Origin of the sequence: Wandonia haliotis, from assembly GCF_039523435.1 — a bacterium.
Lineage (GTDB): Bacteria > Bacteroidota > Bacteroidia > Flavobacteriales_D > Crocinitomicaceae > Wandonia > Wandonia haliotis.
On record NZ_BAAAFH010000011.1, the window covers coordinates 783325 to 840995 of the forward strand.

Annotated in this window: 53 protein-coding genes (2 of these 53 only partly in view); 23 read left to right on the forward strand and 30 right to left on the reverse strand. The window is 39.3% G+C overall.

Features of this window, described 5'->3' with window-relative positions; translation table 11 throughout:
• The 4 genes in view from ABDZ97_RS11880 to ABDZ97_RS11895 are tightly spaced (at most 6 nt apart) and all read left to right on the forward strand, a layout consistent with a single transcriptional unit that may run on beyond the window.
• A protein-coding gene (locus ABDZ97_RS11880) for a cytochrome c biogenesis protein CcsA (RefSeq protein WP_343787888.1) crosses the window boundary here: on the forward strand, positions 1–2647 show its 3' portion. It extends 617 nt beyond the left edge of the window; 2647 of the gene's 3264 nt are visible here — the last part of the coding sequence; its start codon lies beyond the left edge, outside the window; the stop codon is at positions 2645–2647.
• Positions 2644–3117 carry a glutathione peroxidase gene (locus ABDZ97_RS11885; RefSeq protein WP_343787890.1) on the forward strand — a complete coding sequence of 158 codons (474 nt, stop codon included), beginning with the start codon at positions 2644–2646 and terminating at the stop codon, positions 3115–3117. The genes ABDZ97_RS11880 and ABDZ97_RS11885 overlap by 4 nt, the downstream gene beginning before the upstream one ends.
• Positions 3117–3836, forward strand: coding sequence for a bacillithiol biosynthesis deacetylase BshB1 (gene bshB1 / locus ABDZ97_RS11890; protein WP_343787892.1), 720 nt, complete (start codon positions 3117–3119; stop codon positions 3834–3836). Before ABDZ97_RS11885 ends, bshB1 begins: the two co-directional genes overlap by 1 nt.
• Before the next feature lie 6 nt (positions 3837–3842).
• On the forward strand, positions 3843–4547 hold the full coding sequence (locus ABDZ97_RS11895; RefSeq protein ID WP_343787894.1) for a pseudouridine synthase: 705 nt from the start codon (positions 3843–3845) through the stop codon (positions 4545–4547).
• Here ABDZ97_RS11895 and ABDZ97_RS11900 read toward each other — a convergent pair.
• The 8 genes from ABDZ97_RS11900 to trhO form a co-directional block, all read right to left on the reverse strand.
• On the reverse strand, positions 4539–5048 hold the full coding sequence (locus tag ABDZ97_RS11900) for an NADPH-dependent FMN reductase (protein ID WP_343787896.1): 510 nt from the start codon (positions 5046–5048) through the stop codon (positions 4539–4541). The genes ABDZ97_RS11895 and ABDZ97_RS11900 overlap by 9 nt on opposite strands.
• A 20-nt stretch (positions 5049–5068) precedes the next feature.
• Positions 5069–5713, reverse strand: a complete 645-nt coding sequence (locus ABDZ97_RS11905; protein WP_343787898.1) for a hypothetical protein — start codon at positions 5711–5713, stop codon at positions 5069–5071.
• A gap of 51 nt (positions 5714–5764) precedes the next feature.
• Positions 5765–6247, reverse strand: coding sequence for an FKBP-type peptidyl-prolyl cis-trans isomerase (locus tag ABDZ97_RS11910; protein WP_343787900.1), 483 nt, complete (start codon positions 6245–6247; stop codon positions 5765–5767).
• A gap of 88 nt (positions 6248–6335) precedes the next feature.
• Complete coding sequence (locus ABDZ97_RS11915) at positions 6336–7163, reverse strand: ZIP family metal transporter (protein ID WP_343787902.1); 828 nt, start codon at positions 7161–7163, stop codon at positions 6336–6338.
• 2 nt (positions 7164–7165) lie between these two features.
• A complete protein-coding gene (locus tag ABDZ97_RS11920) occupies positions 7166–7822 on the reverse strand; it encodes a metal-dependent transcriptional regulator (RefSeq protein ID WP_343787904.1) in 657 nt (218 codons plus the stop codon).
• An 11-nt stretch (positions 7823–7833) separates the two neighbouring features.
• Positions 7834–10080, reverse strand: coding sequence for a TonB-dependent receptor plug domain-containing protein (locus ABDZ97_RS11925; protein WP_343787906.1), 2247 nt, complete (start codon positions 10078–10080; stop codon positions 7834–7836).
• 119 nt (positions 10081–10199) lie between these two features.
• The gene (gene lgt / locus ABDZ97_RS11930; protein ID WP_343787908.1) at positions 10200–11012 is read right to left on the reverse strand and encodes a prolipoprotein diacylglyceryl transferase; all 813 of its coding nucleotides are present in this window, start codon (positions 11010–11012) and stop codon (positions 10200–10202) included.
• Positions 11002–12093, reverse strand: coding sequence for an oxygen-dependent tRNA uridine(34) hydroxylase TrhO (trhO, locus tag ABDZ97_RS11935; RefSeq protein ID WP_343787910.1), 1092 nt, complete (start codon positions 12091–12093; stop codon positions 11002–11004). Before trhO ends, lgt begins: the two co-directional genes overlap by 11 nt.
• 226 nt (positions 12094–12319) lie before the next feature.
• Between trhO and ABDZ97_RS11940 the strand changes: the two genes are divergently transcribed.
• From ABDZ97_RS11940 to ABDZ97_RS11980, 9 genes are all read left to right on the forward strand, one after another.
• Positions 12320–12754 (forward strand): RrF2 family transcriptional regulator, encoded by a 435-nt coding sequence (locus ABDZ97_RS11940; protein WP_343787912.1) that lies wholly within the window; start codon positions 12320–12322, stop codon positions 12752–12754.
• Between the two features lie 53 nt (positions 12755–12807).
• Positions 12808–13107, forward strand: coding sequence for a hypothetical protein (locus tag ABDZ97_RS11945; protein ID WP_343787914.1), 300 nt, complete (start codon positions 12808–12810; stop codon positions 13105–13107).
• A gap of 2 nt (positions 13108–13109) precedes the next feature.
• A complete protein-coding gene (locus ABDZ97_RS11950) occupies positions 13110–13490 on the forward strand; it encodes a group III truncated hemoglobin (protein ID WP_343787916.1) in 381 nt (126 codons plus the stop codon).
• A complete protein-coding gene (locus ABDZ97_RS11955) occupies positions 13487–13912 on the forward strand; it encodes a hypothetical protein (RefSeq protein ID WP_343787918.1) in 426 nt (141 codons plus the stop codon). The genes ABDZ97_RS11950 and ABDZ97_RS11955 overlap by 4 nt, the downstream gene beginning before the upstream one ends.
• Positions 13909–14829: a tryptophan 2,3-dioxygenase family protein gene (locus tag ABDZ97_RS11960; protein ID WP_343787920.1), complete on the forward strand. Its 921-nt coding sequence runs from the start codon at positions 13909–13911 to the stop codon at positions 14827–14829. The genes ABDZ97_RS11955 and ABDZ97_RS11960 overlap by 4 nt, the downstream gene beginning before the upstream one ends.
• A complete protein-coding gene (gene ric / locus ABDZ97_RS11965) occupies positions 14826–15563 on the forward strand; it encodes an iron-sulfur cluster repair di-iron protein (RefSeq protein WP_343787922.1) in 738 nt (245 codons plus the stop codon). Before ABDZ97_RS11960 ends, ric begins: the two co-directional genes overlap by 4 nt.
• Before the next feature lie 86 nt (positions 15564–15649).
• Entirely contained in the window at positions 15650–17770 is a 2121-nt protein-coding gene (locus tag ABDZ97_RS11970; RefSeq protein WP_343787924.1) for a prolyl oligopeptidase family serine peptidase, read from the forward strand.
• Between the two features lie 127 nt (positions 17771–17897).
• Complete coding sequence (mtaB, locus tag ABDZ97_RS11975; RefSeq protein ID WP_343787926.1) at positions 17898–19217, forward strand: tRNA (N(6)-L-threonylcarbamoyladenosine(37)-C(2))-methylthiotransferase MtaB; 1320 nt, start codon at positions 17898–17900, stop codon at positions 19215–19217.
• Between the two features lie 104 nt (positions 19218–19321).
• The gene (locus tag ABDZ97_RS11980) at positions 19322–20074 is read left to right on the forward strand and encodes a proline and serine-rich protein 1 family protein (protein ID WP_343787928.1); all 753 of its coding nucleotides are present in this window, start codon (positions 19322–19324) and stop codon (positions 20072–20074) included.
• 57 nt (positions 20075–20131) lie between these two features.
• Here ABDZ97_RS11980 and ABDZ97_RS11985 read toward each other — a convergent pair whose 3' ends face one another.
• On the reverse strand, positions 20132–21529 hold the full coding sequence (locus ABDZ97_RS11985) for a glycosyltransferase (RefSeq protein ID WP_343787930.1): 1398 nt from the start codon (positions 21527–21529) through the stop codon (positions 20132–20134).
• Between the two features lie 351 nt (positions 21530–21880).
• Here ABDZ97_RS11985 and ABDZ97_RS11990 point away from each other — a divergent pair, with 351 nt between their 5' ends.
• Positions 21881–23329 (forward strand): glycosyltransferase family 39 protein, encoded by a 1449-nt coding sequence (locus ABDZ97_RS11990; RefSeq protein WP_343787932.1) that lies wholly within the window; start codon positions 21881–21883, stop codon positions 23327–23329.
• A gap of 11 nt (positions 23330–23340) precedes the next feature.
• Here ABDZ97_RS11990 and ABDZ97_RS11995 read toward each other — a convergent pair whose 3' ends face one another.
• Positions 23341–23946: a hypothetical protein gene (locus tag ABDZ97_RS11995; protein WP_343787934.1), complete on the reverse strand. Its 606-nt coding sequence runs from the start codon at positions 23944–23946 to the stop codon at positions 23341–23343.
• 104 nt (positions 23947–24050) lie between these two features.
• Here ABDZ97_RS11995 and ABDZ97_RS12000 point away from each other — a divergent pair, with 104 nt between their 5' ends.
• From ABDZ97_RS12000 to ABDZ97_RS12010, 3 genes are read left to right on the forward strand one after another with little or no spacing between them, the layout of a single operon-like run.
• Positions 24051–25634, forward strand: a complete 1584-nt coding sequence (locus ABDZ97_RS12000; RefSeq protein WP_343787936.1) for a hypothetical protein — start codon at positions 24051–24053, stop codon at positions 25632–25634.
• A 7-nt stretch (positions 25635–25641) separates the two neighbouring features.
• Positions 25642–26883: a DUF5723 family protein gene (locus tag ABDZ97_RS12005; RefSeq protein ID WP_343787939.1), complete on the forward strand. Its 1242-nt coding sequence runs from the start codon at positions 25642–25644 to the stop codon at positions 26881–26883.
• A complete protein-coding gene (locus ABDZ97_RS12010; RefSeq protein ID WP_343787941.1) occupies positions 26868–28316 on the forward strand; it encodes a T9SS type A sorting domain-containing protein in 1449 nt (482 codons plus the stop codon). Before ABDZ97_RS12005 ends, ABDZ97_RS12010 begins: the two co-directional genes overlap by 16 nt.
• 106 nt (positions 28317–28422) lie before the next feature.
• Here ABDZ97_RS12010 and ABDZ97_RS12015 read toward each other — a convergent pair whose 3' ends face one another.
• From ABDZ97_RS12015 to ABDZ97_RS12040, 6 genes are all read right to left on the reverse strand, one after another.
• On the reverse strand, positions 28423–29004 hold the full coding sequence (locus tag ABDZ97_RS12015) for a CHAP domain-containing protein (RefSeq protein WP_343787943.1): 582 nt from the start codon (positions 29002–29004) through the stop codon (positions 28423–28425).
• Positions 29005–29145: 141 nt separating this feature from the next.
• Positions 29146–30399 carry a hypothetical protein gene (locus ABDZ97_RS12020; protein ID WP_343787945.1) on the reverse strand — a complete coding sequence of 418 codons (1254 nt, stop codon included), beginning with the start codon at positions 30397–30399 and terminating at the stop codon, positions 29146–29148.
• Positions 30400–30540: 141 nt separating this feature from the next.
• Positions 30541–31149: a type 1 periplasmic-binding domain-containing protein gene (locus tag ABDZ97_RS12025; RefSeq protein WP_343787947.1), complete on the reverse strand. Its 609-nt coding sequence runs from the start codon at positions 31147–31149 to the stop codon at positions 30541–30543.
• 2 nt (positions 31150–31151) lie between these two features.
• A complete protein-coding gene (locus ABDZ97_RS12030; protein ID WP_343787949.1) occupies positions 31152–32429 on the reverse strand; it encodes a hypothetical protein in 1278 nt (425 codons plus the stop codon).
• Complete coding sequence (locus tag ABDZ97_RS12035) at positions 32430–32951, reverse strand: KdsC family phosphatase (protein ID WP_343787951.1); 522 nt, start codon at positions 32949–32951, stop codon at positions 32430–32432.
• Complete coding sequence (locus ABDZ97_RS12040; protein ID WP_343787953.1) at positions 32935–33696, reverse strand: Rossmann-like and DUF2520 domain-containing protein; 762 nt, start codon at positions 33694–33696, stop codon at positions 32935–32937. The genes ABDZ97_RS12035 and ABDZ97_RS12040 overlap by 17 nt, the downstream gene beginning before the upstream one ends.
• A gap of 122 nt (positions 33697–33818) precedes the next feature.
• On the opposite strand from ABDZ97_RS12040, the gene ribD reads away from it, so the two are divergent.
• Positions 33819–34850, forward strand: coding sequence for a bifunctional diaminohydroxyphosphoribosylaminopyrimidine deaminase/5-amino-6-(5-phosphoribosylamino)uracil reductase RibD (gene ribD / locus ABDZ97_RS12045; RefSeq protein ID WP_343787955.1), 1032 nt, complete (start codon positions 33819–33821; stop codon positions 34848–34850).
• Positions 34851–34857: 7 nt separating this feature from the next.
• On the opposite strand, the gene ABDZ97_RS12050 is transcribed toward ribD, so the two are convergent.
• The 6 genes from ABDZ97_RS12050 to hutI form a co-directional block, all read right to left on the reverse strand.
• Positions 34858–35913, reverse strand: a complete 1056-nt coding sequence (locus ABDZ97_RS12050; protein WP_343787957.1) for a glycoside hydrolase family 113 — start codon at positions 35911–35913, stop codon at positions 34858–34860.
• A 2-nt stretch (positions 35914–35915) separates the two neighbouring features.
• Positions 35916–36344, reverse strand: a complete 429-nt coding sequence (locus tag ABDZ97_RS12055; RefSeq protein ID WP_343787959.1) for an NUDIX domain-containing protein — start codon at positions 36342–36344, stop codon at positions 35916–35918.
• Between the two features lie 8 nt (positions 36345–36352).
• Positions 36353–37303, reverse strand: coding sequence for a PorP/SprF family type IX secretion system membrane protein (locus ABDZ97_RS12060; protein ID WP_343787961.1), 951 nt, complete (start codon positions 37301–37303; stop codon positions 36353–36355).
• Entirely contained in the window at positions 37303–38352 is a 1050-nt protein-coding gene (locus tag ABDZ97_RS12065) for a T9SS type B sorting domain-containing protein (RefSeq protein WP_343787963.1), read from the reverse strand. The genes ABDZ97_RS12060 and ABDZ97_RS12065 overlap by 1 nt, the downstream gene beginning before the upstream one ends.
• 12 nt (positions 38353–38364) lie before the next feature.
• Complete coding sequence (locus ABDZ97_RS12070; protein ID WP_343787965.1) at positions 38365–38769, reverse strand: pyrophosphohydrolase domain-containing protein; 405 nt, start codon at positions 38767–38769, stop codon at positions 38365–38367.
• Positions 38770–38833: 64 nt separating this feature from the next.
• Positions 38834–40081 (reverse strand): imidazolonepropionase, encoded by a 1248-nt coding sequence (gene hutI / locus ABDZ97_RS12075; protein WP_343787967.1) that lies wholly within the window; start codon positions 40079–40081, stop codon positions 38834–38836.
• A 183-nt stretch (positions 40082–40264) separates the two neighbouring features.
• Between hutI and ABDZ97_RS12080 the strand changes: the two genes are divergently transcribed.
• Positions 40265–41707: an aldehyde dehydrogenase gene (locus ABDZ97_RS12080; RefSeq protein WP_343787969.1), complete on the forward strand. Its 1443-nt coding sequence runs from the start codon at positions 40265–40267 to the stop codon at positions 41705–41707.
• A gap of 44 nt (positions 41708–41751) precedes the next feature.
• Here ABDZ97_RS12080 and ABDZ97_RS12085 read toward each other — a convergent pair whose 3' ends face one another.
• Complete coding sequence (locus ABDZ97_RS12085; protein WP_343787971.1) at positions 41752–42009, reverse strand: hypothetical protein; 258 nt, start codon at positions 42007–42009, stop codon at positions 41752–41754.
• Positions 42010–42143: 134 nt separating this feature from the next.
• Here ABDZ97_RS12085 and katG point away from each other — a divergent pair, with 134 nt between their 5' ends.
• On the forward strand, positions 42144–44342 hold the full coding sequence (gene katG, locus ABDZ97_RS12090; protein WP_343787973.1) for a catalase/peroxidase HPI: 2199 nt from the start codon (positions 42144–42146) through the stop codon (positions 44340–44342).
• A 51-nt stretch (positions 44343–44393) separates the two neighbouring features.
• Here the strand turns inward: katG and ABDZ97_RS12095 are convergent, their stop codons facing one another.
• A complete protein-coding gene (locus tag ABDZ97_RS12095) occupies positions 44394–45212 on the reverse strand; it encodes a hypothetical protein (protein WP_343787975.1) in 819 nt (272 codons plus the stop codon).
• A gap of 154 nt (positions 45213–45366) precedes the next feature.
• Between ABDZ97_RS12095 and ABDZ97_RS12100 the strand changes: the two genes are divergently transcribed.
• On the forward strand, positions 45367–45615 hold the full coding sequence (locus ABDZ97_RS12100) for a GlsB/YeaQ/YmgE family stress response membrane protein (protein WP_343787977.1): 249 nt from the start codon (positions 45367–45369) through the stop codon (positions 45613–45615).
• 86 nt (positions 45616–45701) lie between these two features.
• Here the strand turns inward: ABDZ97_RS12100 and ABDZ97_RS12105 are convergent, their stop codons facing one another.
• The 3 genes from ABDZ97_RS12105 to ABDZ97_RS12115 all read right to left on the reverse strand — a co-directional run bounded on the left by ABDZ97_RS12105 (position 45702) and on the right by ABDZ97_RS12115 (position 51276).
• Complete coding sequence (locus ABDZ97_RS12105) at positions 45702–46778, reverse strand: outer membrane protein assembly factor BamB family protein (protein WP_343787979.1); 1077 nt, start codon at positions 46776–46778, stop codon at positions 45702–45704.
• Positions 46779–46867: 89 nt separating this feature from the next.
• On the reverse strand, positions 46868–49792 hold the full coding sequence (locus ABDZ97_RS12110; protein ID WP_343787981.1) for a LamG-like jellyroll fold domain-containing protein: 2925 nt from the start codon (positions 49790–49792) through the stop codon (positions 46868–46870).
• Positions 49793–49803: 11 nt separating this feature from the next.
• The gene (locus ABDZ97_RS12115; protein WP_343787983.1) at positions 49804–51276 is read right to left on the reverse strand and encodes a hypothetical protein; all 1473 of its coding nucleotides are present in this window, start codon (positions 51274–51276) and stop codon (positions 49804–49806) included.
• 139 nt (positions 51277–51415) lie between these two features.
• Here ABDZ97_RS12115 and ABDZ97_RS12120 point away from each other — a divergent pair, with 139 nt between their 5' ends.
• A complete protein-coding gene (locus tag ABDZ97_RS12120; protein WP_343787985.1) occupies positions 51416–54241 on the forward strand; it encodes a sensor histidine kinase in 2826 nt (941 codons plus the stop codon).
• A complete protein-coding gene (locus tag ABDZ97_RS12125) occupies positions 54238–54990 on the forward strand; it encodes a LytR/AlgR family response regulator transcription factor (protein ID WP_343787987.1) in 753 nt (250 codons plus the stop codon). Before ABDZ97_RS12120 ends, ABDZ97_RS12125 begins: the two co-directional genes overlap by 4 nt.
• A gap of 18 nt (positions 54991–55008) precedes the next feature.
• On the opposite strand, the gene ABDZ97_RS12130 is transcribed toward ABDZ97_RS12125, so the two are convergent.
• The 3 genes from ABDZ97_RS12130 to ABDZ97_RS12140 form a co-directional block, all read right to left on the reverse strand.
• Positions 55009–56685, reverse strand: coding sequence for a CocE/NonD family hydrolase (locus tag ABDZ97_RS12130; protein WP_343787989.1), 1677 nt, complete (start codon positions 56683–56685; stop codon positions 55009–55011).
• Positions 56686–56748: 63 nt separating this feature from the next.
• Positions 56749–57177 carry a GNAT family N-acetyltransferase gene (locus tag ABDZ97_RS12135; protein WP_343787991.1) on the reverse strand — a complete coding sequence of 143 codons (429 nt, stop codon included), beginning with the start codon at positions 57175–57177 and terminating at the stop codon, positions 56749–56751.
• A 99-nt stretch (positions 57178–57276) separates the two neighbouring features.
• Positions 57277–57671 carry the 3' portion of a hypothetical protein gene (locus ABDZ97_RS12140; RefSeq protein WP_343787993.1) on the reverse strand. The gene runs 58 nt beyond the window's last position, so only the last 395 of its 453 coding nucleotides appear in the window; its start codon lies beyond the right edge, outside the window — the gene reads right to left on this strand; it ends in the stop codon at positions 57277–57279.

Genomic DNA, 57671 nt, shown 5'->3' on the forward strand with positions numbered 1-57671 from the left:
AACCGTTTTTCAACAGGAAGGATTGGTATTAGCTTTCGAATACCCACAAGCACCGGCAACCGCTGTACACATTCAAAAAGCACCTACAGGGTTTACAATGACAGCTCCTGCTGACGTAAGCTATATGCTTATGAGTGATCAGTCTTCGGGAGTAATTCCTGCGGATTCTGTCACCGGATTTTATCAGGGGCGTTTGTATACCATGCAGGGAAATAACTTTGTATTCAGAGCTGTACATGAGAAGTCGGTTATGAAAAAAGTTAAATCTCCTGTCAAAGATATGGGTCAGGACGTACTGAAAATAAAACTAAAAGCCGGCAACGAAGAAAAAATCATCGAACTGGATGGAGGACAGGGACGTATCCCGGTACCTACTTTCTTCCAATTTGGCGGGTTGAATTTTAAATTGGCTTATGGAGCTTATCCTGTAAAGACACCTTTTTACCTTGCTTTGAGAGATTTCCAACTCGAGCGCTATCCGGGATCTGATTCGCCCTCGTCTTATGCCAGTGAAATTACAGTAATTGATGAAGAATTAAACAAAGAATTCGATCGCCGGATTTTTATGAATAGTGTAATGGACTACAGAGGATATCGTTTCTTTCAGTCCAGCTACGACCCGGATGAATTGGGTACTCGTTTAAGTGTCAACCAGGATTTCTGGGGAACCAATGTGACGTATTTTGGTTATTTATTAATGACGATCGGTATGATTATGACGCTGTTTGCTCCTGCATCCCGTTTCCGTGAACTCAATCGAAAAATAGCAGGAATTCATCGCAAAAAAGCAGGAATGACCGTATTAGCTTTGGTATTGAGTTTCGGTGCTTTCTCACAAACGCATGATACACTGCACGATGGACACAACCACGAACATCACGATCATGACCATGATCATAGCGGTCATGATCACCAGCATGCGCATGATTCATCAGATACCTTACCTTCCAGTGAAACAAGCATAGCTCCTCATGAAGAAATGAGTGAAGAAGATTTGTTAAAATGGAAAAAATTTGATGAAACTCCGATTTCTGCCGAACATGCAAAGAAACTGGAAAGCCTGATTATACAGGATTACGAAGGGCGCTTCAAACCTTTCCAGACGGTAGCTTTGGAAATACTGCGAAAAATCCACAGAAGTGACACTTACAACGGATTAACTGCTACTCAAGTTTTCATGGATATGCACCTGAATCCCGAATACTGGATGAAACAGCCTATTATTGCTGTAAGTAATGAGGCAATCCGTGAAAAACTAGCCCTTTCGGACAAATACGCAGCTTTCAAAGACTTTTTTGATCCGATAACAGGAGAATATCTTCTCGAGGAAGAAGTAGAAAAGTCTAACAGAAAACCGGCTACCAAGCAATCGGATTATGACAAGCAGATTATCAAGGTTAATGAACGGCTACAGATCCTGAATATCACGGTTATGTACAAATACCTGAGAATTCTCCCTGTCAAAAATGATCCAAATCATACCTGGTATCATCCGATGGATAAATCTGCTCCTTACAGTGATGAAGACTCACTAATGCCGCGTGCTGTAATGACCTATTTTTCGCAGTTAGCGATTGGAAAAACTGAGGGTGATTACTCCGGTGCGGACGAATGGTTGGGACACATTAAAACCTATCAGCAAAAAATTGGTGAGAACGTGATTCCAAGTGAGATGAAAATAAACATGGAGATCAGTTATAACAAATTGGATTTGTTTAAGAAATTGAGTTACGCCTATCTTATCTTAGGATTTTTGCTACTGGTATTATTCTTTGTCAGCATATTTACCAACTCCGACAAATGGATACGGATTCCCAATGTAACCTTAACCACGTTGGTTATAGTTGCTTTTGTTCTTCATGCTGTAGGACTGGGTATGCGTTGGTATATATCCGGACATGCCCCCTGGAGTGACGGATACGAAGCGTTAGTATTCATTGCCTGGGTAACAGTTCTTGCGGGACTTGTTTTTTCCAGAAAATCAAAAGTTACGTTGGGAGGAACCGCTCTTCTAACTTTCTTCATTCTGTTTGTTTCTCACATGAATCAATTGGATCCGGCAATAACCAACCTTGTTCCGGTACTTCAATCGTACTGGCTGATGATCCACGTTGCTATCATTACAGGAAGTTATGGTTTCCTTGGTCTGGGAGCTATTCTTGCGATCATTAATCTGACGTTGTATTTACTCAGAAGTAAAAACAATCGAAAAGAAATAAACTTGCACATCAACGAAATTTCCTATGTAGTTGAATTGACAATAACTGTAGGTTTATTTATGCTCACGATTGGTACTTTCCTCGGAGGTATCTGGGCAAACGAATCCTGGGGACGTTACTGGGGATGGGATCCGAAGGAAACCTGGGCACTTGTTTCAATACTTGTGTATGCAGTCCTTCTTCACCTGCGCTATATTCCGGCACTACAAAGTAAACTCGTGTTTAACTCCGTTGCTATGTGGTCATTCGGCGCGATTCTGTTCACTTTCTTCGGTGTAAACTTCTTCCTGGTAGGGTTACATTCCTATGCTGAAGGAGAAGCGGATACAATGTGGCCTGACTGGGTAATCGGAACCATCATAGGATTTGCTATTTTCAACTTACTTGCCATTGTACGGGCAATTTCTACACAAAAAAAGAAACGATGAAATTATACGATCATACCATAAATACACTTTCGGGAGAACCTCTTGATCTTACTTCTTTCAAAGGAAAGAAAGTATTACTGGTTAATGTCGCTTCCGAATGCGGACTGACACCACAATATGAACAACTCCAGCAAATCTATGAAGAATACGGAGGGGATCATTTTGTCATTATCGGTATACCCAGTAATGATTTTATGGGACAGGAGCCGGGTACTCCTGAACAAATCGCTACGTTTTGCTCCCGTAATTATGGAGTTAGCTTCCCACTAACCGAAAAGGTACATGTAAAAGGTGAAAACCAACATCCTTTGTTTACCTGGCTTTGCCATTCAGGAGAAAAAGGAGAAGAATTGGAAGTTAAATGGAATTTTCATAAATTTCTCATTGATGAAAACGGAGATTTTGTCTGTGATATAGATCCCCGCACTCTTCCGAATGACAAAAAAATTACTGATTGGATTAATTCGTAATGGAAAAAGTAGATATACTGGGAATTGGAGCTCATCCTGATGATGTGGAATTATCAGCAGGTGGTACTATTGCCAAACATGTAAAAGCAGGTAAAAAAGTAGCCATCGTTGACCTGACTCAGGGAGAGCTAGGATCGCGTGGAACCATAGAAACACGCTACAGTGAAGCCCATGATGCCTCCCGGATACTGGGAGTATCTTTTCGGGAAAACCTAAAAATGCAAGATGGCTTTTTCGGTCATTCGAAAGAAGAGTTGCTAAAACTTGTCGTTCAAATCAGAAGATTTCAACCGGAAATAGTCTTGGCAAATGCAATTTCGGACCGTCATCCCGATCATGGAAAAGGGTCTGCTTTTATTTCAGACGCCTGTTTTCTTGCCGGGTTGCGAAAAATAGAAACCGAACTCAACGGAAAATCGCAGCAGCCCTGGCGACCTAAAGCTGTCTATCATTATATTCAGGATCGCTATATTCAACCGGATTTCGCTATCGATGTTACGGAGTTTGTAGAAACAAAATTTGAAGCTATCCGGGCTTACAAGACTCAATTTTATGATCCCGAATCCAATGAGCCTCAAACTCCGATCTCAGGAAAAGAGTTTTTCGACTTTCTGGAAGGTAGAATGCGCCAGTTCGGTAGAGAAATTGGTGTTGAATTTGCCGAGGGGTATACGGTAGAACGAGTTCCGGGGGTTGAGTATTTGGATCATTTGATATAATCTCAATTGGAACTCCCTATTCTTTATCAGGATGACTATATTGTTGCCGTGAACAAACCACATGGTTTATTAGTTCACAGAAGCAGAATTGCCAATGATGTTGAGATTTCTGCTATTCAGATTTTAGAAAAACAGCTCGGAAGAAAAGTGCGTCCGGCACATCGGCTTGACAGAAAAACTTCCGGTATATTGTTGTTTTCTTTTGACGAAAAAACGGATCGTGAACTTCAAAAGCAATTTATGGAGCGTTCCGTAGATAAAACTTACCTGGCGTTGGTACGAGGTTTTGCACCCCAGAATCTGACAATTGATTATCCTTTAAAAAGAGAGGATGGTAAAATTCAGGAAGCTGTCACGCACCTCAAATCACTTGCTTTTATTGAAGTCCCCGTTCCTTTCGGAAAATTTCACACCTCCAGATACTCACTCGTTCAGTTACATCCCGAAACAGGTCGAATGCATCAATTGAGAAAACACATGGCGCATATTTTTCATCCGATTATAGGAGATCGCCCTCACGGCTGTAATAAACAGAATCGTTTTTTTAAGGAAAACTGGCAATTAATATCCATGTTGCTACACGCATCACAACTGACATTTCAACATCCTGTTAGTAACCAAAAACTAGTCCTCAGCGCTGCTATTTCAGATGAATTCAATCGTATTCTGAAGACTTTCGGAGCAGAAGAACCTGTTGTCGTTTCAGAATAATCTGAAAGCTTCCTCCAAAATAAGTCGGGTTGTTTCGTTCAACCGGATTTCACCATTCTCGTTTCTCATTTCATCTTTGTAGAGCGGTAGCTCTGCAACAATAGTTGCTTTCATTGTTATCAGGGAAGCTAACAACGACTTCATAGCCCATTCGCCGCGAGGTTCATTAGGAGTCAACGTTACAGGAAGTACTTTTTTTGCGGCAAGTTCACCTGAGGCCGTTATCCATTCCAGCGCATTCTTCAGAACCGCAGGAATATTATGGGTGTATTCAGGAGTACAGATCAGAATTGCATCAGAACGTATAAGCCTTTTTTTAAACTCCTGAATTAACTCAGGAAGTTCTTTTTCAAGTTCTTCCGGTCGGAACAAAGGAAAATCTCGTAACCGGTCAAAAACCTCAACTTCATACTGTCCTGAAAAATGATTTCTGACAGTATATAAAAAAGCAGCTGTTGAGCTATTATTGGCAGCTGATCCTGATATAGCAACTATTTTCATACAACTGAATTTTTTTGTTCTTATTTTCGGTGTAAAGCCGGAAAATCATCTAATGTTATATCTCGTATATCCTGATTACAGGTTTTGATCAATTTTGCCAAAGGGTTCTCATTGCCAATTCGGACAGAAATATAACAACCATCCGTTGCCTCATGTGTATATTCCGTTACAAAATAAGAAATACCGGTTTGTTCATCTTCATCCGATTCCTCTCCCAGAAAAAAGCCGGCTCCTAATGACAACTCCCCATTTTGAAAATGACTACTTTTTCCAAATTCAACCATCTCAAGAGAATACTCCAGTGTTGTGTAATTACGTCTATTTATTGTTAACGCTATTGCCAGGTCATCTTTTCTACCTGTAAACAGTATTCTTTCATTCAAAGGCGGTACAGAAGGGAATAATACCGTATCCGTTCCGGAAATAATCAACAAGCTATCCTTCAGCTCTAATGTACCTAATCCACTAAAGTTTTTTAGTTCCCGGATAAATTCATCCGAATAGTCCGTTGGATTCCTTACAACTATTGTTGACGTATCCTGAGCATATACACTAGTATAAAATACAAGAAAAAAAACGAACCCTGTTGACAACTTCATTATCTTCTCCCGCTTACACTGATTTACCATACGAACAAAGCTACTAAATCTCTCATCATAACGCATAAAAAAAGCCCGTTGCAAAGAACGAGCCTATTCAGAAAAATTAAGTCTATCTTAGTGATGGTGACCATCCGGTCCGTGTACATGTCCGTGATCCAATTCGCTTTGATCTGCTTCGCGAACATCCATAATTTCTACATCAAAGAACAATTTTTTTCCGGCAAGCGGGTGATTCAGATCCAATGTAACATCTTCTCCATCAATTTTCGCTACCGTAGCGATCATTGGTCCCTGTTCAGTATCCAGTTGAACCTGTATTCCAGCTACCAATTCCTCATCTCCCTGGAATCCTGATTTTGGTACAATATGGAATAATTCTTCGCGTACGTCTCCGTATGCATCTTTCGCTTCAACTTCAGCAGCAACCTTATCTCCTTTTTGTTTTCCTTCCAACTGAGTTTCAAGTCCGGGAATCAAATTACCGATTCCCTGAATGTAAGCAAGAGGTTCACGATTAGCAGATGTATCCAAAACGTTTCCTTCTTCGTCTTTCAATGTGTAGTGCATAGACACCACACGATTTGTTTCAATAATCATATAAATAATTTCTAATGAATTACAAAGGTAGAGATTATAAAAAAGCTTGTCAAACTTTACCGTGTATAAGTAATCAATCGTGTTACTTTTAACCAAAAGCTACGTCCAGGATCATCATCACTATAAACCCACCTATAAATCCAAGCACAGCAATATCAGTATACTTATCCCTTTGCGTTTCGGGAATAACCTCTTCCACTACTACAAATATCATTGCTCCGGCGGCAAAAGCCAATGCAAAAGGAAGGATACTCTGCATATAAATTACTGACAAGGCTCCGACAACCCCGGCGATCGGTTCTACAACTGCTGAAAGCTGTCCGTAATAAAAGCTTCTCCAACGACTCATTCCCGTTCGTCTCAAAGGCATCGCTACAGCAAACCCTTCCGGAAAATTCTGAATAGCAATCCCCATTGCCAAAGCTATTGCTGCAGAAACAGAAGCATCCTCCAGCCCAAGAGAGGCTGCACCAAATAGAACTCCCACAGCCAACCCTTCCGGGATATTATGAAGCGTTATCGCCAGCACCAGTAACCACGATTTGTGCAATTGCGTTTTTACCCCTTCACTCTCCCCTTCTCTGAAATTAATATGTAAATGTGGTAAACTCTTATCCAGAATAAACAAAAAAATCGCTCCCGACATAAATCCTACTGCTGCCGGCATCCAGGGGTAATCCGGATAATATTTCTCTGACATCTCAATCGAGGGCGCCAATAACGACCAGAAACTGGCTGCGACCATCACTCCTCCTGTAAAGCCAAGCATACCATCTAATAGTCCACGGTGCATCTTTTTAAAGAAGAATACCAAACCGGCACCCGCTGCCGTCGAGATCCATGTAAAAATAGTGGCCACTAAGGCTGCCCACACCGGACCATTATCAATTACCCATTTTTCTATCGTTTCTAACATGGTTACTGTTTAGGTTCTACACAAATATTCGTCACCACTGCGTGGGAAAAGTTAATGGTTCCGTTTTTCGTTTCAACAAGCATCGAATCATCAAACTCATATTTTTCAAGTAAAATAAGCGTGTCTCCCAATTGCACTCCCTGACGATCCAGAAACTGTAAAAAGGCAGGAGAAGAATCATTAACTCCGACAACCGTTGCAGGTATAGTCAATTCCATTTCATTCAGCAGGCAGGCTTTTTTTCTACGAACAATAGTACCGTTTTTATCCGGAATAGGATCTCCATGCGGATCAAACTTAGGGAATCCAAGAAACTCTTCCAGCCGATCTGTTAGTTGAACCGATTGAATATGCTCCAATTGTTCAGCGATTTCATGCACCTCGTCCCAACCGAAATTCAATTTTTCAACCAAAAAAACCTCCCACAATCTATGTTTTCGGACAATGCGTAAAGCAGCATCCTTTCCTGAAACAGTTAATGATACTCCTTTATATTTCTGATAATCCACCAATTCTTTTTCAGCCAGTTTCCGAATCATGTCTGTCACTGAAGAGGCTTTGGTTTCCATACGATCTGCGAGTGCATTTGTTGATACAGCTCCCTCGTTTTCAAGTGCTAAAATTGCTTTCAGATAATTTTCTTCCGTACTCGTTAACATTGCTTCGTTACTTATAAATTTCCGATCTGTATTCCTATAAAAAATGTTCTTGCTCTAACCGGGCCATACGTATAAGAGGCATCTCTGTGAACCCCTTTGTCCAAATCAGGCTGAAAGGTATCCAGTATATTTTTCACACCTCCGTTTAGGGTTAGTTTTACGTTATTTTTCAGGTAAAAGTTATAATTTATTTTAAATCCCCAATCTACCATCGTTTCAGAACGTTCTAACTTATCCTCTGCAATATATCCTGCATAATGAGGAAGGTACATCGGTCCTGTTAAAATTGCTGACGAATTTACATCTATCTTTTTATTAATTGCATAACTAACAACCAAAGAACCGTAATAATCAGGGGTTCTTAAAAATCCGGAAACATATTGTCCTTCTGCCCATTCTACCGGCTCAGAATACCGGGTACTTTGTGCAGAGAAAGTAAACATGGTAAACAGCTGATCTTTCCATGAATAATTGAATTCAAATGATCCTCCTGCTACCTCTGCTCTCTGACCATTTCTTTTTTCAAGAATATTCTGTCCCAATGCATCCTGTGTAAACTCAAGAACAAAGACATTTTGCAACTGGTTATAGAATCCATTGAGTACAATTTCTATATCTGATTTTCCTTTTTCAAAGTCAAAAGAAATATCCAGATTCAATCCATGAGATAGTTCATGTTTCAAATCATCTCCAAGGCGAATCAGCTGAATTTCTCCCGAAACCAATTCAACATGCACATCTTCTGAAAACACCTGGGGAATCCGGTAACCATTAGCATAATTCAAACGAATTTCTGCAAATTTAAATGGGCTGTACTTCATCCCCAACCTTGGAGTAACCAACGGTTTAAACAACACATTATCATAATTCAATCTGGCACCGGCATTTAACTTGAATTTTGGAGACAACAACCAATCTAACTGTGTATATACACCAAACTGGTTAATCGGCTGAAAAACATGAACACCATAACCGGGCTTATTATCACTCATAACATTACGAATCATTTCCGCTCCCGAAACAACAGCTACTCCTTTGCTATCACTTTCAATTCGTTTCGATTTCCATCGGTGGCGAAATCCTGACACATAGTTTTCATCTCTTGTTTTCCCATATCCGTCAGGGTCCATTTCAGCACCATAATAATTATTCATTATCGTATGTTGTGTAGCAAAAAAGGCTTCCATTTTATGTGCATCATTCTTTAAATAAGCTTCATACGACAACTCTCCTCCATATACTTTGGATTTTAACTGTTCTGCTATCTGGGTTTCTTCGGGTAATCTATCCAACTGATCTCCCCCTCTTCTGAACTCATCCATAATTCGAAACTTAACTCCCAGGCGACTCTTTTTCCCGGGACGATAAAATCCATTCACATCCAAAGCCAACCCTTTTAATATGGGGATATCCGAAAAACCATCTTTGTCCCTGTCATAATTCTCTCTGTACCGCTGACCTGCGGACACACTAACTCCTGCCTTATTATTTTTGGCTACCCAGGCACCTGTTCCTCCCGCATACTGATCCCAACTTCCATCCATATATCCTACCGAAACCTGACCAGAAGCACCGGAGTTAATTGGATCACGGGTAATGATATTAACAATTCCGGCAATTGCATTGGCGCCATACAATACAGAACCTCCTCCTCTGATTACTTCAACTCGCTCTACCCACGAAACAGGGATTTGTTCCAATCCGTAAATACTGTTCAAGGAGGAAAAAACAGGTCGTCCGTTCATCAGAAACTGGTTGTATCCACCTCCCAATCCATTCATACGAAGTTGAGAAAACCCACAGTTCTGGCAATTATTCTCCATTCGCAAGCCAGGCTGAAAGGAAATTCCTTCGGAAATACTTTGCGCTCCGACCGACTGTAACTGGGTTTGATTGATGGTAGAAATCCTGACAATACTCTCCTTCTTGGATTCTTCCTCTTTACTTCCTGTCACCACAACCTCAGAAAAGAAAACAGAAACCGGACTTATTTCAATTTCTACTACACCGGCTGAGTCAGGTAATACAATTTGTTTTTCTTCATAGCCTATGGCCCAGATCTTAGCGCTCTTCCCTGCAAATTTTGCTAAAGGCAATACAAACTTACCTTCCAAATCTGAAACCAATTTTTCCTCAGCTGTTTCCAAACGTGCGTTGGGTATTCCTCCTTCCTGAGAAATTACCTGAACCATAATTTCCTGTCCTGTACCAACGCCAAAATGAAATAGAAAAGCAAGTAGAAAAATAAATCTGAACATTATCTAATTTTATTTTTAGACAAATCTAAAAATATTTTCAAACACAATAAAATTTTATCCATAAAAAAATCCCTCTTCGTTTCCAAAGAGGGATTCCATCCTATTAATTTTGTAACTATCTACGCCGTAATTTTGATTCTCGCTGCTCGTATTATCAAGTAGACTCCAACCAGAAACAAAGGAATACTAAGCATTTGCCCTGTATTAATCGTGTTCTCAAAATCGCGGGCAGTCTGTCCTTCTTTTATAAATTCAATAAGGAATCGCATTCCCCAAATACCAATCATAAAGACGCCAAAAATGAGCCCTTGTCTTTCTTTTGCTTTTGTTTTCCAGTACATCCAGAAAAGAGTTGCAAAAATAATCAGGTAAGATATTGCTTCATACAGCTGTGCCGGATGTCGCGGGGTAGGATCAAACTCTTTGGTTACTTCATTAAAATAATTCGGAAAGCTAAATGCCCATGGTAAATCCGTAGGAATCCCTACAATTTCTGAATTCATAAGATTCCCTAAGCGAATAAAGCAACCTGCAATGGCAATAGGTGCCGCAACGCGATCCAGTATCCATAACATTGGTTTCTGAGATACTTTTTTCGAATAAATCCACAATGCCAATAAAATTGCGATTGCTGCTCCGTGGCTCGCCAACCCGCCTTTCCAAACCATTGGAATTTCGTTCAGGTTATTTTTGTAATACGCCCAATCATAAAAGAAAACATGTCCGAGACGCGCTCCTACCACTGTTGCTATAATCATATACAACAACAGCATATCCAACTTTTTCTCCGAAACACCTTCTTTCGTAAACATTCGTTTGATCACATAGTATCCTATGATCAAACCCGTTACAAATAACAATCCGTATTTATTAGGTGTTTTCCAACCTTCAATCAATTCGGGATTAACATCCCAGATTATTTCAAGAATCACTTTTTTCGTTTTTTAATGCCTGTGGGAAAGATAATGGTTTTTCCTGAGACACTTTGAATTTCAATTTCTCCGAACGACCTTTTTTGAAGATTTTATTGCTGTTCTGTAATCCTTTTCGCAATGCTTTTTGTTCTTCCACCGGTAATTTGGTAACGTCTTCGCATTCTTTCGAACAACATCCGCTATATTCACTCTTACACGTATCGCACTGAATAAAAAGTAAATGACAAGCATCATTTGCACAGTTTGTATGTGTATCACAAGGGGCTCCGCATTGATGACAAACGGCTATCACATCATCAGAAATACGCTCTCCTCTTCGCTCATCAAAAACAAAGTTCTTTCCTATGAATTTATTCTCAAGCCCATTTTCGTTACAGTCTCTAGCATATTTAATAATTCCGCCTTCTAACTGATGTACATTCTTGAATCCCCTGTGTTTATACCATGCACTGGCTTTCTCACACCGGATTCCTCCCGTACAATACATAACGATGTTTTTATCCTCGTTTCCTTTAAGGTACTTTTCCTCAATTACAGGCAGTGATTCTCTGAAGGTATCCACATCAGGCGTAATAGCACCTTTAAAATGCCCGACTTCACTTTCGTAATGGTTTCTGAAATCAATCAAAATGGTATCCGGATCATCTGTGAGCTTATTAAACTCTTCTGCTGTCAAATGCTTTCCTTTATTACGAACATCAAATGTTTCGTCATTCAGTCCGTCAGCCAGAATTTTATCACGAACTTTTATTTTCAATTTCAGAAAGGAAAACTCAGCCGATTCCTCAACGGCAATATTCAAACGAATTCCCTTTAGAAATTCAACTTTATCCAGTTCATTACGAAATTCTTCCAATGACTCAACCGGAACGGCAATTTGCGCATTAATCCCTTCTTTCGCCACGTAAGTACGACCAAGTACTCCCAGACGACTCCAGGTAAGAAATAAGTGATTTCTAAACAGTGTAGGATTTGGAATTGAAGCATACTGATAAAAAGAGATGGTCACTAACTTCACCTCATTTTTTCGTAACTGAATCAACAACTCCTCCTTACTATACGTATTCCACAGTTGCATGCTATGTATATTTTTTAGTTAAAGAGTGGCGCAAAGATAAAAAATTTGTATTGAACGACCTATTAACAGGATACAGAAACATCTACTCCCCTGTGTTAACCTGTCTCTCCAAAAACAAAACCGGTATTTTCAACCATCCGTTCGAAATGTCTTCATATTTAATAAAGGATATTTTTGTCCGTTATTGTTTTTTATTCTACATTTGTCACGAACCATTCGTGTAAAGATGTTTTCAAAAGCCTGTGAATATGGAATAAAAGCTACGTTACATGTAGCACAACAATCCAGCGAAGGATCTCGCGTTGGTCTGAAAGATATTGCGACAGCAATTGATTCTCCTGAAGCATTTACGGCTAAAATTATGCAACAACTCTCAAGAAACGGGATTGTTGATTCCATCAAAGGCCCTAACGGAGGTTTTGAAATTCCTAAAGAGAAGCTCAAAACGATTCAATTAATTCAAATTGTATCGGCTATTGACGGCGACCAGCTATTCTATGGATGTGGATTGGGACTGAAACAGTGCAATGAACAAAAACCCTGCCCTGTTCACCATAAATTTAAAGCAATTCGGGATAATTTAAAAACCATGTTAGAGACGACGTCTATAGAAGAATTAGCTCTTGGACTTTCCGATGGTCTTACTTTTTTGAAACGTTAAAAAAATTTGATCAAATAAAGGATAAAAAGATCTTTTAATCTAAATAATTAATTATGAATACATCACAAAAAACTACAAACTCCTGGTACCAAAAACAGGTGATTGATTTTGAAGCTAATCGTTACGGGGCGATGACCTTAATGATGACTTTGCAGAGTTGCTGGGGTTCCGTTGCAGCAATGTTTGGGCTATTACTCCTTGAGAGTTATGTTGTTCTTGGTATTGCTGCCGTTGTTACCTTATCATCGAATGCTGTATTTATTGCTCAATCTCCTGCAAAATGGTGTCTAAATACCTTTTTCGTGAGTATTGGTGTCAACGCCCTTCTCTTATTGCTAACTTTTATCATCTAGCTATGAAAGATATAACCACCATCACAGATGTACAACAACTTGTACACACATTTTATGAAGAAGTACGAAAAGATGAACTTCTGGGTCCTGTTTTCAATAGCCGCTTAGCTGATCAATGGGAAGAACATCTGGAAAAGATGGTTCGTTTCTGGCAAACCATCCTGTTAGGAGAACACACGTATAGCGGTTACCCTTTTCATCCACACGCCACGTTGGCAATTGACGCTTCACACTTTGAAAAATGGGTAACTATTTTTCAAACTACCGTTGATCGTCTTTTTACCGGGACTGTTGCAGATGAAGCAAAAAACCGCGGTGTGCTCATGGCAAAAATCTTTCAACACAAACTTGAAGTATTAGACCAACAAAAACAACACGCATGAAGTATTCTCTCGTTATCGCTTCTGTTTTTCTTTGGATCGGTTTTGTTTGTGCAATCAGTTTCCTGGAAGCCTGGTTAAAATTCAGAGCTCCCGGAATTACAGTACCTTTAGGATTAGGAATAGGACGGCTCGTCTTTTTTGCATTGAACAAAATAGAATGGGTATTTGCACTGGTGATTTTCGTCAATCTGCTCTACACCCAAAATTGGACGCTTCAGGGAAATCAACTTCTATTACTTCTACCGCTTGTTATTCTGATTATTCAGACAGTCTGGCTACTTCCCGCTTTGGACGCCCGGGCTGATTTACATATACAAGGAGCAGAAATTCCTCCCTCCTACCTCCATTTGTATTATGTTGTAGGTGAATTAATAAAAGTAACAGCACTCATTCTTTTTGGAACAAAACTTCTGAAATCATGAATACAGAACTAATCGAACAGATTTACAGTAAATATGAAGCTTTAGGTGAAAATCCTGAAAGTTACCTCAAAGGGTTACTCACAGCCCAACCTATTACGTATTGGGACTATGTAGAAACAGATACGCTTTTGTCACTCCAAAAACCCCGGACAGCCTACAAAGATGAAGCTATTTTCATTATGTACCATCAGGTGACGGAATTGACATTAAAGATGATGCTGCACGAAATCAAACAACTAACTACAGATCAGCTTTCGGACAAAGAGTGGATCAATAAAATGGAACGGTTGAACCGCTACACTTCATTACTCATCACCTCATTTGATATTATGAAGTCCGGTATGAATTACGACGATTACAATACGTTCCGGTATACACTTACTCCTGCTTCAGGATTCCAGAGTGTTCAATTCAGAATGATTGAATTGTATTGTACACCATTGGTTAATCTGGTTAATGAACAGGGAAAAATGCGTTTGAGTGCGAATCCCACAATAGAAGAATATATGGATAATCTCTATTGGAAAGATGCCGGGTGCAATCGCAACACAGGTAAGAAATCACTTACTCTGCAAGCTTTTGAAAACCGATATCAGGAACAACTCACTTCCCTTGCCTACAAAATGGAAGAACACACACTTTCCGATAAAATCAAAAAACGAGCATCTCTACCTGCGGAACTAAAAGAGAAACTCCGCGAGTTTGATTATCTCTACAATATTCAGTGGCCACTTGTTCATCTACAGACAGCACAACATTATCTTGACAGTAAACACGAAAATAAAGCAGCCACCGGTGGAAGTGAGTGGAAAAAGTACCTCCACCCCAAGTATCAACAACGAAAATTCTTCCCCGACCTCTGGACAAAAGACGAAAAAAACAGTTGGGGAATAGTTTCTAAAAATGAACAACCATGAAAAATATCACGAAAGAAAGTACAATTGGTCAGATCGTAGCAGACAATAATCAAACGGCATCAGTTTTCAAAAAGTATGCAATTGATTTTTGCTGTAACGGAAACAGAAGTATACAGGAAGCCTGTCTGAAAACAGATATTTCTGTAGAAAAGTTACTTGATGAGCTTAATGTAGTTACTCCAACTACCGGATTGACTTCGGAGTATGCCTCCTGGCCTGTAGATTTACTCGTTGACTATATTCTGAAAAAACACCATCGGTATGTCGAGGAAAAAATCACTGAGATTTTGCCCCATCTGGAAAAAATTGTCCGGGTACATGGCAAACAACACCCTGAATTATATAAGGTTCAGCAGCTTTTTTCTGATGCTGCGGGAGAACTGACTAAACATCTGAAAAAAGAAGAATTGATCCTTTTTCCTTTTATTCAAAAGATGGTATTTGCTCTTGAAAACAACCAGCCCATTCCTTCCCCTCATTTTCAAACAGTTGAAAACCCAATTCAAATGATGCATCATGAACATAATAACGAGGGAGAACGATTCCGCCAGATATCCAATTTGACCAATACATATACTCCTCCGGAAGATGCCTGTACCACTTTTCGTTTAACCTACTCACTTTTACAGGAATTTGAAAACGATCTCCATCAACACATTCATCTGGAGAATAATATACTTTTCCCAAAAGCACAGCAAATGGAAACAGCATTAAGACAAAAGGATCTGCTCTAGTTTTCCCTGCATAGCTGCCGGCAAACTCAATTGCTTTAATTTGTATCTTTCGGACAAATTCAGGAACACAATAAACCGTTTAGGATATGAAAAAAATAATTTATGTTTCAATGGCAGCTATAGCACTCGGCTCCTGTAATCAAAATAGCGAGGAGAAAAAAGGATATTCCTTTGTCTATCCGGACACAAAGAAAGTAGATACAATAGATACGTATTTCGGCACACAGATCACCGACCCTTATCGTTGGTTAGAAGATGACCGTTCGAAGGAAACTGAAGAATGGGTAAAAGCGCAAAACGAGGTTAGTTTTGGCTACCTGAAGTCCATTCCCTTCCGTCAACAGATTATTGACCGTATGTCTGAAATGTGGAATTACGAACGTATTTCCGCACCTTTCAAAGAAGGAAAGTACACCTATTATTATAAAAATAACGGGCTACAGAATCAATCAGTGATCTACCGTAAAGATCAGGATGGAAACGAAGAAGTTTTTCTGGACCCGAACACGTTCTCGAAGGACGGTACAACTTCATTGGGAGGATTAAACTTCTCCAAAGACGGGAGTCTTGCCGCTTACGCCATTTCCGAGGGAGGAAGTGACTGGCGCAAGGTAATTATTATCGATACAGAAACAAAGCAACAAACGGAAGACACCTTACGTGACATCAAGTTTTCGGGAATTTCCTGGTTAGGAAATGAAGGGTTTTTCTATTCCAGTTATGACAAACCGGAAGGCAGTGAACTTTCTGCCAAAACAGACCAACATAAATTGTATTACCATCAACTCGGAACAGCGCAGCAATCAGATCAGCTTATTTTCGGAGGAAAAGAGAAACGTCGTTACGTTGGTGGTTATGTTTCAGAAGATTTGAATTTCCTGTTTATTTCAGCAGCTAACTCTACTTCCGGTAACGAACTATATATCAAAGATCTGACAAAGGAAAACAGTCCTATCGTTCCGATTGTTTCCAATTTTGAAAATGATCATTATGTTTTGGAAAATGAAGGAAACAAACTTTATATTGTCACCAACCTGAATGCCCCTAACAAACGCATTGTAACGGTTGATGCAACAAATCCAACTCTTGAAAACTGGATTGATTTTATCCCGGAAACCGAACATGTACTTTCCCCCTCTACAGGAAGTGGCTATTTCTTTGCAAAATACATGAAAGATGCCATTTCACTGGTAAAACAGTATGATTATTCCGGAAAACTGGTGCGGGAAGTAGCGCTCCCCGGAATAGGAACAGCAGGTGGTTTCGGAGGAAAGAAAGAAGAACAGACATTGTACTTCTCATTTACTAATTATATTACTCCCGGGACTATTTACAGTTACAATCCGAAAACAGGGAAATCTGAAATCTACCAACAACCTAAAGTGGCATTTGACGGTAGCCAATATGAGTCAAAACAAGTTTTTTATACCTCAAAAGACGGAACCAAAGTTCCAATGATTATTACGCACAAAAAAGGATTAAAATTGGATGGCACTAATCCTACCATGTTGTACGGATACGGAGGATTTAATATCAGTCTGACTCCTTCCTTCAGTATTTCAAATGCACTGTGGATGGAGTTAGGTGGTGTATATGCCGTTCCAAGCCTTCGTGGAGGAGGAGAATACGGAAAAGATTGGCACAATGCCGGAACGCAGATGCAAAAACAAAATGTTTTTGATGACTTTATTGCTGCTGCCGAATACCTGATTACAGAGAAATATACATCTTCAGATTATCTTGCTATTTCCGGTCGCTCAAACGGTGGGTTACTGGTTGGAGCAACTATGACACAACGTCCTGATTTATTTAAAGTAGCTCTTCCGGGAGTTGGAGTACTTGATATGCTTCGCTACCACACGTTCACTGCTGGAGCCGGATGGGCTTATGATTACGGAACGTCAGAAGACTCTAAAGAGATGTTTGAGTATCTGAAAGGATACTCTCCGGTTCACAATGTAAAAGAGGGAGTTACTTATCCGGCAACAATGGTTACAACAGGTGATCATGATGACCGTGTGGTTCCTGCTCATTCCTTCAAGTTTGCAGCTGAACTTCAGGCGAAACACAAAGGAGAGAATCCGGTGATTATTCGCATTGATGTAAACGCAGGACATGGAGCCGGAAAACCTGTTTCCATGACAATTGAAGAATATTCGGATATGCTTGCTTTCGCCCTGTACAATATGGGAATAGAAAAGTTATAAAACATTCCTGTATATTACTTATTATCAACACCGGGGAAGCATTTTCTCCGGTGTTTTTGTGTCCGTACCAATTGATTCTTCTTCGTTTTTGTCCGCTTCATAAAATTGACGTAAATTTGCAGCGATTATGAACCAGTACAAGAAAGTTGCATTTTATACGCTAGGTTGTAAACTGAATTTTTCAGAAACATCCACCATCTCGCGCCTTTTTGAAGACGTAGGCTTCGCTAAAGTTGATATGAGCGAAGGTCCTGATATTTTTGTTCTGAACACCTGTTCGGTAACTGAAAATGCAGATAAAAAATGTAAACAACTGGTCAAAAAGGTGATGAAAACAAATCCCGATACCTTTGTTATTGTTGTCGGGTGTTACGCACAGTTAAAACCGGAAGAAATCGCTAACATCCCCGGGGTGGATATTGTTCTCGGAGCGAATGAGAAGTTCAATGTCCTTGAACATTTGGAAAACCTTGAAAAACAGGAGCAGGCTAAGGTTGCCTACGAAAACATTAAGAACACAAAAGAATTTGTTCCCTCGTTCTCGTATGGTGACCGCACCCGTAGCTTTTTAAAGATTCAGGATGGGTGTGATTATTTCTGTACATTCTGTACAATTCCGCTCGCACGGGGTAAAAGTCGTAATGCATCTATTCAGGAGACTATAGATGAAGCAAAAAAAATTGCAGAAACAGAAATAAAGGAAGTTGTATTAACTGGTGTAAACATTGGTGATTTTGGTCAGGGCGGAGAGGAAAATTTCTTCGGATTGGTTCAGGAGTTGGACAAAGTAGAAGGTATTGATCGTTTCCGTATTTCATCCATAGAACCCAACTTACTAAGTAATGAAATCATTGAGTTTTGTTTGAATCGCTCGCAACGTTTTGTACCACATTTTCACATTCCGTTACAATCCGGTTCGAATAAACTCCTGAAAGCGATGCGTCGCAAATACGAGCGTGAACTATATGCTGAACGTGTAGCTAAAATAAAGGAGTTGAATCCTCAAACCTGCATTGGTGTAGATGTAATTGTTGGTTTCCCCGGTGAAACAGATGACGAGTTCATGGAAACCTATAATTTCCTTACTGAATTAGACATTTCATATTTGCATGTATTCACCTATTCTGAACGCGCCAAAACGACGGCTATTAAAATGGACGATGTTGTTCCTATGGATAAAAGAAAGGAACGTAGCCGTATGTTACATATCCTTTCCGAAAAGAAAAAACGAGCATTTTATGAATCGGTGGTAGGCAATACCGGACGTGTTTTAGTTGAAGCTGAAGAAGAAAACGGATATATGAATGGCTTTACAGAGAATTATGTAAAAGTCAAACTCCCCTATAATCCGGATCTTGCCAATACATTCGTTGATGTAACTCTTTCGGAAATTGACCGCGATGGAATCATGAAGGTTATTATGAAAGAAAGTGTTCTTAGTCAGTAAGTCGGTTACCTCTTTCCTAAAGAACACAAAATATTAATAAACAAATACTTGTGTTTTTGGCATGAGTTTTGTTTTAATCTTTTCAAATACAAAAACGTTAGGTCATGAAAAGATTATTACTCACAGGAATTATCATCGCGATAGGGATGAATTTCGCAGCAGCTTTCCCAAATTATCCGGGTAACCAAACAGCTAATCTGACCTTAACAACTTCAGAAGCAGGTCGTTTTATGTTTGAATTGAACGGATTCAGTCAACAATCAAATGGCAACACATTGTATTTGAATAATATCCAGCAGGGAAATCATTCACTTCGAATTTTCAGATGGAGACGTAGTTTTGGTCCGCATCAGGGATACTGGGATGTAGTATACCAGGGACAACTCCAGATCCCCGCTAATAGTCATGTTATTGCCAGCTGGAATCAATGGAACGGACTTCATGCAAGCATTACGCCACTGCACCAACAACCGGTTCCTCCCGTACAGATTTGCCCTCCGCATCCAAATACACCGCCTATGAACGGACATCATCCCGGAAACGGACATGGAAACGGATGGAACAATCACTATGGAATGGGTATGCAACCTCAGGTTTTTCAGGGGTTTTTACACCAACTCAGAAAAGCATCTTTTGACAGTAACAGAGTAAATCTTGCGAAAAACGCTATTCGTTCCAGTGGAATTAGTGTACAACAACTCCAACAAGTGTTAAGAACATTTGACTTTGACAGTAATCGTCTTGAAGTAGCTCAATATGCATACGCATATACAGCCGACCAACAAAATTACTTTTTACTTCATAACTCGTTTGATTTTGAAAGTAATGCCAATCACCTGATGAATAGTCTGAATTAGACGAAAACAAAAATGCCCGGTCCAACCAACCGGGCATTTATTTTTATAGTGTTTCTTTTAAATTTCTTCTGCCAGTTCCAGTTTTCCGGAACGTTTATTCAGCCAGGTCATTTGCCCAATTGAATACAGGAAAACCAAACCAAATCCAATAAACAACATCGCATGGAAAGGAATCAAACCATAATCACCCATGACGATTCCAAATACCACAGCTCCCAAAAACACAAGTGATAAAAGGCCTTCTAATACAGTTACGAGGTTGATCTTTTTCTCAACATATTTATTGGCTTTCCAATCTTGTTTTCCACTTGAAATATTAAACTTCGGTGTTCGTACGAATGATGATTTAATGCCAAAATATCCTTCCATAACAGCAATCGTATTATGCAACGATAAGCCCATCGAAACGGTAAGAAACTGAATAAATCTGCCTATAAACCGAATAAAAGACAAAACAGAATTATTCGTTTTATCTCTGTAAGATAACCAGTAATACACCATTAGAAATACAGTCGACAGAATAAAGAAAGACCCTACCATCATCACTGTATCGTATTTATCCGTAGAAGCTTTAATCAACAACACCGGAATACTTAAAATAGCTGTGAAAAAGATAAAGACAAAAACAGAACTGTTGAACAAATGTGCCAGTCCGTGAATACGATCAGAGAATTTAAGTCCTCTTGTTGTAAGCAATGTTTTTGACATCTTACGGAAGCACTCTGCTCCACCTTTCGTCCAACGAAACTGTTGGTTTTTCAGGGCAGACATTGCAACCGGTAACTCAGCAGGAGCAGTAACATTCTCAAGGTATCTGAACTTCCAGCCTTTCATCTGAGCACGATAAGAAAGATCCAGATCTTCCGTAAGTGTATCGTGTTCCCAACCTCCGGCATCGGAAATTGTTTTCTTACGCCACACACCACCTGTACCGTTAAAGTTGATATAGTGTCCGGCAGCATTTCTTCCCGATTGTTCAATACTAAAGTGAGCATTCAGACCAAAAGCCTGTAACTCTGTCAAAAGAGAATAGTTTTTATTGATATGGGACCAACGCGTTTGCACTACCCCTACTTTAGGATCATCAAAATACGGGATTGTCTCCATCAGGAAATTCGGATTAGGAAGAAAATCTGCATCAAAAATGGCGATAAATTCTCCCTTGACCTTATCCATCGCTTCTGCCAAAGCTCCTGCTTTATATCCAGTACGGTTTGTACGATGAATATGATGAATATCGATTCCTGTTGCTCTTATCTCAGCTACCTTCTTCGCAATAACGTCTACTGTCTCATCCGTAGAGTCATCCAATACCTGAATTTCAAAACGATCTCTAGGATAATCAAAACGTGCCACTGTTTCAATCAGTCGTTCAACAACATATAACTCATTGAAAACCGGTAACTGAACAGTGACAAAAGGAGCCTTCTCCAGATCAAAATCCGGACGTTTCATTTTATCACGTTTTCGTTTACTTCTCCAATAGGAAATAGCTAGTGAAAGCTGTAAAACACTATAACAGAAAATTAATAGCAACGCTAATCCGTACAATGACAGCACCACATAATTCACCAAGTCAACCATCCGTTTTTAACCATGTATTATTCAACATCTTGAAGTAGTCAGCAGGAACCCAACACCACGCCCCAACCGCCAATTCCGGTGACAAAGGTAAATTAATCTATGGTTTTTAAGAAATTTTAAGAAATTAATTGCTCCCTGATTTCTTATGCGTGCTGTGATTTGCCGCTTCACCTGCTTTATTCCTGCAACATTTTGTATCTTGCACCGTCATTTGGAAGTACTATGAGCGGAATTTTTCAGAAATCCTATTTTCAGATTGGTATTCTTCTGATACTAAAGCTTATCCTTTCTCTTTTTTTTATTCGTTCATTTTCAATTGATCTGGACGAGCCTTTTTCAATTTTTTATAGCCAACAATCTATCCCGGAACTTTTCACGCTTTTTGAAAATGAGAATAATCCCCCTCTCCATTTTGTTTTACTACATTTCTGGATAGAGTGGTTTGGAATAAGCCCAGCAGCCGTTCGCTCTTTGTCTCTTATCTTCGGTTTATTTACGATTCCGCTTATCTATAGAGCAGGACAAAAAACAGGAGGCAATACCGTTGGGTTGATTGCCGGATTTTTTTTCGTGTTCTCTAATTTTCACTTTTATCACGACCTTGAAGCGCGACCTTACCCCTTACTTGTATTTGGTTATGCGCTTCTAATTCTGCTTTTACTGAAAGCGAATAAAGAAATTTCTGTAAAAAATCATCTGGTAACCGGTTTAACACTCAGTGCGCTATTCTATACACATTATATTTCTCCCGTTATTATAGCAGCAACCGGTTGTATGTTTCTGTATTTTGCTTTCACAGAACGGGAAAAGAAAAAGCGTGTTCAGCGTATTACCCAACTAGTGTTGGTACTAATTCCTACCGTATTGATTACTTCTGCTCCTATTCTTCGCTTATTAGCTCTTCGGGTATCTCACGTCAATGAGACGGGAACATGGGTTCCTGCGGCACAATGGACTGAATTGTACGGTCAAATCAACAAGTTTTTTAACGGAAAGTATGTCATGATCTTTCTTTTACTTTGGGGAGTTTTTTTCCTCTATGAAAAAAGAAAATTCCTCACCTCTCTCTTTACCCGGTTAAACTTCAGGCATCCCGCGACCATCCTGAGTCTTTTCTTTCTTGTAACCTATCTTCCACTTTTCGGACTTTCCTTTTTCTGGCATGTCCATCTATTTCTTGACCGTTATTTATTTTTTCTTTCTCTTCCACTTTATCTGATTGTCGCTTACTTTTTCACAAGTTCTTCCAGAACATTAAGATGGACCGCTCTCCTTCCTGTTTTTACTTTTTGTCTCTTTTTTAATCCGGGGAAAGGAAACAACCGGGAAACCGATAAAATTGCAGAATACCTGAAAACATCAAAAGGCTCCATACTTATCAGCCCTCCGACATTTGACCTTACACTTATCTATCACTATAACCCCGAATGGTTTCAAGAAATGACACATGGAAAAGACTTGTTTCCGCATAACCTTTTCCCTGTTTATTCCATGCAGGAAATCCCGGATACAAACGCACTCATCTTCCCGATTCAATATCTGGATGCGGACAGTAAATTCGGTTTGGGAAATGAACAATTACGAAAACAACTGGACGAAATGTATTTACCTGTGGACAGTAATCGCTTTAAGGGGAATTATTCCGTTATTCGCTACGAGAAAAAGAAATAGTATTTGGCAGTTTAGTTTCCTTCCGGTAATGCAGCAGCTGCTTCTCCTGATTCAGAATCAACTGAAATTTCAGCATCCTCCTCTTCTCTGCTTCGTCTTCTTTTGTCTATCCAGTAGTAAACTAAAAGAGAAACCAACATTATCAGGTAAAGCACATAATCAAACAACGATACATCTTCCAAAATATAGGTGATGTTTAAAAAGAAAACAATCAATAAAGGATATGCGATTAACACCGGGAACATAAAATACCTGTATATTTTATTCTTTCGCCACAGTAGGATTAAACCAGCCAGATAGATAATCCAAACAATGATCATTATAAAAGCCAGCGTTTCGTACGCCTCTCTGAAATTATCCACTCCTAATTCTACTCCCCTTCTTGTAATCATCTTTTTGAGACGCAAAGCCCCCCGGATATTTTCTAAAAAGTGAATCGATAGATAAGCAGAAATATACCAAAAGAAAAATAAGCTGGCAGCCACCAGGTGAGTAAAGAAATAAGAACGCGTCAACAAATCAGGTCGATCTTTTCCGAAAACAAAACGGAACAAACGCTGCATCAAAGACAATGCATCCGGATTATTAATATCAATATTTAACTTTTCCTTAATCACAGTGCGAATATATAAGAATTCGCATTGTTCCGCCATGAAAACGATCTCAAATTGAGATAATTTATACCAACCTCATTCATTTATACTACGTCCTTTCACAAAATATGTTTTTCTTTGTATTGATGAGAAATATTGCTACGCTTATACTAATTGTCGCACTTTTTGCTTCCTGCCGAAAGGAAAAAGCTTCCTGGGACAGCGACTGGCGGGTCCCCCTTATACATGACTCACTAACCCTGAGTAAACTTGTAACAGATTCTATACTGGACATTAATGCGGATGGAAGTTACCAGCTGGTTATCAATCGTGATTTACTAAATCTCAATATTGATTCATTGCTTCAGCTTCCGGACACGGTTATTCGGCAAAATGTGGCCATAGCAGTATCAGAAGTAAATGTTCCTCCCGGGTTCAGCTTTCTGAATGAAACAGAAGATCATACTTTCGAAGTGGCGGATCTCATACTCAAAAAGGTAGTACTTGCAAGTGGAATGGCAGACATTGAAATCTCCTCTCCGATTAACGCTCCGACTATACTTACACTGACTCTGCCTTCTGTTAAAAAAGATGGTATTGTCTACTCCAAAACGATTAATGCTCCTCCGGGGAGCCTTTCTTCTCCAAGTACAACACGCGAAGTTCTTGACCTAAGTGGATATGAGATTGATCTCACCGGACAAGACGGAAGTTCTTTCAATATTATCCAGTCTCAGGTATCGGTTAGTTCTGATCCAAACGGAGATCCGGTGACCGTAACCAGCCAGGATACTGTTCGGTTTAATGTCGAATTCAAGAAGCTAACACCATCGTATGCACGCGGTTATTTTGGTAATCAGTCCTTCAGTGATACAACAACCTTTGATTTTGACCTCATGAACTCGATTGTTGCCGGAGCTATTGATCTGGATAACATTTCGCTGAATATCCGTGTTGAAAATGGTCTAAAAACGAGTGCCCGTGCTAAATTCACACAAGTTCAAAACGACGGAGTATCCGGTTCAAGTGTAGGACTTTCTCACCCCGAACTAGGTCCATGGATTTGGTTAAATCAGGCGACAGGTGACTGGAATTCACTTGTTCCATCCGTTCACAACATTCAGTTTGATCAAAGTAATTCTACCATTGAAGCTTTTCTTGAGAACATTCCTAAATTCATGCGGGTAGGTTATGCTTTTGAACTGAATCCCTGGGGAAATACCAGTGGTGGTTATGATGAATTTTTCAGCCACAGTACTGTACGTGCTTTTCTAACAGCCAATATGCCCCTTGCAATCGGAATGAATAATCTGACGTATGCCGATACTTTCGCTTTGAATTACGACAATTCACAGGGAACAATCAGTGTGAAAAGCGGTACTATTGAAATTGAAGCCAGCAATTCATACTCGTTTGATGCGGATCTTCATCTTGAATTTCTGGATGCTACTAACACCGTACTTTTCCAGAAATCAGGCGATCAGAAAATCAAAGGATCAACGTCCCTTGCCAACAGTGCTCCGGATGTTGAAAAATCGAAAATTCAAATTACATTATCAGAGGAAGAAACCAGTAAACTGAAAGATCTCGAAAACCTCGTCGTAAAAGCTGTATTTGACACTCCTCAATCCGGAAGTATCAGCACATTCTATAACGGACAATTTATTGCTTTCAAGTTATTTACCAACCTTAAACTGACGGTAAAATTCTAAGGAACACATGAACAACAGATTTATTTCAGGATGCATTACTTTTCTTCTGGGAATTAACTTCACAACCGCTCAGGAGATTCTCCCTCTTCAACACGACACTTCGTACTTTAAAGGTGAGTTTATTCTTCACGGAGATGCTTTCTATCACAGTAATACAATTCGCACTGAATTTGCCAATACATTACTCTGGGGTGGCTACATCACGGACGAGATGAAAGATGCATCTCTGAAAAATGCTGCAGGACGTCCCCGTAACCGATTCGGCGGAACATTTTCATCCGGACTGGAATACCGAAATTACACTGTGAACTTATTCGGTAAAGAAGATTGGGGCTTTTTAGTAAAAGCCGGATATGAAATTTATGCCGGAGCTCAATTTACCCGCGATGCTTTTTCTCTTCTATTCAAAGGCAACGCTCACGTAACGGATAATATGGCTGACCTGACGGATTTGCGTTTCGATCAGATAACTTATCAAAAAATCGGATTCGGAGTCGTTGATAAACGATCAAAAAGTGCTATTTCCCTCAACCTGGTCAATGCACAGAGTTTTACAAAGATGCATTTTGTGAACGGGGAATACAGACAATCTCCTCAAACAGATTCCGTCAGTCTTCTTTTGAAAGGAGATTATTCTTCCGCATCCGGAGGAATGTCAAATGGACTGGGGTTTGCTCTGGATGCTGATTTCCGAATCGAAATCCCCTGGGGAAAAGCAAAAACGGCTTATATCCGTTTAAAAGCAGAGAATATTGGTGTAGCTTTCTTTAACAATCAAACAAAAAACTATTCGCTGGATACCATGTATCGCTATTCCGGTTTTGAGATCAGTGAATTAACGAGTTCTTTCGGGAACGGAAACGAAGAGTTCAGTCTAGCTGATTCTTTAAATATCCGACCTTCAGAAGGTGGAAAAGCTGTTTGGTTACCCGGTTATATTCAGTTAGCAAAAATTGTTGACCGAACCAACCCGGCCAAACTTCAACCTTTCTTCGGGATCAATGTATATACAAATGCTATTTATCTTCCACAGGTATTTGCCGGAATTCACTACCAACCCCATCCGGTCATTGCAATCGGGGCGCAGGCTTCCTACGGAGGTTTCGGTGAATTGCGGGGTGGTTTTTATTTAGACCTGAAACTGGGACAATTTTATCTTGGTCTAGGAACACAAGACGTTTACGGAGCTGTCTCTAAAAACGGATTAGGACAATCATTAACAGGACGCATCACATGGAAAATAGATTAATACTTATTATCACATTATTCTTTTCCGGATTTAGCTTCGGACAGATTTCCTTTTTTAAAACGTATGGAGAGAATGGTTTTGATTACGGTCAGGGACTTGTGCAGTTGGATGATTCCAGCTATGTGATAACCGGGGCTTCCAGTAGTTTTCAGGACGCACCTTCCAGAGCTTTTCTTCTCAAAGTTGACAGTATGGGAACCTATCTCTGGTCCCGTTCTTACGGAGGAGACAAATCGGACTGGGGACGCCGGGTATTTCATAAAGAGAATATAGGCTTCTGGATCGCCGGATATTCCAATAGTTTTAGCAATTATTCTGATTTCGATTTTTACCTGATAAAAACTGATGAATCCGGAGAACCTGAATGGGAACGCACCTATGGATCAGATGATTGGGAACGACTATGGGATGCCGTTCTTCTACAGGATGAAGGTCTATTTATGGTCGGGGAAACCGACGGACTTATGAGTCAGGAAGAGGATTTGTATATGGTTCGTACGCAAGCTAACGGAGACACGCTTTGGACCAAGTATATTCGCACAGCGGGAAGAGACATTGGTTACTCTGCAATCAATTTTTCAGACACAACCGTTCTTATTGGTGGAATTTCTTCCTCTATCGCAGATACAAAAACCGGGTATCTGGCACTTATACATATCAATTCGGGAGAAATTCTCTGGGAAAAATTTCATGGAACCGATGGAACAGCAGCTTTCAGAAGTCTGTACGAATTCAATTCGGACGTATACGGTGTAGGTGAAATGACATTAGATACAGAAAACCAAAGGGATCACTGGATGACTAAACTGGACAGTAACGGCGATATCTTGTACGAAAATATTGACAGCCGTCCGGAAGATGACTTCCTGAGCAATGTTGCTGTGCGTGATATGAACAGTATGTTTATTACTGCCTGGATTGAAGAGGATATTTATCCGAACGGACCGGATCTTTTATTTGCAAAGTACCATACTGATATGTATTGGAACGGTACTTCTGCATTTTTTTCAGGAGAAAACCCGGATGAATGCCATCAAATGATTATTTCAAAAGACGGTGGAGCAGTTTTAGTCGGATTCGGAATGGATCCATCCTGGACCAATGGTGGTTCAGCAGTTACACTAATCAAAGTAGGTCCCAATGAAGAAATTCCCTCCGGGATTACAAGTGATCAAACACTCGTTTATCTATCCGAAAACGAAAATTCGGCAACTATAACGGTTTTCCCTAATCCGGTACGTTCTGTCCTTCAGATTCAGGTACCTGAAAATTGGGAATCGGCAAACTATCAATTGATTGATCCCTCCGGAAGATCTGTCAAATCAGGTACTATCTCTTCCTCATTAGATGTCTCTGATCTGGAAAGTGGAATGTACTTTCTACGGATTATTCAAGAAGACAAATTTGTTGGTGTGCGGATTGTGAAAGAATAAGTATTCTGTCAAACATTTCCGCCTTGAACTTATTCAGATAAAGCTGGAGTATATATTGGTTGGGGGATTCCTTCTTCGGAATTGTTTCCTCTAATACTTTCTATGGCTAACGTTCTTCTTTTCTAAGCCATCCCAACACACGCCTTTCAAGGATTTCCCATTTCTCCTCTTTATCCAAGATCAATTCAAAGTTCTCACGGGATGAGGAAAAGGGTCCCGCATTCTGTTGAATTATTTCTATGCTATTTTCTTGCACCTCACTGATTATAGCCACATGTCCGTAAGGATTGAACCAACTGGCTCCAAACACAAGTAGGTCTCCCTTTTCCGGTCGTTTAGCAGATGGATTAACATACTGAAACAAATCTCTCTGCGCATTATACTTCCCGTCTGCAATCGCTGGATCAAAAAAGGATTTGGCATGCCCGTAAGCATCCGGCATTTTATGGCCATAGTGTTGATAATAGTATCGTTTTACAAACTCAACACACTGGTACTTTAATCCTAAATTATACGTACCTGCCACATTCCGTTCTTCCACATTATTAACTCCCCCATTAAAATAGACAGTAACCCCATCCAGACTGTCTATTTCTTCCCCAACCGTATGAAAGGGATTCAGGTTTACTGTCTGTACTAATTTCCAAACTCCAAGTGAAAAAAGGATTCCCACTGCCAATATTCCCATCAACCTTTTCCGGCTACTCTTCCCCTTCATTCAACTAAAGATAATAAGATTCAACCATCCTGCTTTCAATCAATAAAAAAGAGTGGTTCAAACCAACGTTAAACCACTCTTACCCGGAAAAGAATATACTTTCTCTCCTAGTTATTTATTAACATTATCACAATTCATTTCGGACTGAATTCCCCAATAATTGAAGTATTCACCTCCATAACTTCCTCCTCCTTCATAGTTTCTTCTTATTTGTCCATACGACAAGTAACATTTCCCCTCTTTTTTAACTGCGATATCTACATCCAGATATTTGTATTGGGGATAGCCGAAATCATTCTTTTTTACCTGCCAGACAGCTGAAGTAATAACCGTTCTTACAGGAGTTCCACTTTCCACTCCTTTTGAAGCCATTGCTTCATATTTTGTATTACTCATTGCTTTTCCACCCAATCGTACAGCATCAACCAGCTCTTTTTCGTATTTCGCACGATATGCATCACACTTTCCACTATCTATATACTCCCCTAACGTACTTTTTTCCTTATTCAACTTAGCTTCGATTTCATTTATTTTAGATTTATCTTTTAGCAGATATTCTTTTTTGAATTGAATCGTTTTAGATAACTCTTCCATTTTTTTGAAATGCGACTTTGCATTTAACAAGTAGTCTTCCTCTCCACGAGAGTTAGGTTTGTGAGCATTTTTAATTACTCTATCTACATCTTTCTCCAAATCATCAAGCTGTTGATATACTTCAACTTCAAAGAAATTATCTACCGCAGTGATTCTCTTCTGCACATAATCCCCTTTATACTTTTCCGGTTGTTTTGTTTGAAAATCTTCTTTGAAAGAATAGTATCCTGAATAAGATGGTTCTAATGTCTTATCATTCATTTCATGCCCCATGACAACCCAGCGATAGTAACTTTCCAATTTTTTATCATAACCGGCAACAACTTCGTATTCTTTCATTTCAGCGGTACGCTTCTGCTCCAGATTCGTATAATTCTCTTCAAACTCTTTGTAATAACTCTTTTTATCCTCTCCTAATGATTTTAACTCACTCAGCCCCTCTTCTACCTTCTTTAAATCCTTGATAACCTGCTCGTTTTCCGTTTCTCTATTTAAATCCCATGTCGAACCATCGAGAATCCCCTGAGCAGATTTTAAATTATCACGTGTTCTTGAATACGCTCTATATACGGGATCGTCAGGATTGTATTCCGGCTTTCCATCTAATTTATCTTTTAGATTACCCGAATTTTCACTTTTCCCCTCATTTGAATCCTTTTTAGAGATATTAACTTTCGGTTTTTTAATAGAGATTTGTGCATTTACTGGCTGCGTGTATAGCCCGCCAATAGCAAACACAAATAATGACACGTATAAGTTTACTGTTTTCATAACGACAAGTTTATAGCTCAAATCTATAAATTTATTCCGCTAAATACGAATAAGTTAAGCTTTTTAATGAATAGTTAACCTGTGTTTCAGTCTGTTCTTTTCAGAATACAGCCGGTCAAAATTACTATACACATCCCTTCCTCACCTCGATCTGATCTTTGAAGAAACAAAAGCCTCTCTCATTTGGTTCCCAAAGAGAGTATCCTGATAAAAAATGCCCGTTGTAAGTACACTCTTATCTACTTCTGCTCGTAAAATTTCTGCATACTGGATGAAACCATACCAACTCGCTTTTACCCTGTAACTAAAAAAATCATAACCATTTACATTGATGGTAGCAGAAATTGAATCAAAAACGACATCCGGAAAAATAAAGTTGACCATTGTATAGTTTTCTTCATTAATGAGCCTGTTAGCCTCCTTAAACGTTTTTTCCAGCTTTGAAAATTGTTTTCGACTCTGAGTAGTGATAAAAAAATAATCAAGCTCGGAATGTTGAATAACCAATTGCGTGGTGGCTCTGTAAAACGAACTCAAATCCACATTCCTACCGGTATTTTGAGCCTCTAAATTGATTAAAAGTTCATTCCACTGATGAGCGTCCATCTCCCTAAAAGATTCGGGATATTGAAGGATCAACTCCAGATTCTCAGTATATATACGTCTCTGTTTGTAATTATCAGAACAACTAACTAAAGTCAGTATTGTTACTACAAATAAAACCTTCAGGAAGTTACAGTTCAATCTCATATCTATCCCACCCAATTGCCTTTCAGAAAACTATTGAATAAATACATTTGTAGTAGCACATTCATTAGTAAGACTGTAATCTGTAACCAGATACTAAACTTAAAACGAAAAAAAACAAGGGACTGGACAACTAAAAACAAGGCAATGAACGAATAATAGAAAACCGGTGCGTGATCCCATTCGACAACATTCGAAAAAGGGAATCCAACAACCAGTAATGTTACAACTATGAGTAAAAGGAATAGGGAAATATTTTTGAAAGAAGGTACACTTTTCCTTATTCGCTTCACTAGAAGATAATGAAGAAAAGGACTACAAAATACGTAGCGGTTCATACTGAGTAACGAGGTTCTCCCTTCCTCTTCCGGGTGAAAAAACAGAACATACACCAGTATCATAGAAATATATCCAAGGCTGATCAATTCAATAGCATCTAACTCCGTCTTTTTCTTTTTAACAACAACAGATAGGATCTCTTTCAAAAGAAGGACACCAGAAAGCAAAGTAAAGAATAAAGCAAAAGTATCTAACCAAAGGATTCTGGCACCCCGCCAGGTTGTAAAAGGCAACGAGGGAATTCCGAATCCATGATTCCAATGTTCTACCTGTGACTTACTATAGGCAAAAAAATCTCCCGTCTGCATACCAATCACCCCAAATCCGATACCGGCCCCAACAATAACACATGCCAATAAACTAATGTAGTGCCATCTGGTTTTCTCTTTCCATCCTTCTTTTAGCAAAAAAGCCAGCACGATTGCCGGAATCAGAAAGAAGAACATGGGGCGTACAAATGAGGCTCCTATTCCAAACACCAGAAGCCATACCATTTTTTTAGTATTCCAGGCATAGATAATTCCTACTCCAAAAATGTAGAACAATGCTTCTGAATAAGGTGCGAAGAAGAAAAATACAGAAGGTAATGTTACCAGATATAAAAGTTCAAAAGCAGATGCCCGTACCTGTTTGATCAGAATAAATACTCCAGAGAAGAATAGAAGAGCATTGATCACAGAAATCCCCGAAGCTCCCAAACCGGACATTCTCCAGAGTGTTGGAAATCCGGGAAAAAAACCTGCATTACTCTGTTCTGTTTCCCGATATGCATACCCTCCATCCACAATTGACTGATACCAGGAGGCATCCCATTGAATCAGGTTGAGACTCCCGGGAGCTTCTGTAAGTATTCCGGTTGTATACAAGGCAAAATACAAAGTAATCCAAGCTGCTACGAATAGCAACATCTGAATTACACTATTTGATGCCCCCACTTTTTTCATTTACCAGTGATGCGCTTCTTCATTGAACCATTTACCCTGTACCCGCAAAGTTTGCTCGATTACATCTCTGACGCAATACCTACCTCCATTATAAGGAGATTGATAATCCGATATTGCTTTAATTTCTACGGCTGCATCCTGCGGACAGGCTGCAACTCCAGCTCTTTCCATTACCCGGTAATCCGGAATATCATCTCCCATGTACAATACCTCATCGTCCTGAAAACCATACTTTTCCTGTAAGTCATGATACACTTTCAGTTTATCCGAGGAACTTAAACGTACTTCCGTTGCTCCCAAATTCATCAGGCGTTTTTCAACCTGTACAGAGCTTCCTCCGGTGACAATTAAAATCCGATACCCCATTTTGGCAGCATACTGTACCGCATACCCATCGCGGGAGTTTAAAACACGAACAATATCATGCTCCATTAGGATTACGTCTCCATTAGTAAACACCCCGTCTACATCAAACATAAACGTGGTAATCTTATGCAATAACTGTTTATAACTTTTTTTCATACGTCTTTTTTATCGAAGTACTGAATAATTCGTACAACTCCTTTTGTATTCCCTCCAAGCGGGATATATGTTTTGAAAGTACAATATCATCTCCCCTCCTTGCAGGACCGGTTTGTGCATCATACGGAGATGTATGGTTCAATTTGGCTGCTGTTTCTTTTATGAGAGGTAGTAACAATTGAAAATCTATTCCCTCTTTGCGTGTGTATTCTTCCGCCAGATAGTACAGATGATTCGTGAAATTATTCACAAAAACAGCGGCAATGTGCAATTCCCCCCTGGTATCCGAGTCAGCTGTTTCAACTCGATCAAACAATTTTTCTCCAAACGCTCTCAAACATGAAAGCACCTCATCCGAATTACTTTCCAGCAAAATCGGGACTGTGCGCATATCCTGAACCGGATTGCCTGAGAAAGTCTGTAGTGGATAAAAAACGCCTATATTTTCTTTTCGCTGAAGATCCTTCAACCCTATACTGCCCGAAGTGTATGCGACAGTGATTTCAGAAGGTAATTGCTCTATCACCTCATTGATTTGTCGATCTCCCACACAAACTATGATGAGATCAACATCCGAGTTATCTTTAACTTCAGAAAGATAACGAAAAGAAAAATCAAACCCTTTTGGCACTTCTGCTCCATCCCGTAAAAAAATATGCTGTACCGCGATTCCGGAGTTGTGAAAGTAAGCCGCTAAAGCCCTCCCTACATTCCCAAAACCAACAATACTCACTTTCTTTTGCATAGTTATTTTATCCGTTTGATTTACCTCGTAAAGATATATAAACCTACCCGTTCCTCACAGCTATGAATGATAAACAAGCCCTTTCCTTTATTTTTTACTGCAACTTTGTACATTTGTACGGTATGTCAACAGATCAAAAATACATGCAACGTGCCTTGGGATTGGCTAAACTCGGAGGTGCTTACACCTACCCTAATCCACTTGTCGGTGCTGTAATCGTTCATAATGATACTATTATAGGTGAGGGATATCATCAAGTGTGTGGAGAAGCCCACGCTGAAGTAAATGCCGTAAACTCAGTACAGGACAAATCGTTACTTGCCGAAAGTACCATTTATGTAACACTGGAACCCTGTTCCCACTATGGAAAAACACCTCCCTGTGCGGACTTATTGGTTCATCATAACTTCAAACGAGTTGTTATTGCTACTGTTGATCCTTTTGCGCAAGTGAACGGAGCAGGTATTTCAAGATTGAAAAATGCAGGCATTGAAGTAGAAACAGGAATACTGGAAGAAGAAGCCCGGTTACAAAATCGGCGCTTTTTTACTTTTCATCAGAAAAAACGCCCGTATATCGTTCTGAAATGGGCTGAGTCACAAGATGGTTTTATGGACAATGCTGATCCTTCAAGAACCGTCAGTTGGATAACCGGACCTGAATCGAAAGTTCTTGTTCACCAACAACGATCAGAAGAAGCTTCTATACTGGTAGGCTGGAAAACGATTCAGAACGACAACCCTTCGCTTACTGTGCGTGAAATTTCTGGTAAAGATCCGTTACGGATCATTATTGATCCACATTTGAAAGCAGCTCCGGATTCTCTAATCTATACCGATGGAAAGCCCGGAGTTATTCTAAATGAAGTCAAAGAAGAAAAAGCAGGAGCGATCCACTACTATAAAGTAGATTCTTTATCGCCTACATCCGTTTGTGAAGCGTTATATCAACTCGGTCAGCTATCTGTTTATATTGAAGGGGGAGCCTATACTTTGCAATCTTTTATCGATTCCGGACTGTGGGATGAAGCCTATCAGTTTATCGGTCCCGTCAGATTTGGAAAAGGAACGATAGCTCCTATCATAAAAAAGGCTCCTGACACTTCACAAATGATCAATCAGGATCAGTTATTTTTCTATAAGCATCAGAAGTAATCGTAATTTATTTTCCGGACTGTTTGTTCGAACCCGTAGAAGTCTGATTATAAATTTTTCCGTACCATTTTGCGATCGTCTTTTCAGCAGGTTTATCCTGTGGGGTATAGTCTGAATTCGCTTTTAACCCGGTGTAATGTACTTTCTCCGGATACCATTTCCATAAAAAACCACCGGCAAACCATAATTCATCCCAAACTGCCTGAAACAAACCTTCATATCCATTTACCTGAGCCTGTAAATTAACATTTAAGGAATCCGACACCCACTCAATCTCCCATTGTTTCCAAACCGGTTTATCAATACTCCGGTATCCGTATTCAGTGAAAATAATTTGCTTTCGCTTCCGGTAGCTAAAGTCCCTGAGTTGATTTGCAAAATCGATCCAGATTGTTTTTACTTCGTCAACAGATGGTGTGACTGTCTCTGTCACAGGAAAATAAGCATCGACCCCAATGTAATCCAACTGATCCCAAAATGGAATACGCATGTAATCATCCCAATTAGCTGCATACAGCAACTTTCCTGAATACACCGAACGAATTTTTCGAATGATGCGGGTAAAAAACTCCGGACGATTCTTAACTGCTGATTTCAGTTCGGTAGCAAAGCAAAACATCTCAATTTTATGATCTTCTGCAAACTGTGCTTGTTCCATGATAAACTGTTCGTAGTTCTTCTCCCATGTTCTCCAGCCTTCTTCTTCAAAAGTAAGTGTCCCTGCCCAACCAGAGCCTTCAACCCAAAAGTGTGGTTTCAGCATCAGTTTAAAACCATATTTTCTTGCATCCTGAACAACGGATACCATATTTTCAGGAATATCTGCCCACCAATTACGCTCGGTACGATAATGAATAACCGGATCGGTCTTACTATCCATATAAGCAAAAGGAGTCAAAGCGATCCAATTTGCTTGAATTCGTTTCAAAGCAGGAATACCGCTTTCCGGTTGTGGTCCGAACTCAGCCGAGGCCAAATTAACGCCTCCTATTTTCTTGTACTGTGCAGATAACGGGAATGAAGTAGTAATCAGTAAAAACAGTACGATAATCCAATTTTTCATTATCAGTAGTAGTGTTTATCAATCAATCTGCGGATCACAAGCCTATCAATCGGGAAGGTAAATTCCATACCTCCCAAACGATCTCCGGAAACCCATTCAAAATCAATTATCTCTCCCTCATTCGCGACATGAGGTTCCGATCTTTCCGCTACTTTCTTTACGTAGTAATAAACAGACAGTACCTGATCGTCCGAATTAAGAGAAGAAACCTGAAAATAATCGGTCAGGTAAAACAGTTCGTTTACTTCAACAACCCAGTTCAGTTCTTCAACAAACTCCCTTTCGAGTCCTTCTTTCAGACCTTCACCCCATTCCAGTCCTCCGCCGGGTAATTTTGTCATATTCATGTCCCCCCGGGTTTCATGAGCAACAAGCAATTCTTTTTTGTCGTTAAACACAATTCCGTAAACCCGAACGTTGAACTTCTTCATTCCTGCTATTATTTATAGCGTCGTTTTTGTTTTCGGTAGGACTTAAGTTCCCCTTTTCCGTTGGTATACCGACGCTTGGAAAATTCAGGTCTAAATAAGTCTTTGGAGTACCCGATTGTAATTTCATGCGTTCCCCCACCAAATTTGTTATAGGCACCGAAAGAAAATCCATAGTTGTATAAAAAGCGTAGCCCATTGTCAAACAGATAACCAATTCCTGCCATTACTCCGATATTAGAATTAACACCGGTTGTCAACCACAGCCCGTTATTAACCATGAAATTCAAATCCATAGAGGCATACAACGGTGTATTTGGTGTGAGACTGAAAGCCATCGTCGGATAGAACATAAACTTTTTGGTTTGCGCTACTTTAACTCCACCAATCAGGTGATAAGTTCCTCTGTCAAGGTCAGTAACAATTCCTTTCTCTGCCAATCCGTTATTAAAAAGATTGGGAGCAGAAACTCCGACAAAAAAACGGTCTCCGGCAGCGTATATCCCCGCTCCGATTGAGAAGTGATGTACCGATCTGCGTGAGTATAAAACCGGATCATAGGTATCGTTCAGATATCCTTTGACATTCATTGTCTGATTTCCGTAACCTACTCTGGCTCCGAACGCTAATTGTGCTCTCTTTCCTAAATTCAGTCTATATCCGTAGGATCCACTGATCTGGAAAGTATTGTTATTGGCAATATTGTCATTAACAGCCACCAATCCTACCGTGTGGTGATCTCCGATATTGTATTGTCCCATAGCTGCATGGGTATTCGGAACACCTTTGTAATTCATCCACTGAACACGGGAAGTTACCTGTGCTGAAATCGGAGAACGGTGATTAAAGTAAGCCGGGTTAATGGTTTGTGAATTAAAAATATACTGGGAAAAATGCATACCGGTCTGTGCTACCGCACTCCCTCCCAAACATATCATCAGGTATAGTAGACCTCTCTTCATCACTTTCTCTTTATTAGTACACTCCCTCGAATAACTTCGGGATGGTCTTTAATTTGTAAATGGTAAAAATAACTTCCGTCCGGAAGCTCAGAACTCCCGATTTGCATATCTGCATTAGCAGTTCCGTCCCAATCATTGGCATAATTCTCCGCCTGGTAAACAATATCCCCTCTTCGGTTAAAAATAAGCAGACTGTTTTCCGGATGGTCTTCAATTCCTGCAATTACAAACGTATCATTCAATCCATCTCCATTCGGAGAGATAGCTACCGGTACATTAATAATAAACGGAGCCACTAACTGAAAAGAGGCGGTATCCACGCAACCGTTAAAATCAGTTACCATTACCCAATACTCACCAACTCCTAATCCTGAAACAGAAGATGTTGTTTCTCCGGTAGACCAAAGCCATACATAAGGAGGTGTTCCTCCTGTTGCTGTCACTGATGCTTCTCCATCTTCGGCATCCTTTGAAGACACATTATGTCCTCCGGATAAAACAAGAACATTAAGATCCAAAACAACTCTCGGGGGCTCAGTTACGGTTGTCTCTCTTGAAACCGGACAGTCATTTGCATCTGTTACAATAACACCGTATGAGCCAGCCGTAAGACCGGATATAGAAGCTCCTGTCTCACCTGTCGTCCAAAGGTATGTGTAAGGAGCTTGTCCACCGGTAACATTAGCTGTTACGCTTCCTCCCGCATCTCCGTAACAAAAAGGCTCGGTACTGGAAAGTGTTACCTCGGGAAGCGGAGGCAGAATAATGTCAAAGTAACAGGATTCTACATTTCCTCCTTCATCAGTAACAATAATCTGGATTGTTGTCGTTTGATTAATAACCGTTCCGGGAACCTGTACCTGATTAATAAATGTCATTCCATCACTTTCCAGGATCACAACTTCTCCTGTGTAATCGCCGATAGCAAAACCACAACCGGGTTCAAAATTTTCATTTTTATCTGTCGGACATGTAACGACCAATGCAGATAATGCCTGATGTGCAAACAATAAGGTCATCAGGGTTAGTATCGTAATTCGCAAATGCATAAACGTCTGGTATTAGGGGTTTAAAATACGCTGGATATCCGGTCGGAAATAGTTTTCTCCTTTCAGCACCTTTCCGTCTTCTCTGTATATCGGTTTTCCGTCAGCTCCCAGCTTACTCATATTCGAACGCTGAATTTCTTCAAACACTTCAACGATTTTATGTTGTAATCCATGCTTAAGTATCGTTCCACACAAAATATATAACTGATCTCCAAGCGCGTCCGCTATCTCAACAAGATCTCCTGCTTTTGCTGCTTCCAGATACTCTTCATTTTCTTCCCGCATCAGGTTATAACGCAGTTCTACCTCTTCCGGATTCAGACCTGTCGTTGGTTCGTAATTATTTGCAATGCCAAATGCGTCGTGGAATGTTTCAACCGCCTGTAGTGCCTTTGCTAATGTATATGTATCACTCATATCCGAAAATTTTGTTCAAAATTAGTCAATTTATCAGGGTTACTGTAAAATAACGTGAAGAGGATTACATTATTTTACCATTTATCAGTACGGTATCAATTGTATTCTCTCCAAAAGAATATGGAATATATGCCAGCGAAGGAATCTCTTTTGTCATGATCAGATTCGCAACTTTACCTTCTGAAATTGTTCCGTGTGTTTCTGATAATCCCATGGCGTATGCCGTATTAATTGTCATTGCGTTCAACGCTTCTTCCGGAGTAAGACGCAACTTTATACAAGCCAACGACCATAAAAACAACATATTTCCGCTCGGTGTAGTTCCCGGATTAAAGTCTGTAGCCAACGCCAATGGCAAACCGTTATCCAACATCATTCTCGCCTTTCCAAAAGGAATGTTCAAGAAGAAAGAACAACTGGGCAATACGGTCGGCATACAAGTACTTCCTTTCAGTACTGCAATATCTTCTTCACTGATTTCTTCCAGGTGATCCACAGATAAAGCACCGTGCTCTACAGCCGCCTTTACTCCTCCTAAAATAGAAAATTGATTGACGTGAATTTTAGGAATTAATCCGTATGCTTTCCCTGCATTCATCACTTCTACCAACTCTTCTACCGAAAAATAGCCTCTTTCGCAAAAAGCGTCGATATAATCTGCCAATCCTTCTTCGTGGATCACGGGTAACATTTCCTCTTTGATTTGTCGCAGATACTCCGGATGATTTTCTTTTAATTCTTTCGGATAAGCATGTGCTCCCAAAAATGTTGATTTAATCGTCAACGGGTGATTTTCACGTAACCGTTTAATAACACGCAACATTTTCAATTCAGCTTCAGGAGTTAATCCATATCCTGATTTAATTTCGATTGCTCCCGTTCCTGAGTACATTACCTGATCCAACCGATTCCATGCTGATCTGTACAGTTCTTCTTCATCTGTTTCTCCCAATACACGTGCAGAATTGAGTATTCCTCCTCCTTTGGCAGCAATTTCTTCGTAACTCAACCCATTGATTTTATCCACAAACTCTTCTTCTCTGCTTTTTGCAAACACAACATGTGTATGACTATCACAAAACGCAGGTAGAATATATTTACCGCTGGCATCAATTATCTCCAGGTTACGCCAGTCATCAATCCCAAGCATATCCTCCATAGGTCCGTACGAAAGTATTTTCCCGTTTTCTACTGCCAAAAAGGCATTTTCGATTACGGGTAGTTTTTTCATCTCCTCTCCTTTCACTGTCCGGGGTAAATTTTCCCCCGCCTGTACCAAACCTTTTATATTCTTGATCAATAACCTGGACATTCTTTCGCTTTTTACTGCAAAAATAGGAAATAAAAGAGGTTCTAAGAAAGGGTTCTGCGCTTAAATCCTTTGATATTATTCGAGTCTATACTTCCCCCTTGTTTTTGAAAAGTATAAACCATACCTACAACCCTTCCTTTGATTTATAGATTAATGACTATTTTTGAACAAATAATCCGATGTATGAAAATTATTAAGAACTATATAAACGGAACTTTTATTGATGCTGAGAATGGTGGTTTTATTGACAATGTAGAACCGGCAACCGGTCAGGTTTACGCCAAAATTCCTCAATCCGGTTCAGCTGACGTTGAAAAGGCAGTAATTGCGGCAAAAGAAGCGTACACAATTTGGTCCAATATGCCGAAAGAAGATCGTTCATCCATCATGATGAAGGTTGCCCGGGGCATAGAAAACCGAATGGAGGAATTTGTTCATGCAGAATCCAGAGACAATGGAAAACCGCTAAAACTTGCTGCTCATGTAGATATTCCCAGAGCTGTTTCCAATTTTGAGTTTTTTGCAACAGGAATTCTTCACTTTTCATCGGAGTCTCACTATATGGAAGGTGTCGGGGTTAATTATACACTCCGCAAGCCTATCGGAATTGTGGGATGTATTTCTCCGTGGAATCTTCCCCTCTATTTGTTTACCTGGAAAATTGCGCCGGCATTGGCAGCCGGAAACTGTGTCATTGCCAAACCATCAGAAATAACCCCAATGACAGCGTATCTCTTATCAGAGGTTTGTAAGGAAGCCGGAATGCCGGATGGTGTATTGAATATTGTACACGGATACGGACATGAAGTCGGAGATGCCATGGTTCGACACAAAGACATTAAAGCCATTTCTTTTACAGGCGGAACACAAACTGGAAAAACGATTGCTAGTATCGCAGCTCCCATGTTTAAGAAACTTTCTCTTGAATTAGGTGGGAAAAATCCGAATATCATTTTTGCAGATTGTGATTTTGATGATATGCTTTCAACAACGATGCGTTCTTCATTTGCGAATCAGGGACAGATTTGTCTGTGTGGTTCCCGAATTTTCATTGAACGTCCGATTTATGAAAAGTTCAGAAACGCATTTGTTGAGAAAGTGAAAAATGCAAAAGTTTCTTACCCGGAAGACCCGCAAGCTCATTTGGGAGCGGTTGTGTCCGAAGCACATATGAACAAAGTATTGTCCTATGTTGAATTAGCAAAAGAAGAAGGTGGTACTGTACTTACGGGAGGTGAGCGGGTTATTCTTCCTGCCCCCTACCAGAATGGGTTCTATCTTGCTCCAACGGTTATTGAAGGCCTTTCTTTCGACTGTCGTGTAAATCAGGAAGAAATTTTTGGTCCGGTAGTTACGATCATGCCTTTCGACACAGAAGAAGAAGTTATTGCCATGGCCAACTCTACCGAATATGGACTAAGTGCAACTGTATGGACTTCCAATCTCAAAAGAGCACACCGGATGGCCGATCAGTTACAAAGTGGTATCGTTTGGCTTAATTCATGGCTAGTTCGTGATCTCCGGACACCTTTTGGAGGAATGAAAGCTTCCGGAGTTGGTCGCGAAGGAGGATGGGAAGCTCTTCGCTTTTTCACAGAAGCAAAAAATGTCTTTATCAAACAATAAAAATAGGCATAAGCGCCGGGATATTTCTCCCGGCTTTTTTTATTCTATTTGTCTGCACCCTGATTCTTTTTTACTTTTAGTAACCGAAACCACCTGTACAGAAGAAATACCGAAAAGAAGAACAATCCGACACGTAAAAGAGGGTGCTGACAGACAGTTGTCTGGATAAGTGCTTCAAAAGCATCTCCAAAAGAGCCGGTGGCGCTGCTTACCGATGTGCACTTAGCAAACAAACTGAAGCAACCTATAAAAACTGCCAGCAAGAGTAAGTTAATCTCGTATCTATAAAACTTTCTAAACATGATCAATCGTCTGTATAATCAGTAAAAATACTATCCTGTGACCTTTTACCCCTGATTTATCAAAGAAAATGTAACAAAAGATTCACTTGCTTTTTGTATATTTAGAAACAGCACAAAACCAAAATTTCTTAACTATGGATGCAAATAGTAAATGTCCTTTTTCCGGAGCCGCTCATCAACATAACACAGGAAGTCATGGCACACAGAATACTGATTGGTGGCCCCGCCGTTTAAAATTGAATATTCTGCGACAGAATTCTTCCCTGTCTGATCCTATGGATTCAGAATTTGATTATCGAGAAGCATTTAACAGTCTTGATCTGAACGCCGTAAAAAAAGATCTTGAAACCCTGATGACGGATTCTCAGGACTGGTGGCCGGCTGATTTTGGTCATTATGGTCCTTTGTTTATCCGGATGGCCTGGCATAGCGCAGGAACGTATCGAATCCATGACGGACGTGGAGGTGCGGGGTCCGGACAACAGCGCTTTGCGCCTTTGAACAGTTGGCCGGACAATGCGAATCTGGATAAGGCAAGAAGGTTACTTTGGCCTATTAAGCAAAAATATGGAAACAAAATATCCTGGGCAGATTTGCTCATCCTTACTGGAAATGTAGCTCTGGAGTCTATGGGCTTCAAAACATTTGGTTTTGCCGGTGGACGTGAAGATGTGTGGGAACCGGAAGAAGATGTATATTGGGGTTCAGAACAAACCTGGCTCGGAGACGAAAATCGCTATTCGGGAGAACGTGATCTTGAAAATCCGTTAGCCGCTGTGCAAATGGGACTTATTTATGTCAATCCCGAGGGACCGGGAGGAAATCCTGATCCGATTGCGGCCGCAAAAGATATCCGGGAAACATTTGCCCGAATGGCTATGAATGATGAAGAAACGGTTGCTCTTATTGCCGGAGGACATACTTTTGGTAAAACTCACGGAGCAGGAGATCCGGAGTTGGTGGGACCGGAACCGGAGGCAGCCGGTCTCGAAGAACAGGGACTGGGCTGGATCAGTTCTTACGGTTCCGGAAAAGGAGGCCATACGATTACAGGTGGTCCCGAAGTTACCTGGACGCAGCAACCAACACAATGGAGTAATTTGTTTTTTAAGAACTTATTTGAATTTGAGTGGGAATTAAACAAAAGTCCTGCCGGAGCTCATCAATGGGTAGCGAAGAATGCAGAAAAAACGATTCCGGATGCTCATGATTCTACCCGAAAGCATCTTCCAACCATGTTGACAACCGATCTTTCCCTTCGTTTTGATCCTGTTTACGAGAAAATATCGCGGCGTTTTTATGAGAACCCGGACGAATTTGCGGATGTCTTTGCCCGTGCCTGGTTCAAACTTACACATCGCGATATGGGCCCCAAATCCCGGTATCTCGGACCAGAAGTTCCTTCGGAGGATTTACTCTGGCAGGATCCTGTTCCGGCTCCGCATTCCCCATCAATTGATGAAGCGGATATCCGGCAGTTAAAAACCCGGATTACAGATTCCGGTCTTTCTATATCTGAACTGGTAACCACAGCGTGGGCTTCAGCTTCCACCTTCAGAGGTTCAGATAAACGTGGTGGAGCAAACGGAGCACGTATTCGGTTAGCTCCTCAGAAATACTGGCAGGTAAATCAGCCAACACAATTAGGAAAAGTGTTGGATACGTTAGAAATAATCCAACAGGAGTTTAACGAGAATCAAACAGATGGAAAACAACTCTCACTAGCGGATCTGATCGTACTCGGTGGGTGTACAGCCATTGAACAAGCGGCTAAGAAGGCAGGTTATGAAAAGGAAGTGCCTTTTATTCCCGGACGCATGGATGCTACAGCAGAACAAACAGATATTGAATCCTTTGCAGTTCTGGAACCAGTAGCAGACGGTTTCCGCAATTACGCAAAAAAGCAAACCGCTTCCTGTGCTGAAAATTATCTCGTTGACAAAGCGCAGCTACTGACCTTAACTGCACCCGAAATGACGGTACTTATTGGAGGTATGCGTGTTCTCAACACCAATTTTGATCATTCACACCATGGTGTATTCACCCATCATCAGGAGACATTATCCAATGACTTTTTCATCCACCTGTTGGACATGCAAACCGTCTGGAAATCGGTTTCAGAGACCAACGATCTTTTTGAGGGGCGCGATCGGAAAACCGGGGAACTCAGATGGACCGGAACCCGGGTGGACTTACTGTTTGGTTCGCATTCGGAATTACGTGCCCTTGCAGAAGTATACGCCAGTTCAGATGCTCAGGAGAAATTTATAACCGATTTCATTTCTGCCTGGAATAAGGTTATGAATCTGGATCGTTTTGACCAAAACAAATAAAACAAATCAGGGAAGTCGGTAGTGGATTTACTACCGGCTTTTTTTTATAGATCAGGCCGTTTTCTTTCGCTTTTTATACAACCAGATAAATAAGGGGATGAAAAGCGTTCCGAACAACCATTGCCAATGTTTTGAGAAGAAAGTAGAAAAAGTATATCCCGGAGAACCGGTCACTGTAATTTCCCCTTCATAAACAGGAATATCCCTGTAAGCTTCTCCTACCTCATCAAACACTTTTACAGAAACCTTGGCTATTAATGTATGCGTTCCCTTACGCAAAGGTTGTATATGCCACCTCCATACAGTAACCGATGCCGCACTAACTTTTTGTTCTTCACTTGACCGGGTAGTTATTTCAAAATTTCTCCCATTTGACGGATCATACAATGTGGCTTTCATACGCGAACCAACTTTAATCACTTTTATTGTATAACCTGCTGAATCAATATCTTCAAACAATACTGCTTCTCCTTCTTGTTGTATGATTCGGAAAAAAGCATCATACCGTTGTCCTACGCGCATTTCCTCGGGAACTTTAAATGCAAGTGTACCGGGAACCAAGTCACGAGCAGACAGACTACTCAATCCTTCATCCACCTGTTTAGTAACGATTGTATCTCCCATAAACTCAATACGCGTATTCGATGTATCTGTTGAGGAGACGAGTATATCCTCTCCTGTTTGTTCGCTATCATTTTCCCCCGAACCGCTATCTCCCGAACAGGAAAAGATGGTTGACATGATCAACAGGAGAAGTACTGTTGGGAAAAGGGATCTTTTGTGCATACCAATTTTTGTTTTCATTGTAATAAAGTAGTACCAATCGTCATGCCAGAAAGCCTTTTCAGGAGCCTTTTCGACAGGTCTCATTTACAGTTAGTTCACCAAACTTACTAAAAAATCGCATTCAAAATAAAACTCTCTTTCAAAAGCATTTAGTCTTTTTTAACACCTCATCCGTATTTCCCCCTTTTATTCTCCAAAAAGAATCGTAACTTTTAAAGGAACACAAAATTTCAATCGTATGGGAATTATAGCAACATTATTAGTGGGAGCAATTGCAGGGTGGTTAGGAAGTGTACTTTACAAAGGAAGTGGTCTCGGACTTCTTGGAAATATTATTGTAGGGATTATCGGAAGTGCATTAGGATACTGGTTGCTGGGTCAGTTTGGTGTCAACCTCGGAGAAGGTATCGTCGGGTTTATACTTACCGGAGCAATCGGAGCTATTGTAATCCTCTTTGTATTAAATCTGATTTTTAAAAAAAGATAATGGAAACTTGTTTAAGCAGTGAGACTCGTGTATTTCTCATGAGTACTCCTGCTAACCCTTACTCTGCTGAGAATAAACTCCTCTGCTTAATAGTATAGGTTTCCGTCTTTATCTACTACAAATAATTTATTGTTCGCAATAAAGGGAGGATATTTAACGCCCGCTTTCAGTTTAAAAAAGGTTATCTCTTTAGCTGTATTCAAATCAATAACACTAATCTTCTTCAACGTGTATGAGTAAAAAACTGCTTTTTCTTTATCTGAAAAACTCAACTGATAGGTTCCCGAACTAACAACGGAATTCATATCGAGGTCTATTTTTTTGAGCAACTCTCCGTTTTGGCTATCCAGATAAAAAATCGTTCTACCGGAAAAAAAAGCTATTTCATTTTCGTTCGAAAACCGTGCCGCAAAAGAATTAATACCCGTTCCGGATTTGAACTCCCACTTTACTTCTCCGGTTAATAAATCATAACTTTTCATTGTATCAGGAAATAAAGTAAGACAGACCGTATTATTCATTATAAACGGATAGTCATTGACAAACTCTTCGGCAGGATTTTTCTGTGTTATGATCTGCTCCCAGTTAAGCTCTCCGGTTATTGCCCTCATACTATAGAGTTTATCGGGATAGCTATTAAGGATAACAGCATCTTTGTATAACAACATAAATGACGCTATTCCGGGTAATTTTTTCTTCCCTGTCACCTTCATTTCTTCCGTATCAAAGGTTATCATTTGATTTTCATTATCAATAAATGTTGGCCATATAATGTACCTGTCATACACAACGGCATTGACAAGATTCGGACTGCAATGATCTATCTTCGCAATCAGGGAACCGTCGTTACAATCAAGTACAAATAAGGAAGAGTGATTTGAAAGAAAGATTTTTTGCTTGTACAGAAGAGCATCCCCCATACTATCCGGCAGTTTGCGACTCCAGAGAATAGTATCGGTAGTAATCTCTTTTAGTACTACCATTTTATTCGCGTAAGCCAACACCATTTTATCTTCCAGAACCATCGGGAGGGCACTCAGCCCCTTTTCCATTTGTTTTACAACAAGTTCAGGCTCCACTCCGGGAACAGTTACAATTCGTTCGTTGTTATAGTTAAACAAGTTATAGTTCATATCAATAATAAAGTCTCTGAATGTAAACAAATTATATATATCCTACAAAAGGAATAAAAAAAGGGCCACCTTAAAAGGCAGCCCTAAATCAAAAACAGATACACAATTATTACCTAAGTTTATTGTTTGATTACTTTTTCCGTAAATAATGTACCGGATTCATCAAAAATATGTAGGTAATAAACTCCTGTGGATATATGTGTCAGGTCAATCTTTGAAAGATTACTCTCCAACACCGTATTTCCGGCAATATCAACTAATTTCAAATTTGATAATTGTTTATGCTTGGTTTCTACTGACAATATGTTTTTTACCGGATTCGGATAAACTACCACCTGTATTTCAGTGTTTTCTCCTATCCCCAGACTACAACCAGAACTGATTTCTGTTGTCGAATTACATCCAGAAGCATTTCCTGAAATAGTTGTAACAGGAGAACTTACTGATAAATAATTACACAACCAAATCTCGTTACATGTCGCCAACTGAATATTATTCTGGATTTCAACCGATGAAATGGTATTCACATCCAATGAATTGAGCGATGAAATATCAGACAACAACACATTATTCGAAATAACAATCGGACAATTCGCGGCAAGTGTAACCAAATTTGAAAGTCCGTTCAAACTGGTCAATGATGCATTGTTTTTGATAGCAATTTCCTGCATCATTCCACTTGTGGTTGTGTGTGAAAGTCCATTCAATCCTGCCAAAGTAGTTAACGTTGAATTATTTATAATTCGTACAGCTGATGCACCGGTTATTCCATCTAAACCGTTAAGATTGAATAAACTCGGATTATCAACGACATAAACAAAACTATTTGCACCCAAATCTCCGGAAACACCAGCCAAACCAGTTATACTTGTCAACCCATTATTTCCCTCAACATTTACAGATTTAGGCAGATTAAAATTAACCGTCGCCAATGCATTTAAATTATGAATCAATGGATTATCCGTAATCTGAATCATTCCTCCTACTTGCGTGAACTCAACAACATTGTCCAAGCCTTCTAAATCGAATAAATCCGCATTTGACAAAACAAATAAGCCATTTCCGATTCGTGACAAATTAGTAAAAGCAGTTAAATGATCAAATCCGGTGGATTCCAATTGTAAGTAACCTGTGTAATCCAATTCTTGAAACGCACTTGTGTTATCATCAATCAACGGTAAATTCTCAAGTGATAAACCGGCGGTAATGGTATCCAATGTATTAAAATCAAGCATAAAAATGATTTCAGGATTATTAGTAACTATAAATTCACCTAAATTTTCATCTGTTCCGATTTTATCTAAATTCACAAATCCATGCACGAAATTCAAATTGCTGTTGTCTTGAATAATTAGGTCACCAGGAATGTGAGGCAATGAAGAAAACCCCGAAATTCCTGTGGATGTATTGTTGATGAACGAAATGGTTCCTCCAATACTTGTTACACCATTCAATGCATCAATATTGTATACATCCAACTGTTGGAACAACACATTACCATCAATGGTTGTTATATTATTTAACGGCGATAGATCTGTAATACTTGAAGTTACACCGTCATCAATGGTTAAATTTCCAGTAATATGTGTACAGCTCCATAAATCGTTGACTTCCTGTTGGGTTGTAAGTGTCACGTCACCTGTAGGGCAAATAATCGGAACTGCTTCTTGATAACGCAAAGCCATGATTTCTGCCTGAGACAATGCACGATTGAATACAAACAATTCATCCAAATCAAAATTTGTACAACTTTTTATCGCTTGAAAAACACCATTTCCATCGGTTCCACCGCCGAGTGTCATTTTATTGGTAAATGTGTGAATTCCACCCGCAACTACGCCTAATGATTTACGCAATTCCCCGTCAATATAGTAAAACAGCTGATTGGTTAATGTATCGAAAACAAACGCATGATGCTGCCATTCGCCATAAGCAATATAGGATATTCCACTTCCTGCTTCCGGAACAGAAAAATTCGCCCAGGATGGTGAGGCACCTATGGCCATTCCAAAATTATCACGAAAAGCTCCTGATGAATAGAAAGTACGATCGTATGCCGATCCGCCCAATTCCATACTCGTTTCATAGCTCTGAACGGGAGCCGCATTTCGCTTTTGCCAATATGCAATGGTAAATGAGCCATCCAATTCAGGTACCACTGTATTATTGGAAAAAAGTTGCCCGGAAGTGTAATGTAATCCTTCTCCGGCATAACCTGTAGCTGATGTAGGCGCTGGTGTTGCTCCATCTTGAGCAAACTGATGGTTATTTGAAATATCAAAATTGTTTGTTCCTGTGTTAAACGGGAAATAACCAATTAATTCCACTTGATTCAACGGCGAATCCTGAACATACATTGCGTGAATTTGTGCTTCAGTAAGCGCCACGTCGAAAATATCTAAATCATCAATCACATAGCCGTAACCATTCGTGTTCAGACTTCCGTTTGGATTGATTATCAACGATGAACTATTCGTATTAATCGGATTCATTGCAGGAGTAGTTGCACCAATTCCTACTAAGTTTCCATTTCGGTAAATTCCTACCTGACTTCCGTCAAAAGTAATAACATAATGGTACCAGTTCTGTGAATCAAACTTGAAAATATCCGAATTTGGAGGTGTCAAATCGGCATTGTTTCCCATAAAATAGGCACTCTCTTGCGTTTGAACTGTAAAAAAGGCGGAGCCTGGTGTTGTAAATGTTCCTTGCTGGAATAAATTCACATTGTTACCATCAGCTGTACTATGTCCAATATAATGCACCCACAGTGAAATCGATCTGGCATTTCCGCCAGCTGGTAACTGAACACTTGAGAAATTGGCTACTATTGGATTGTTTGCCGTCGTATTGTATAAATTACACGCCCCACTCGGATTTCCGAAACGATCGTACGTGTATATTGGATTTATACCTGATGGAGTAAAACTGACACCTGCACCAGCTGCAGCGTCCAAATTCCCATTAAAATCAAAGGAAATTGTTGGGGTTTGAGCAGTTACGGTGAAACTGCTTAAACTTAGAATAATAAATAATTTTTTCATGTTTTTTGTTTTTACCAGTTTACGGCCTGTATTTTTTCTGTAACTGTTCCGTTAGCAGCTCTTCCTCCGGAACTATAATGAGTACCCCCGTTCACACTCGTAGCGAAAACTGCGTCTTTTGCTGAAGGGTCTTTGATAATTGTAATTGTTCCTCCTGCGCTACCATTCTGATCCCCGAAACCTTGCTTTGCTCCATTGTATCCGTTTGCATTGACAATACAAGTTTTATTCGTAGTCATACGTACAGTATGAAAGTGTTTATTGTTATTGTAAACACGATATTCATACAAGTTATCTCCCGTAACAGCATGTTTTACAGCTTTAACTTCAATACGAACATTACCAGCTTGTCTTTTGGGGTTCGCAGTTGAGTTTCCATTGTAACCATTAAAAGAAAAAGTAAATCCTTCAGCATAATTTAAAGCATGATCGAGCTTAGCAGCAGCTACATTTGGATGGTGTTTTGATTTTACAGTTACAGTTACTTTATCACTTGGGTCTAATTTTTCTTGATCGATTGAAAGAGAAACAGCAGCCCCGCCTTTGTTTTCTCCACCAGTTACGGTAATAATGTAATCCTCCCAAAAACCATCGTTTGAAGAAATAACTGTTCCATTTGCCAATGTAGTTTTGATGGTAAAAAATACTGGCTGATTCAACACATATTTGTTATTTGCATCCCATTCAACAGCGATGCTCTTCACGTCTTTTCCTTTCAAACCGTATTTGTCGTATTTTTCTTTCGCTGCTTTTTCAGCCGCATCTTTAACACCAGAACGCATGTTTACATAATAAGGCGACATCATTCCATTTATTTTAGCCAATAATGCTTCCGATTCAATTGCATTTTCAACAAATTTTTCATTGCTTTTATCGGCAATCACGTATTCAATGCGTTCAATCGTAAACGAAGTAGAATTTCTGGAGAATGAACTGAATACAACAATGAAATTATCGAAAACAACTAATTTTCTCGTATAGGATTTGGCCAGATAAGTTCCATCTTCATATTTCTCACTTAAAAATGAGGTTCCCATAAAGTAAGAAGAACTGGCATGGTTAGCACTGAATGTTTCCTTTAGCGAAGGGTTGAAGCAAATTTCAAATTTGTTTCCATTCTTATAATCTTCTTCTGTTGCATGTTCACAGCCAATCACCGCGCGCAAATCTTCATAGTAAAAATACCCTTTTCCATAATTTTTCCCGGAAGTAGCTTTCTTGAATTCATAAACTTTCAATTCGGAACTTTTTTTTAATAATTCCGCTAATGTTTCCTGCTGATTTTTTGTTGGTGCTTTCCAGAATTCTTCATCTGAAAGTGAGGGTTCATCTTTAGAACCTGATTCTTTCGTTTTCTTTCCTTCTTTACCATCTGAAGATTCTTTTGAAGATTGGATTTTGTTTTTTATTAATCCTCCTATTTGTCCGTATGAAACTGTTCCAAAGAACAATAAAGAAGAAATAATTAGTGTACTAATTTTCATTGATCAAATAATTTAATGGGTTATTTTCGGCAAATATGATGGTTCCGAAAGGTTTCGGTTGGGGCAAATTGGGCGAAACCCCGTTTTGAGTTTGTGAAAACTATATCACCAAGCATATTATTAAAAGTAACTTTGTACCATGCGTTTAATGTTAAACATTCTACTGATTATTCTTTTCGTTCTGGCTCTACCCAGCGCTTTGGGACAAAGTGTATTTCATGAAACATTCGATCAGAAATCCGGGTTGCCTTCTGAAAATGTCTTTGATATTTATAAGGATTCCAAAGGTTATATTTGGTGTACTACTGATGAAGGTTTACTTCGATTCAACGGAAAACAGTTTATCGCTTTTGAGAATCCTGAAAATCTCTCACTTGCTGGATCTAATATCAAAGAAGATGTATTTGGCCGAATTTGGTACCAAACTTTTGATGGTTACTTTCTTTATGTTTCCAATAATAAACTACATTCCCTTCCCTTTTTGGAAACTTCAGGGTTTAAACCGTACGGGATTAATAAAACTCATCTTTTTTGTGTAACAGATAAAGGAATAGAGCAAATTGATTTAAAAACGTTGAAACCAACCCTATTAATTGCCGGAAAAGGATTCGAATATTGTCATCTACTTAATGGTACTATTTTATATGGCAACAATACGATTCGTCAATACAACCTAAAAACAAAAAAGGAGGATCTATTACTTGTAACGGATGCTCAGTACATTTCACTCATTACATTCTCTGGTAATGGTCAATTTATTCTTGCGGACAGGAATAATTCAAGAGTGCCTCTTATACGAATTGATGCAAAAGGAAATATACACAAACACCAACTTACACTTGATGAAACAATTCAAAACTTATATGTACTTGAAAACGAACATTGGATCTTTACAACCAACGGTATCTATTGCTTTGATCACACATTTCGACCAAGTACGAATTGTCATTTTCTGAAAGACAAAAATGTCTCCAGTTTTACAAAAGACAAAAATAACCACTTGTGGGTAGGCTCACCTAATAAAGGGATTTTTCTCATCAAAGATCTTCATAGCTATGAAGCGACTTTAAAAGACGATGAATTTTCAAGTCTCTCGCAAAAAGAAGGGATAGTGTATACCGGAACGAAAAGTGGTAAAATTTATTATCATAGAAAAGATCTTTCGCCCGTTCTGTATTACGGTACGAAAGAAAATAATCATATCCTGTTTATGGATTTCAATAGTTATTCAGATTGGAACTTTTTTACAGGAAACGGATTATATATCATGAATCACAAGACCGGTAAGGTTCATGAAAACCCTATTTCTGTCAAAGATATTTGTAAAATCGATGAACATAATCTGGGATTCTCTGCAACCGGTTTTACTGGTCAGGCAAGCATTATGGACTTAATCTATAACAAGGACTTACAACTCAAAGCTATTTATCAACTGCGGGCAAAGTCATGTGCTTACGACCCGATCAATAACGAATTATATTCAGCAACTAATAAAGGACTCTTTTGTATTACTTCCTCTCATCAAAATAAAAGGATCTTGTTTCAACAACAAAACCTCCTCGCAAAAGATCTTGTCTACTTTAACGGGAAAATAATAGGAGTTACAAATAGCGGTCAATTATTTTCTATAAAGAATCAACGAGTTACACTTCTGAACAGAGCTATTCAGATTCAGGGAATAAAGATTAATGGTAATACCTGTTTTTTATCCTCTAAAAATGCTATTTATTCGATGCAAGATCATCAATTGATTAAGCTTAATAGTTTGAATAAATCGGATCGAATTATTGATTTTGAAATCATTGGTAATCATATTTATATTCTCACCAATCAAAAACTTATTCGTCTTCGAATGAAGAATGACAGGAAGAACAAAGAGATCCCTAAAATTTATGTACATCAAGTTTCTTTCAATAATGACATCATTCCAGTAAATCACTGGAAATCTATTTCATACAATAACAATTCTATACGACTATCAATTGAAATTGTCAATTTTGATTATCTGAATGAGTATGAGTTTTATTACATTGTAAATAACCGTAAATATTCTTTTCAGGAAAACAATCAATTTATCACTCTTCCAGAATTAAGCCCCGGGAAGTATACTATTACGTTACAAGTTGTCCATAGAAATACCCGAAAGGTCATCTCACAAACCAGACTTCCTGAATTTATAATTATTCCACCATTTTGGAAGCGCACTTGGTTTATTGGAGGCTTTTTTGTGGTAGTTGTTTTAGTACTAATCAGCTTGTACCGTTTTCGTTTGAAACGAATAGATGAAAAAAATCAAAAGAAGTTGGCTAAATTGACGTTAGAAAATAATTTGAAAGAATCCCGATTACAATTGATAAAATCGCAAATGAATCCACATTTTTTCTTTAATGCGATCAATAGTATTCAATCTTTTATTTTTACAAATGAAACAAAAGAAGCATCGTTGTATTTATCTAAGCTATCCCGTTTGACGCGTAAAATTTTAGAGTTTTCGGATGTTAATTCTATTTCATTACAGGAAGAAATAGATGCGCTTCAACTTTATCTTGAATTGCAACAAATGCGTTTTACAGATCTGGAATTTAAAATTATTAACGAAGGAATTGATTCTCCAGAATCTATTCAAATTCCAACCATGCTATTCCAACCCTATGTAGAAAATGCAATTTTACACGGTTTAAGTCACAGTACAAGAAAAAAAGAATTAACGGTTACAGTTCAACTTACAACTTCTCGCATATTAATTGTTAAAATTGAGGATAATGGAATTGGAAGAAGAAAGTCTCAGGAAATTAATGAAAAAAATGCTGGAAAAAGTCCCTCTTTTGCGACGAAGGCAAACTTAGAGCGAATTCAATTATTAAATAAAAAACATTACCACATTCATATTGATTATAAAGATTTGGGTGATGGTACCATTACTCAAACGGGAACACGTGTCACTATAACTATTGAATTAAAATGAATAAAATAAAAGCTGTAATTATTGAAGATGAAACACGTGCTCAGATTTATCTCAAAGGGATTATTGAACAAAACGAACCAGAGATAGAGTTGATTGCTATTTGTGATGATCTTCCTTCAGGTGTTCTCGCAATTCGAAAGTATAAACCAGAGCTTGTTTTTTTAGATATCGAAATGCCTAAATACAATGGCCTGGAGATTGGAAATTTCTTCAATGAAGAAGAAATGAATTTCGCTATTATTTTTACAACAGCCTATAATCAATATGCAATTAAAGCTTTTAAAACAGCGGCAATTGATTATTTACTAAAACCTATTGATCTTCAAGAATTAAAACAAGCTATTGAAAATTTTAAGAAGCGTAAATTTACAACGTTACATCAGTTAAACGAAGTCAGCTTAAAGCTTAGAAAAGATACTCGTATTGCCATTCCGGACGGAAATAGTTTAGTGATGATTGAGCCAAATGATATTGTTTATCTTAAAGCCGAAAACAGTTATACAATGGTAGTTCTAGCTTCAGGGAAAAAGTATGTTACGAGTCGTTTTCTCAAAAACTTTGAAGAAAGTCTAATTGATTATCAACAATTTATTCGTTGTCATAAGTCATTTATTGTAAATACAGATTATATTGCCAGTTATAGTAAGTCTGATGGAGGATATTTGTTTTTGACAACAGAAGCTCAAATCCCGATTTCTCCCGATAAGGTAGAAGCTTTGTTAGCCTTTTTCACTCGTGTAAATCGGTAAGACAAACCTTTTTGCTCCTTAGTAGTCCATGCAGACAGGTACTTTGATATAACTATCGTTGTGCCACTGAATTTGCAAAGGTTCACTTGCATCCTCAAGTGTTTCTTCGACAACTGGTTTGCCTGATCCGTAATTGATAATTTCAAACGGGTGTTTGTTGATATTGAGTAAAACAACCAAACGACTACCCTTATTGATCTTTTTACTTACAAATCGCGTATTGTCAAAAGGGATACTTTCTTTTTGATCGGGTTGCAATAACTGTCGATATCGATTGTCTTTGGCATAACTGGCTCTACCTACATAGCGGGTAAGAAAGAAATAGTTTCCATCCGGCATCAGCTCGTAGAAAGCCAGTGAAATATCTATATCTTTTTTATTAATCGTCGCAAACAAATTTCCGGTAAAAGTGCCAGTAATGGAGCAATCATTTTCAAAGGGAAGTGTTCGATATACCAATCCGTTACTTCTGTCAAGTGAATCAAATATCAGCTGTGGTGTAAAATAGTTGTTCAGATTTTCTCTGTCTTTAAAATCTATGACCTGTTTTTGAAACGTGTCTTTACCCGGTTTTTGGTCGGTTAACTTACCTTCATCCAGATAAAACAGTAGCGTATCGGTATTGATCTGTTGTAAGGAAGCTACATGTTTCCATTCATTAGTTCCCATGACCTGATAATTGATCTTATTTTTCAAAATCTCTGGTTTAGGCTTACCTTTCAAAATATAATCCAACCAATCGTACGCTAACTCCATCATATTGATATTCGCCACACTATCAATAGCGTACCCCATTAGATTTTTGGCTGCTCGTCGCTGTCCACCCCAGTGATCGTAAGGTCCGATTACCAAATAATGATTCGCTTTTTTGTTGTGATTATAATGTTCCCGGAAGTAGCGCAAAGCACCAATTTGCGAACCGTCGTAGTACCCCGTTGTCGTCAAAACCGGGATTGTTAATGCAGCATACTCCTCCGGAGTAGGTACCATGGCTTGCCAATAAGCATCGTAATCCGGGTGTGATAACCATTTCTGAAAAACAGAGTTGGTATATCCCGCCAGACTGTCCATATTTTTAAAAGCAACTCCCGATTCAAACCACTCAAAAGGCAAACTTCTCCTGATCGGGTCCTTTTTATAAATATTATCATGTGGCCAGTACAATCCTAAATTCATCTGCACATTATTTTCCATAGGAACATCGTACCCTGGCATAACGGCTACCTGCGGAACGATTGTTTTTAGAGCGGGATGTACTTTTTTTACCGTTGCCCATTGGGAATAACCGGTATAGCTGCCTCCATACATACCTACTCTTCCGTCGCACCAGGATTGTTTACTGATCCAGTCAATAACATCATAAATATCTGTTCCTTCGTGTTCATAAGGAGCATAGTTATTCAGGTCTGTTTTAATTCCCCTCGCGTATACAACAACTCCGACATATTCACGGTCTGCTGATTTTTTCCCGAAGAAAGCATCTCCCTCTCCCTGATAATATGTCGTATAAAACAATATCACCGGTAACGGTGTGTGATTTTCCTTTTTTCGAACAATAATTGCCGATAAATCTACTCCACTTCGCGTCGGAATTAACACATTCTCCTGGATATCATAGAGGGTATCAACAGATGGTATTTGCTGGGAAAACCCTGCCAAACTGTATAAGAAGGAAAGTATAAAAAGTAGTTTCATTGATTCTAAAATATTAAAAATGAATCCGGAAAACAAAACAATAAAAACAGATCTATCAATCAGTTATACGGAATCGGAATAAATATCCTTTTCGTTTCGCTCCATTATTTTCCCAGGGTCTTCTACTCTCACAAATCCATATTTTTCGTACAAACCATGCGCATCTGCCGTAGCCAGTTTCCAACTTTTTACGTCCTGTAATTTCGGATACATCATGATATAATCCATCAGATTTTTGGAATACCCCTTTCCTCTTTCCTGTTCGATAATAAATACGTCCAGTAAGTAAGCAAAAATTGTAAAGTCAGTTACCACCCGTGCATAACCGATTTGTTCATCGTCCAGGTAAATACCAAAATTCAGTGAGTTTGCTATGGACTTCCGGGTTTGCTCAATGGTTCGTCCTTTTCCCCAATAGGAATGAGAAATGAAATCATGGATCAACGCTATATTCAGCTTATGAACATCTGTATGTATTGTCACTTTTTTCATGTTGCGCTAATTTCTAATAATTAGTAAACGAACTTTTTCTCAACTAATTGGTGTCAAAATAAAAATTCTGGAAATAACAGTAAAGTCGTCTTACCGACATTATTTTGTCTTTACCTGACTTAGCATAAACTCAAAATTAATCCTATCTGACTGAACGACCTCCTTATGATTATATTTTTTTCGTCCCTTCTCATTGGCAACAATAATCCATTTTAGCTGATTATCCAGATACCAGACCTCCCATCCTAACTTGCTCCAGGTTCTAACTGATAATTCAAGGAAATCTTCATTTATTTCCTCACTTTGCCCCAAATGAAGGTTCATCTGAACAACAATTGTATCCGGTCTTTCAAACCCTTTAATTCGTAAATCATAACAAGCAGCAAACTCATCTGAAAAGTACACCGTAGTCCCCTCCGTTATATCCTTGGCAAATTTTTCCTGAACATTTTTTTCTCGTATCCAATTTTTAAATCTTTCACACCCCGATGGAT

Bases quoted from the DNA above. Each gene is read 5' to 3' on its own strand.
- ABDZ97_RS11885 (WP_343787890.1), top strand. From the start codon at position 2,644: ATGAAATTATACGATCATACCATAAATACACTTTCGGGAGAACCTCTT.
- bshB1 (WP_343787892.1), top strand. From the start codon at position 3,117: ATGGAAAAAGTAGATATACTGGGAATTGGAGCTCATCCTGATGATGTG.
- ABDZ97_RS11900 (WP_343787896.1), bottom strand. From the start codon at position 5,048: ATGAAAATAGTTGCTATATCAGGATCAGCTGCCAATAATAGCTCAACA.
- ABDZ97_RS11905 (WP_343787898.1), bottom strand. From the start codon at position 5,713: ATGCGTTATGATGAGAGATTTAGTAGCTTTGTTCGTATGGTAAATCAG.
- ABDZ97_RS11910 (WP_343787900.1), bottom strand. From the start codon at position 6,247: ATGATTATTGAAACAAATCGTGTGGTGTCTATGCACTACACATTGAAA.
- ABDZ97_RS11915 (WP_343787902.1), bottom strand. From the start codon at position 7,163: ATGTTAGAAACGATAGAAAAATGGGTAATTGATAATGGTCCGGTGTGG.
- ABDZ97_RS11920 (WP_343787904.1), bottom strand. From the start codon at position 7,822: ATGTTAACGAGTACGGAAGAAAATTATCTGAAAGCAATTTTAGCACTT.
- ABDZ97_RS11925 (WP_343787906.1), bottom strand. From the start codon at position 10,080: ATGTTCAGATTTATTTTTCTACTTGCTTTTCTATTTCATTTTGGCGTT.
- trhO (WP_343787910.1), bottom strand. From the start codon at position 12,093: ATGCAACTGTGGAATACGTATAGTAAGGAGGAGTTGTTGATTCAGTTA.
- ABDZ97_RS11940 (WP_343787912.1), top strand. From the start codon at position 12,320: ATGTTTTCAAAAGCCTGTGAATATGGAATAAAAGCTACGTTACATGTA.
- ABDZ97_RS11945 (WP_343787914.1), top strand. From the start codon at position 12,808: ATGAATACATCACAAAAAACTACAAACTCCTGGTACCAAAAACAGGTG.
- ABDZ97_RS11950 (WP_343787916.1), top strand. From the start codon at position 13,110: ATGAAAGATATAACCACCATCACAGATGTACAACAACTTGTACACACA.
- ABDZ97_RS11955 (WP_343787918.1), top strand. From the start codon at position 13,487: ATGAAGTATTCTCTCGTTATCGCTTCTGTTTTTCTTTGGATCGGTTTT.
- ABDZ97_RS11960 (WP_343787920.1), top strand. From the start codon at position 13,909: ATGAATACAGAACTAATCGAACAGATTTACAGTAAATATGAAGCTTTA.
- ric (WP_343787922.1), top strand. From the start codon at position 14,826: ATGAAAAATATCACGAAAGAAAGTACAATTGGTCAGATCGTAGCAGAC.
- ABDZ97_RS11970 (WP_343787924.1), top strand. From the start codon at position 15,650: ATGAAAAAAATAATTTATGTTTCAATGGCAGCTATAGCACTCGGCTCC.
- mtaB (WP_343787926.1), top strand. From the start codon at position 17,898: ATGAACCAGTACAAGAAAGTTGCATTTTATACGCTAGGTTGTAAACTG.
- ABDZ97_RS11980 (WP_343787928.1), top strand. From the start codon at position 19,322: ATGAAAAGATTATTACTCACAGGAATTATCATCGCGATAGGGATGAAT.
- ABDZ97_RS11985 (WP_343787930.1), bottom strand. From the start codon at position 21,529: ATGAAACGTCCGGATTTTGATCTGGAGAAGGCTCCTTTTGTCACTGTT.
- ABDZ97_RS11990 (WP_343787932.1), top strand. From the start codon at position 21,881: ATGAGCGGAATTTTTCAGAAATCCTATTTTCAGATTGGTATTCTTCTG.
- ABDZ97_RS12000 (WP_343787936.1), top strand. From the start codon at position 24,051: ATGTTTTTCTTTGTATTGATGAGAAATATTGCTACGCTTATACTAATT.
- ABDZ97_RS12005 (WP_343787939.1), top strand. From the start codon at position 25,642: ATGAACAACAGATTTATTTCAGGATGCATTACTTTTCTTCTGGGAATT.
- ABDZ97_RS12010 (WP_343787941.1), top strand. From the start codon at position 26,868: ATGGAAAATAGATTAATACTTATTATCACATTATTCTTTTCCGGATTT.
- ABDZ97_RS12015 (WP_343787943.1), bottom strand. From the start codon at position 29,004: ATGGGAATATTGGCAGTGGGAATCCTTTTTTCACTTGGAGTTTGGAAA.
- ABDZ97_RS12020 (WP_343787945.1), bottom strand. From the start codon at position 30,399: ATGAAAACAGTAAACTTATACGTGTCATTATTTGTGTTTGCTATTGGC.
- ABDZ97_RS12025 (WP_343787947.1), bottom strand. From the start codon at position 31,149: ATGAGATTGAACTGTAACTTCCTGAAGGTTTTATTTGTAGTAACAATA.
- ABDZ97_RS12030 (WP_343787949.1), bottom strand. From the start codon at position 32,429: ATGAAAAAAGTGGGGGCATCAAATAGTGTAATTCAGATGTTGCTATTC.
- ABDZ97_RS12035 (WP_343787951.1), bottom strand. From the start codon at position 32,951: ATGAAAAAAAGTTATAAACAGTTATTGCATAAGATTACCACGTTTATG.
- ABDZ97_RS12040 (WP_343787953.1), bottom strand. From the start codon at position 33,696: ATGCAAAAGAAAGTGAGTATTGTTGGTTTTGGGAATGTAGGGAGGGCT.
- ribD (WP_343787955.1), top strand. From the start codon at position 33,819: ATGTCAACAGATCAAAAATACATGCAACGTGCCTTGGGATTGGCTAAA.
- ABDZ97_RS12050 (WP_343787957.1), bottom strand. From the start codon at position 35,913: ATGAAAAATTGGATTATCGTACTGTTTTTACTGATTACTACTTCATTC.
- ABDZ97_RS12055 (WP_343787959.1), bottom strand. From the start codon at position 36,344: ATGAAGAAGTTCAACGTTCGGGTTTACGGAATTGTGTTTAACGACAAA.
- ABDZ97_RS12060 (WP_343787961.1), bottom strand. From the start codon at position 37,303: ATGAAGAGAGGTCTACTATACCTGATGATATGTTTGGGAGGGAGTGCG.
- ABDZ97_RS12065 (WP_343787963.1), bottom strand. From the start codon at position 38,352: ATGCATTTGCGAATTACGATACTAACCCTGATGACCTTATTGTTTGCA.
- ABDZ97_RS12070 (WP_343787965.1), bottom strand. From the start codon at position 38,769: ATGAGTGATACATATACATTAGCAAAGGCACTACAGGCGGTTGAAACA.
- hutI (WP_343787967.1), bottom strand. From the start codon at position 40,081: ATGTCCAGGTTATTGATCAAGAATATAAAAGGTTTGGTACAGGCGGGG.
- ABDZ97_RS12080 (WP_343787969.1), top strand. From the start codon at position 40,265: ATGAAAATTATTAAGAACTATATAAACGGAACTTTTATTGATGCTGAG.
- ABDZ97_RS12085 (WP_343787971.1), bottom strand. From the start codon at position 42,009: ATGTTTAGAAAGTTTTATAGATACGAGATTAACTTACTCTTGCTGGCA.
- katG (WP_343787973.1), top strand. From the start codon at position 42,144: ATGGATGCAAATAGTAAATGTCCTTTTTCCGGAGCCGCTCATCAACAT.
- ABDZ97_RS12095 (WP_343787975.1), bottom strand. From the start codon at position 45,212: ATGAGACCTGTCGAAAAGGCTCCTGAAAAGGCTTTCTGGCATGACGAT.
- ABDZ97_RS12100 (WP_343787977.1), top strand. From the start codon at position 45,367: ATGGGAATTATAGCAACATTATTAGTGGGAGCAATTGCAGGGTGGTTA.
- ABDZ97_RS12110 (WP_343787981.1), bottom strand. From the start codon at position 49,792: ATGAAAAAATTATTTATTATTCTAAGTTTAAGCAGTTTCACCGTAACT.
- ABDZ97_RS12115 (WP_343787983.1), bottom strand. From the start codon at position 51,276: ATGAAAATTAGTACACTAATTATTTCTTCTTTATTGTTCTTTGGAACA.
- ABDZ97_RS12120 (WP_343787985.1), top strand. From the start codon at position 51,416: ATGCGTTTAATGTTAAACATTCTACTGATTATTCTTTTCGTTCTGGCT.
- ABDZ97_RS12125 (WP_343787987.1), top strand. From the start codon at position 54,238: ATGAATAAAATAAAAGCTGTAATTATTGAAGATGAAACACGTGCTCAG.
- ABDZ97_RS12130 (WP_343787989.1), bottom strand. From the start codon at position 56,685: ATGAAACTACTTTTTATACTTTCCTTCTTATACAGTTTGGCAGGGTTT.
- ABDZ97_RS12135 (WP_343787991.1), bottom strand. From the start codon at position 57,177: ATGAAAAAAGTGACAATACATACAGATGTTCATAAGCTGAATATAGCG.